The following is a 55,050-nucleotide window of genomic DNA, read 5'->3' as shown; positions in this document are numbered from 1 at the left end:
TACTGCTGATCGGCATTCGTGGTGTGCGGGCGGGGTTGCTGGGGTGCGTGCTGGACCGGCGCCTGCTGCGGCGGCGTGAACGCTCCCTGCACGGGAGTCTGCTGCGGGGCCGGGGCCTGCTGCGGGACGGGAGCGGCGGCCGGGGCCTGGGTCTGCGGCCGCGCGGGTGCGGCGGCCGGGGCCTGGACACCGGGCTGCGCGAACGGGTTGGGACCCTGCGGCTGAACGTACGGAGCCTGCCGCGCGGCGTTCCACGCGGCGGCCGATGCGTGGTCGTCCCCGGGCGGATTCGATGCAGGCCGTACCGGCTCCCACATGCCGGCGTTGTTTTCGGACATGACTCAACATCCCCCTCGTGAAGTCTCCATCGTCCCCACCGAATCACACCGATCGGAGACGTCGCGGCGGAAGGATATCAGTCGGTGACTACCGTCAGTTGAGGCCCGCGTACGAGTGCAATCCCGACACCACCATGTTGATGATGAACAGGTTGAACAGCATCGCGACGAAGCCCGCCACGTTGATCCAAGCGGCCTTGGTGTCGCGCCATCCCGACGTCGCACGGGCGTGGAGGTAGGCGGCGTAGATCACCCAGGCGATGAACGACACCGTCTCCTTGGGGTCCCAGCCCCAGAATCGGCCCCAGGCGGCCTCGGCCCAGATGGCGCCGAGGATGACGCCCGCGCCGAACAGCGGGAACCCGATGATGGTGGTCTTGTATGCCAGCCGGTCCAGGGTCTGCGCGTCGGGTAGCCGCTCCGCGATCCGCGCGAACACGCCCGTTCCTTCCTCGCCGCGCGGGTACCGCATGCGCAGCAGGAACAGCAGGCTCGCGATGCCCGACACCAGGAACACACCGGAACCGACGCTCACGATGGTGACGTGGATGGGCAGCCAGTACGACCGCAGTGCGGGCACCACGGGTGCCGCGTCCGCGTACAGCACGGTGGCGGCGAGGAACATCAGGATCAGGACGGGGACGAGCAGGAACACCCACATCGACCGGTACGCCGGCTTCGACAGGAGTGCGAGACCGACGACGAGTGCCGCTGCGCAGGCCATCGTGACGAACTCGTACATGTTGCCGAGCGGGAACCGCTCGGTCGCGAATCCGCGCAGCACGATCGACGCGAAGATCAGCACCGTGCCGACGACGAGCACGGCCGCGCCCATGCCGCCGAAGCGCTCGGACATGGGTTTCTTCGGCTGCTCGACCAGTCGACCGGGCACCGAGGGCGCGTCGGCCGAGCGTGCACCGGAGCCTGCCGACACGAGTTCCCGGTCCTGCACTGCCTGCGCCCGGGTGGACGCGTACTGCACGATGAGCAGCACGAGTGCCAGCACCAGGACGGTGAAGGCAGATCGGAAGGCCCAGTCGCTGTACTGCGCCAGTGTCTCGTTGGTCGTCATCGTTGGCTCTCCTGCGCGTCAGGCTTCGTGTCGTCCGTGAGCAGACGGGTGCAGAGTCGGCCGAACTCGTCGCCCCAGCCGGCCTGATCGGTCCGGGCGAGTCCACCAAGCTCTACTACAGTACGTCGTGGGTCAAGATCGGACGCGTCCGCGGGGTAGATGCGGGCCCACACGCGGCGACGCTTGACCAGCAGCGAGACGAGCAGTCCGGCCATCATCGTCAGCGCCGACACCAGCACCCACTGCTGCGCCGGGTCGTGCGACACCTGCAGGTTCACGAAGTCCACGGCACCGTCGAACCGCACCTGGGTGCCGTCGGCCAGCGTCGAACTCTCCCCCGGTTTCAGATTCACCCGGTCCTGCTTCACGAGCCGGCCCTGGTTGATCAATTCGGTGTTCAGCGAGAACAGCGACTGCGGATTGCCCGTGTCGAGGCCGGTGTCGCCCTTGTAGATGTCGATGGCGACGGCCGGGTCGTTCATGGCCGGGTAGCTCGACGCCAGCAGATTGCCGTGCAACAGCGCGGTCGGGGCGAACAGTCCCTCGATCGCGATCTGATTCTTCCGGCGCTCGTCGGTGTCGGTGTACATGCCGCCGGGCGGGTCGAACCGCATCGCACCGCTGCTGAGGAACGTCGTCGCGTCGTCGGGACGCCACTGCAGCGTCTCGGTGCGGGTTTCCCCGTTCGGGAACGTGACGGTGAACGTCGGCGCGTACCCGTGCCCCTGCAGGTAGACGCGGTCGCCCTCGACGCGAAGCGGGTGGTTGACCTGCAACTGTCCGTCCCGCCACGTGTTCGTCTCGAGGTCGTCGCCGGCCTGGTAGGCGATGTTGGATGTGAACATCTCGGCCTGACCGCTGTCGAGGTAGTCGGCCGCGAAGTCCTTGACCTTGACGCACAGCGGCGTCATGCCGGTGCCGTCCTGCGTGTTGCCCGCCTTGAACGAGTCGAAGACCGCGGGCGACGTGGTGCAGAAGCCGGGACCGTTGTTGGCGACCACGATGACGTTGCCCTCGTAGCCGAACAGCTTGCCGACGGCGATCGCGACGAGCAGCGCCACGAGCGACAGGTGGAAGACCAGGTTGCCGAGCTCGCGGAAGTAGCCCTTCTCCGCGGAGATGGTGATCTCGCCGTCGTGCGCGGCGCGCTCCCCGCCCGCGCGGGTCTCGACCCGCCACCCCTTCAGGTGGGTGCGGATGCGGGCGGCGAGTTCCTCCGGCGTCTCGTCGACGCGGTCCTCGTGGTGGTGCGGCAGTCGCGCGAGGTTCCGCGGGGCAGGCACCGGACGGGTGCGCAGCGCCTTGGCGTGGTCGACACAGCGCGGCAGGATGCAGCCGACGAGGGAGATGAAGAGCAGGACGTAGATCGCGGTGAACCAGAAGCTGCCGAACACGTCGAACAGCTCGAGCTTGTCCATCCACGGACCGAGGGTCGGCCGATTCGAGATGTATTCGTCGACCTTGCCCGCGTTGAGGCTGCGCTGCGGGAGCAGCGCGCCGGGAATGGCCGCGAGGGCCAGCAGGAACAGCAGCACCAGCGCCGTGCGCATGGACGTGAGGCCACGCCAGGTGTTGCGGACGACCGCGAACGCGCGGCCCGGCAGCGATTGACGGGGCACCGGTGCGGCTTCCGGGGCCTCGGAAATCTGGGTGTCGCTCATATAGGGAGGGTCACTTCCGAGATAAAGGCGTCGCGAACCCAGCCGACGAACTGGTCCCACGCGCCGGTGACGAGGGCGACGCCCACGGCCACCAGCATGATTCCGCCGAAGATTTGAATGGTGCGCGCGTTGCGGCGCAGCCAGCCGACACCGCGCAGCGCCCGGGACGAGCCGAGCGCCAGGATCACGAACGGCAACCCGAGGCCGAGGCAGTACGCGACGATCAGGGCCACTCCGCGGGCGGCGGTGGCACCGTCGGTGCCTGCGGCCAGTGAGATGACACCCGCCAGGGTGGGGCCGAGGCACGGGGTCCAGCCCAGTGCGAACACGGCACCGAGCAGCGGGGCCCCGGCCAGGCTGGAGATGCGGCGCGGCTCGAGCCTCGTGTCGCGCTGCAGGGCCGGGATCAGGCCGATGAACACCAGGCCCATGGCGATGGTGACCACCCCGCCGACCCGCATCAGGATGTCGCGGTTGATCGCGAGCGCCGAGATGGCGCCGAACACGGACGCGGTGGCCAGCACGAACACCACGGTGAAACCGGCGACGAACAGGGCCGCGGCGCCCGCGACCCGCAGCCGACCGTCGGCGACCGTCTTCGTGCGGGTGGCCGCCTCCTCCGCGGTGACGGCCGGGGCGTCCGCGCCGACCACACCCGCGAGGTAGGACAGGTATCCGGGCACGAGGGGCACGACGCACGGCGACGCGAACGACACCAGACCGGCGAGGACGCACGCGCCGAGCGCGAGCAGCAGCGGTCCGGATGCAGCAGTGGACTGGAAGGCGTCGCCGACGCCACCGGCGAGAAGGGTAGTGCTGGTGCTCACGATTCCTGCGCCACCCGTTCGACCACCGGCTTCAGGTCCTCGGCGAGCAGTTCCTTCAGGAACACCGCGGCCACGCGGTGGTCCCGGTCGAGCACGATCGTGGTGGGGATGACGCTCGTGGGGTAGTTCTGCCCCAGCGCGATCATCGTCCGCATGGCGGGGTCGTAGATCGACGGATACGACACCTTGTTGTCGATCACGAAGTCCTGCGCCTTGTCCTGCTGGTTGTCCCGCACGTTGATCCCGAGGAACGACACTCCCTGATCCTTGGTCTCCTCGTACACCTGCTCGAGGTCGTTGGCCTCACCCCGGCACGGGCCGCACCACTGCCCCCACACGTTGAGGACCACGACCTGCCCCTCGAAATCGTCGAGCGAGGTGGTCTTGCCCTCGGTCATCAGATCGGGTCCGGACACCGTGCCGATGGTGCCGCGGTCGGCGGGCGGGTCGTAGAAGATCTCCGTCTGTCCGCCCGGCGACACGAAGTCGAACGTGCCGCCCTGGGCCACGGCGTCGTCGCCGGACGCACACGCCGACAGCGACACCGCGGCCGTACAGATCACCGCGAGAAGCCCGGCGAAGCGCCCCCGACTCATGCCCCGGTCACCCTCGGATCCGACGCGCCCGCGGGCTCCGAGTACACGATGTCGATGAGGGTGTCGCCCTCGTAGACGAGGGACGTCAGCGACGCGAGACCGCACTGGCGGTGCCGCGGGTCGTGCCACAGCCGCTCCCCCTGCAGGAATCGGCGGAGGGTCCAGACGGGGAGCTGGTGGCTGACGACGACGGCCTCGTGGCCCACCGCCGACACGCGGGCGCTGTTGACGGCGGCCAGCATGCGGTGCGCGATTTGCAGGTACGGCTCACCCCAGGACGGTGTGAACGGGTCGCGCAGTTTCCACCAGTGCCGGGGACGGGACAGCGCGCCGTCGCCGACGGACACCTTGAGGCCCTCGAATTCGTTGCCTGCCTCGATGAGGTTCTCGTCGGTCGCGATCTCGACGCCGTGCGCGTCGGCGATCGGAACCGCCGTCTCCTGCGCCCGCTGCAGCGGCGAGGACACCACGTGCGTGATGTCGTGCTTGGCCAGCACCGACGCCACCGCGCGGGCCTGCGCCTCACCCGTCACCGACAGCCGGAACCCGGGGAGCCTGCCGTAGAGGATTCCTCGCGGGTTGTGCACCTCGCCGTGCCGGAGCACGTGCACGATGGTGCGGGTCTGTGTGTGGTCGGGATGATCGGCTTCGGTCACGTTGCGGTTCCTCGGGTCGGGACGGGAGGGCGGGTGGGTGTCGGCGGCAAGGCTGCCGGCTGCGAGGGGGGAGGACACGTCAGGGCTGGACGGCCGCGGCGGCGGCCTTCGCGGCGTGCGGCAGGGCGTCGGCGATGATCGAGAATGCTCTGTCGTCCATGGCGGCGGAGACGAACCACGCCTCGAACGCGCTCGGCGGCGGGTACACACCGCGTGAGAGCAGCCCGTGGAAGAACGCCGGGAAGCGCCAGGTCTGGGCGGCCTTGGCCTCGGCGTAGTTCGTCACCGGGTCCTCGCTGAAGAACACGCTGAGCATCGTCCCAGCGGTCTGCACCCGGTGCGGCACGCTCTCTGCGGTCAGCGCGTCGGACAGCAGGGTCCGCAGGGTGGCACTGTTGTGCTCGAGTGCGTCGTACACGCCCTGGTCGGCGGCGCGCAGGCTGGCGAGCCCGGCGGCGACGGCGACGGGGTTCCCGGACAGGGTGCCTGCCTGGTAGACGGGTCCGGCCGGGGCGAGATGCGCCATGACGTCGGCGCGGCCACCGAATGCGGCGGCGGGCAGACCACCGCTCATCACCTTGCCGAACGTGTACAGGTCACCGGCGACGCCGTCGAGTCCGTACCAGCCGGCGGAGCTGACGCGGAATCCGGTCATCACCTCGTCCATGATGAGCAGCGCGCCGTTGTCGCTGGTCAGCTTCCGCAGGCCCTCGTTGAATCCGGGCTGCGGCGCCACTGCGCCCATGTTGCCGGCGGCGGCCTCGGTGATGACGCACGCGATCGCGCCCTCGTTCGCGGCGAAGGCCTGGGCGACGGCGTCGAGGTCGTTGTAGGGAACGACGATGGTGTCCTCGGCCTGCGCGCCCGTCACGCCGGGCGATGTCGGAAGGCCGAACGTGGCGAGCCCCGAACCGGCGTCGGCCAGCAGGGCGTCGACGTGTCCGTGGTAGCAGCCGGAGAACTTGAGGACCTTGGTTCGGCCCGTGAAACCGCGGGCGAGGCGGACGGCGCTCATGGTGGCTTCGGTGCCGGAGTTGACCAGGCGCACCTTCTCCACCGGCGCGACCCGGCCGACGATCTCCTCGGCCAGTTCGATCTCGCCCTCGGTGGGTGCGCCGAACGACAGGCCGGTGGCGGCCGCTTTCTGCACTGCCTCGACGACGGCGGGGTGCGCGTGCCCGAGGATCATCGGTCCCCACGAGCAGATGAGGTCGACGTAGTCGTTGCCGTCGACGTCGGTGAGCGTGTAACCGGACGCTTCCCTGATGAACCGGGGGGTGCCGCCGACCGAGTGGAAGGCCCGCACCGGGGAGTTGACGCCGCCGGGAATGACCAGATCAGCCCTCTCGAAGAGCTGGGCGGAGCGGGATGCGTGCACGTCGGGGTCACCGGAGGAAACAGTCACGGCCTCCAGTGTCCCAGTTCTGTCGAATTTGCCAACGACAGGGTGTAGTGGGTGGCCAGGATCACTCTGCCCGATCCGTCGCGCCGGGCGATTCCGGGACGAGCGAGGCGAACATCGCCCGCATCTCCTCGGACAGCTTCATCAGTTCCACGTAACCGCCGAGCGGGCCGCCCTCGAGGTACGCGAACTCCATCCCGACGCCCTCGAACCGGCCGCGCTGCACCACCGGCAGTCCCCGGCGTCCGGCTTCGGCGAGGGTGGCCTCGAAGTCTTCGGGAACCCAGGCCACGTGATGGACGCCGGGACCGCTGGTCTCCAGCTGTTCCGCGTACAGGTTGCGTCCCGACACCGGCTGGATCAGTTCGAGCTGCTGCCCGCCGGCGTATCCGAGCGACACGTGGACCACGTAGTCGGCGGGCTGCCCGCGGTACGTGCACTGCTCGGGTCCGAAGTGCACGTCCGGGAGCCGCAGCCATCGCGCGACGCCCAGCTGTTCGGTGAAGTACCGCTCCGCCGACTCGATGTCGTCGACGACCCAGCAGATCTGGAAGATCGGGCCTTCGACGAGACTCATGCCATCTTCCCGTTGTCCACCGAGTACACGGCTCCGTGGATGGCGGAGGCGTCGTCGGATGCGAGGAAGGCCACCGTCTTCGCCACGTCCTCGGGTTCCATCAGCCCTCTCGGGGAGGCAGACTTCATGACGAGCTCGAAATCGACACCGTCGGGGAACGCGAAGTTCGTGACCTGCGGCGTCATCATCCCGCCCGGGCAGACGGCGTTGATCCGCAGCGGTGTGCCGGTGAATTCGAGTGCCATCGCGCGGGTGAGGCCCACCAGTCCGTGCTTGGCCGCGCAGTAGCCGGCCGAGTACGCCTGCCCCTGCAGTCCGGCGACGGATGCGACGTTGACGATGTTGCCTCCGCGTTCGAGCAGATGCGGCAACGCTGCCCGCGACAGGTAGAACGGCCCGTTCAGGTTCACGGCGAGATCGCGCGCCCAGTCCTCGTCCGTGACGTCCGCGGTGTGCCGGAGGGTGTGCGAACCGGCGACGTTGATCAGGACGTCGAGACCGCCGAGCCCGTCGACGCAGGCCGCCACGGCCCCGCTGCACGCTTCCGGCGACGCCACGTCCGCCGGCGCACAGTGCCCCGCGGCCTCCGGTCCGGCGATCTCGATCATGGCCTGCCGCAGCGCATCCCCGTCCCGCGCGACCCCGAACACGCGGGCGCCCCGGTCGGTGAGGAGCCGGGCCACGGCGTACCCGAGCCCCGAGGACGCCCCGGTGACGAGAGCGACCTTCCCTGCGAACGTTCCCCGATCCGTGTCCTCCATCAGTCGATGATGCACTGCGTGCCGATCGGAGGTTCACAGATTGCCGCGGGCCGCCTGCTCACGCTCGATGGATTCGAACAGGGCCTGGAAGTTGCCCGCCCCGAACCCGAGCGAACCGTGCCGTTCGATCAGCTCGAAGAAGATGGTCGGCCGGTCGCCGAGCGGTGTGGTGAAGATCTGCAGGAGGTATCCGTCCTCGTCGCGGTCGACGAGGATTCCGCGCTTCTGCAGTTCCTCCACCGGCACCCGCACCGTGCCGATCCGGGCACGCAGCTGCGGGTCCTCGTAATACGCGTCGGGTGTCTTCAGGAATTCGACGCCCTCGGCGCGCAGCGCGTCCACTGTCGCGAGGATGTCTCCGGTCGCGAGGGCCAGATGCTGGCAGCCCGGCCCACCGTAGAAGTCGAGATATTCGTCGATCTGCGACTTCTTCTTTCCCACCGCAGGTTCGTTGAGCGGGAACTTCACCCGGTGATTGCCGTTCGCCACGACCTTCGACATCAGCGCTGAATACTCCGTGGCGATGTCGTCGCCGACGAATTCGGCCATGTTGGTGAACCCCATGACCCGGTTGTAGAACCGTACCCAGTGATCCATCCGGCCCATTTCGACGTTGCCGACGGCGTGGTCGAGCGCCTGGAACAACCGCTCGGGCTTACCCGGTCGCGCCGCGAAACCGCTGGAGCGCGCGACGAATCCAGGCAGATACGGGCCGTCGTACCGGCTGCGGTCGACGATGGTGTGCCGGGTGCTGCCATACGTGGCGATCGCCGCGAGCCGCACGGTACCGAACTGATCCGTGACGTCGCGCGGGTCCTCGAGAATGGTGGCGCCCTGCGAGCGTGCGTGCGCGATGCAGCGGTCGACGTCGAGAACTTCCATGGCCAGGTCCACCACGCCGTCGCCGTGGGCCCGGTGATGGTCCGCGAGCGGGCACTTCGGATCGACGGCGCCGTGCAGCACGAACCGTGCCGACCCGGACTCGAGGACGAACGACTTGTGCGAGCGCTGACCGGTCTCCGGCCCGGCGTAGGCGACGAGGGTCATGCCCCAGGTGGAGACGAAGTACTGCATGCTCTGCGTCGCGTTGCCGCACGCGAATACCACGGCATCCATCGCGACCACGGGAAACGGATCTGACGCGTCGTCGTGTTCGACGAGCCCGACCAACTGCCGGAGCTCGTCGGTCTCCAAATGTGCGGCCACCTCGCGGGGCGTCAGGCGAATGTCGGAGATAGTCATATCCCACTGTGATCCAGCACACATCACTGCGCAACGGCGCCTCTTGACGCTGCTCAATCTGTACAGGATGCTGGATGAAAATACGGTTGGACCCTACATATTGACCAGGGACGCCATGAGCATCGATCGACTCGACGCGGCACTGCTCGACCTGCTCCACGCCGAGCCGAAGGTCGGGGTGCTCGAGGCGTCGAGACGCCTGGGAGTGGCGCGCGGCACCGTCCAGGCGCGACTCGACCGGCTCGAACGCACCGGCGTGATCACCAGTTCGGCACCGACCCTCGACCCGGAGGCCTTGGGGTTTCCGGTGGTCGCGTTCGCCACCCTCGAGATCGCCCAGGGCAACGGGCACGCCGCGGTCGTCGAGCACCTGACCGCCATCCCCGAAGTGCTCGAGGCGCACACGATCACCGGGGCCGGCGACGTCCTGGTCCGCGTGGTGGCGCGTACCCACGCGGACCTGCAGCGGGTGATCAACTCGATCGTCGACGGGCACAACGTATTACGCTCGTCGACCGTCATCGCGACACAAACCCAGATCGCCCTGCGCCACGACCAACTCGTCCGCGCCGCGGCCCCGCCGCCAACCGTCAGCGGTCCTCGGGACTCAACTCGTCCAGCAGGGAACTGAGCACGGAGCAGGCGTCGTCGAACCGGTCGTGGCCGACGATGCCGCCCCAATGGTGCTCGATCTCGGCGACCCGCACCGCGGCGTCCTGCAGCGCCTGCCGTCCCCGCGCGGTCGGGACGACCAGTTTCGCCCGCCGGTCCCGCGTGTCCGGAATCCGCTCGACGTACCCGAGGTCCTCGAGATCGTTGATGAGTTCGGACGCGGCGGACAGACTCAGTTCGGCACGGGAGGCGATCTCCGTCAATCGCCGGCCCTCCCAGCCGATGTTGCCGAAGATCTGTAGATGCGGCGGGCGGATGTCGCCGTAACCGCGTTCCGCCATGGGCTCGCTCAACTCCCGGCGGAACTCGTGCAGCAAACGAACCAGCAGCTGCCCCACCGCCGGCCGATCGGACGGCAGACCTCTTGACCGTTCCATGACACAGGAGAATACTACGGTTACCGAAGTTTCGGTTTCCGAAGCAATACTCGACATCACGCACCTGGGGCATCCCATGGACACACAATCGATCACCCGAACCGTCCCGACGAGCGTCGGGAACCTCGCCGTCCACGTCACCGGCAGCGGGCCGCCGACCGTGCTGTGGCACAGCCTTTTCGTCGACTCGACGACGTGGGCGCCCCTGCGCAGCCATCTGGTCGCGCACCGGCAGTTGATCTCGATCGACGGACCCGGCCACGGGGCCAGCACAGCCGTACAGCGGCGGTTCACGATGGACGAGTGCGCTACGGCGGCAATCGCCGTCCTCGACGCGCTCGACGTCACCGAGCCCGCCGACTGGGTGGGCAACGCCTGGGGTGGACACGTCGGACTCGTCGCGGCCGCCGACACTCCCGACCGGTGCCGCACCGTGGTCACCATCGGGACACCGACCCAGGCCCTCACCCGCAGGGAACGCGCCAGGATCGTGCCGATGGTGTGGGCCTACCGCATCGCCGGACCGATTCCACCGCTCACCACCGCGGTGATGAACGTCCTTCTCGGCAAGGAGCTTTCACGAACGCACCCGCAACAATTCCGGGCCGTCTCCCGCAGCTTCCGGCAGGCTCCGCGACGCGGCATGCACCAGGCGATGCAGTCGATCATGCTGCACCGCAAGGGCCTCGACCCTCTCCTCCCCCGGATCGGGGCGCCGACGCTGATGGTCGTCCCCCGCGCAGACACGATGATCTCCCTCGAGCAGGCACGGGCCGCCGCGGCGACGATGCCGCACGCCGCGGCCACCACGGTGGACGGCGCCGGCCACATCACACCCCTGATCGCCGACCCGGCCGCACTCGCCGACCTGATCACCGCCTTCTGGCGCGACCCCGTGGGATAGCTCGCGATGATCAGCACCTCGGCATGACGAGCGGCCACCCGATCCCGGACCCCGTCGGTCCGGGACAGGAATCGGTGTGGGACTATCCGCGGCCACCCGTGGTCCAGCCGAGCGGCGAGTTGGTGGAGGTGCGGTTCGGCGGGCAACTCGTCGCACGCACGCGCAACCCGCTGCGTCTGCTCGAGACGAGCCACCCGCCGACGTACTACCTGCCGCGCACGTGTTTCGCCGAGGGGGTCTTGCATCCGGTTGCCGGGAGCACGGTGTGCGAGTGGAAGGGGCGGGCGGATTATTTCGACGTCGTCGCGGGCGGACACGTCGCCGAGCGTGCGGCGTGGCACTATCCCCGGCCGGTCGCCGGGTACGAATCTCTCGTCGGGCACGTTGCGGTCATGCCGGGATCGATGGACGGCTGTTTCGTCGACGGCGAGCGGGTTCGGCCCCAGACGGGGGGCTTCTACGGCGGGTGGATCACCGATCGGGTGGTGGGCCCGTTCAAGGGTGTGCCCGGGAGTCGCTTCTGGTGATCGTCCTGGTCAGACGCCTCACCCGCTACCGTGGGACTCGTCCTTCTCCCACGGCGGCAGGTCGTCGACGATCAGGGCAACGATCCACGGCAAGGGAAGGGACGCACCGATGATCGCCACAGCCAACCACGGGTTGCCGGACAGGCCGTAGACCACCGCCGACAGCACGAACGCGAGGATCCTCAACGACGACACGATCACGTACTTGCGCACCCGGACCCGATGCTGTTGCTCGAGTGACACCGATGCCGTGGTGATGCTGACCGGGTGGCGGGCGGTGCCACTCGGCGCGGAGGTCCACCGGAAGGTCGGACCCGTGACGGCGGACCGTAGTGCGCGGGAAAAGTTCACCACACCGGAATACCCCGGACAGTGCAGAGCGCAACACCCATCGCCGGTGCCACGGTCGGCCGGAAGAACGGGATCGCAGATGCGTAGAGCCGCGGCCACGATCCCCATCCGTTCCTCGACCGACATCACGCGCCTCGGAGCGACGGCTACTGTCGAGTCATGGCCACCACAGCTGACCACCTGAGAAGCACACTCGACGGACGCTGGCGGGAGGTACGCGAGCGTGTCAGGGCGGAACTGTCCGGCTCCCCCGACTTCGCACCGCACTACACCCCCGACCTCGACGAGGCCCGCGCCAAGACGCTGGCGCAGTTGCGTCTGCTGGCGAGCAACGGCTACGCCGCCGACGGATTCGCGAAAGACCACGGCGGCACCGGTGACGCCGGAGCCGCAGTCACGAGCATCGAGATGCTCGCGATGTCGGACCTGTCCCTGATGGTCAAGGCCGGCGTGCAGTGGGGACTGTTCGGCGGCGCGATCGAGAACCTCGGCACCGCGCGCCACCACGAGGCGTACGTGAAGCGTCTCGTCGCCCTGGATCTGCTGGGGTGTTTCGCGATGACCGAGACGGGTCACGGCAGCGACGTACAGGCGCTCGAGACCACCGCCACGTACGACGCGGACGCGGGCGAATTCGTCATCCACTCCCCCACGCCGTCCTCACGCAAGGACTACATCGGCGGGGCGGCGCAGCACGCGACGATGGCGGCCGTGTTCGCGCAGTTGATCACGGGCGGCGAGTCGCAGGGCGTGCACTGCTTCGTGGTACCGATCCGGGACGAGGACGGCAACGACCTCCCCGGCGTCCACACGTCGGACTGTGGCTACAAGGGTGGGCTTCCCGGCGTCGACAACGGCCGAATCACGTTCGACCAGGTCCGAATTCCGCGGGAGAACCTACTCAACAAGTACGCGGACGTGGAACCCGACGGCACGTACACCTCGCCGATCGACAACGCGAACCGCCGATTCTTCACGATGGTGGGCACTCTCGTGCGGGGACGGGTCACGGTGGGCGGGTCCGCCGGCGCCGCCGCCCGCGTCGCATTGTCGATCGCCACCCGATATGCGTTGCAGCGCAGGCAGTTCAATGCGCCGCAGGCCGAGGACGAGGTGCTGCTCATGGACTACCTCGTCCACCAGCGCAGGCTGTTCCCGCTGATCGCACGCTCCTACGCGCTCCAGTTCGCCCAGAACGAGCTCGTCGCCAAGATGCACGAGATCCAGAGCAGTGCCGACGCCGACCCCCAGGAACAGCGTGAGCTCGAGGGCCGCGCCGCCGGGCTCAAGGTCGCGAACACCTGGCACGCCACCCGTGCGATCCAGGAAGCCCGTGAAGCGTGTGGCGGCGCCGGGTACATGGCCGAGAACCGTCTCACGGCGCTCAAGGCGGACACGGATGTGTTCACGACGTTCGAGGGCGACAACCACGTCCTGACGCAGCTGGTGGCCAAGGAACTGCTCACGTCCTACGCGGACGAGGTGCGCGGCATGAGCCCCGTCGAATGGATGCGCTTCGCGGCCACCACGGTCTCCGACGTCGTCAAGAAGCGCACCGCCGCGCAGCAGATCATCCAGACGATCCTCGACACGAGGCAGGACAACGAGGAGGACGGCAGCCTCTTCAACCGCGGCACCCAGCTGACGATGTTCGAGGACCGCGAGCAGTACCTGCTCTCGACCGCCGCCCGTCGCCTCCAGGGTGCGCAGAAGCGCGAGGAGAACCCGTTCGACGCCTTCAATTTCGTGCAGGATCACGTGCTGCACGCCGCGCAGGCGCACATCGACCGGGTCGTGCTCGAGGCGTTCGTCGCCGGCATCGACGAATGCGAGGACGACGACGCCCGCGACCTGCTGAGCGATGTCTGCGACCTCTACGCGCTGAGCGTGATCGAGGAGGACAAGGCGTGGTTCATGGAGCACCGGCAGCTGTCGGTGGAGCGGTCGAAGGCGGTGCAGCGGGGAATCAACGAACGTTGCCGGTCGCTGCGGCCGCACGCGCAGACGTTGATCGAGGGACTCGGGGTTCCCGAGGCGCTACTCGGCTCCGCGATGCTCGACGGTCCCGGGACCGACACCGTCCGCAAGACCCAGATCTTCCGGTGACGAGGACGGCTCGGCGGGTTCGCCCGCCGGGCCGGACCGGAACCGGCGTACCGAGTCGATCACCAGCAACCCCGCGACCGTCAGCAGTCCGGCGGCGACGGCGATCCACGACCCCGAATACTCGGTTCCCTCGAAGGAGGGTGCACCCGGCGCCACGGGACCGAACTCCGAGGTGACCTGGGCGTGGTTCCAACACCACACCGCGGCGACGACACCGGCTACGGCGCCGATCCACTCCGCTGCCACCACCACGGTCCGGCGGTTCATTCCGCCGACCCGCCCGCCGACTTCGCGAGCAGCGATTCGAGCTGCGCGCGCAGTGCTACGTCGTCTTTGGCCCACGCCTGCACCAGGGCACCGTCCCGCAGTCGCAGCCCGATGCCCGTCCGCCGGCGGGGAACCGCGGACAGCTCTCCCAGACTCCGGGCGGTTTCCCACGGCTGCTGCTCGTACGACTCCGGGTCGGCCGGGGGCATGATCTTCACGATCTCGGTGATCGGCAGGTCTTCGGTGCCCTGCCGCAGCGACGACGTCGTGAGTTCGACGCTGGCATGCCTGCGCGCGGCCACCACCTGCACGTAGACGAACCCGCTGAGCAGCACCGCGAACAGCGGCAGCGCGAACCAGTGCACCACCGGGCCGGTGAGCAGTTCGATGATCAATGCGATCAGGCAGAACACCGGACCGAACGCCACCATCCGCCAGCGGGCGCCGGGCTCACTGAACAAGACGGCTGGTTCGCTCACACGCTCATCCTGCGACATCGTGGCCCGCGAGGAAAACGTGAGGCACGTCAGGAGAGGGCGCCCGGGATCACGACGAGCAACAGGGTCAGCAGTACGAAGGCCACGATGAGGGCGAACATCAGTGCTTCCTTGCGAGACCCGTGTGCTCGATCGTCAGCGCGCATGGAGAAAAGTCCTTCGGTCGAAATGAAGTCTGCGGTCTGCCCTTGTGACGTACTTCACGGTACATCTTTATATTTCACGAGCAAATCGAAGCTACTCGGCGGAGGGGGGCAACCTCAGGAAGTAGCTGTTGGAATCCTTGCGGTGCATCAGCACGACGGCGCCGACGGCCACCACGGCCTGGAGAATCTGCACGCCGCCCAGAGCGAGCGCGGTGCCGCTCCCGTCGGATCCGATGCCGAAGAGCACCGGGACGGTCCACACCACCATCATCACGCACGCGATGGTGAGCAGCATCCGGGCCCAGTTCCGGCCCTTACGCATGAAACGCACGAACAGGAGGAACAGCCCGGTGAGGATCAGGATGAGGACGACCGTGAATCCGATACCCACGTAGAACAGCGACTCCACGCTGTCGCGGCTCATGTCGACCTCGCCGGAGGTAACGCTGGGGTTGTTCATCAGTTCGTCGACGAACGTCGACTTCTCCCCCACCACCAGAACCATCGCGGCCAGCGCCTGGATCAGACCGAGCCCGGCCACCGCCCACAGCAGCTGCGCCGCGGTGCCCACGTCGACCGGTGCCGGACGTTCCGGCTTCGGCTGCGGCACCGGCGGGGGGTACGGCAAATTGTGCGGAGACGGGCCCTGCTGGTGCGGTGCCTGGTGCGGCGGTGTCGGTGGCCACTGCTGGGTCATGGCACTACCGTATCCGCCGACGAAACGATCACAACCAGCCGGCCGCTTCGGTCGCCCAGTACGTCAGCACGACGTCCGCGCCTGCGCGGCGGATACTGGTCAGCGATTCGAGGATCGCGGCGTCCCGGTCGATCCAGCCGTTCTGTGCGGCGGCCGTGATCATGGAGTACTCGCCCGAGATCTGATACGCCACAACGGGGACGGGCGAACGGTCCGCCGTCTCGCGCAGGACGTCCAGGTAGGACATCGCCGGCTTCACCATCACCATGTCGGCACCCTCGTCGATGTCGAGGTCGACCTCGCGCAGCGATTCCCGGCGATTGGCCGAATCCTGTTGGTAGGTGCGGCGATCACCCTGCAACGACGAACCGACGGCCTCACGGAACGGGCCGTAGAACGCCGATGCGTACTTCGCCGAGTACGCGAGTTGACCGACGTCGGCGTAGCCCGCGTCATCGAGTGCCTTGCGGATGGCGGCGACCTGGCCGTCCATCATTCCGCTCGGACCGAGCAGATGCGCGCCGGCCTCGGCCTGCGCGACCGCCATGTCGACGTACCGCTGCAGTGTGAGGTCGTTGTCCACCGCACCGCTCGCGTCGAGAACACCGCAGTGACCGTGGTCGGTGAACTCGTCCAGGCAGGTGTCCGCCATGACCACCGTCGCATCGCCGACTTCGTCTGCGAGCCAGCGCAATCCGCGGTTCAGGATGCCGTCCGGATCGGATGCACCGGAACCCTCGGCGTCCTTGTCGTCGGGACGCGGCACCCCGAAGAGCATGAGTCCACCGAGTCCCGCCTCGACCGCCTCCCTCGCCGCCCGCCGCAGCGAGTCGGGTGTGTGCTGGAAGACACCGGGCATCGACGAGATCTCACGAGGCTCGTCGATACCGTCCGCGACGAACATCGGCAACACGAGATGCCGTGGCTCGAGCGAAGTCTCGGCGACGAGACGACGCAGGGCCGGTGTCCGGCGAAGCCGTCGCGGTCGGTGGGTCGGGAACAAGGACATGCCCTCCTTCGTCGGGCCCGTGCGCCTTTTTGGTAGTGGGAACAACCAAAAAGGCGCACAGGCGCGTAGCGCCTATCGCCGAGCGCGGGACTTCTTGCGCGGCGGGGGCAGTGCGCCCTCGGCACGCAGGCGCGCGGCGTGCTCGGCGAGAGCCTCCACCAGCGGGCCGACCTGAGCGGTCTCCGGCTGCACGTCCACGCGCAGGCCGAACTCGATGGCCGTCTCGGCGGTCTTCGGACCGATGCAGGCAACGAGGGTGCGCGCGTGCGGCTTTCCGGCGATGCCGACGAGGTTGCGCACCGTCGAGGACGAGGTGAAGCAGACGGCGTCGAACCCACCGGTCTTGATCATCTCGCGGGTCTCGGCCGGCGGCGGCGCAGCCCGGACGGTGCGGTAGGCGGTGACGTCGTCGATTTCCCAGCCACGTTCGCGCAGGCCCTCGGCCAGCGTCTCGGTGGCGATGTCGGCGCGGGGCAGCAGAACCCGGTTGACCGGGTCGAACACGTCGTCGTACGGGGCGAATTCGGCCAGCAGGCCTTCGCTCGACTGCTCGCCGGAGGGCACGAGTTCGGGGTTGATTCCGAACGAGCGCACCTTGGCGGCCGTGGCCTCACCGATGCAGGCGATCTTGACGCCGGAGAACGCGCGGGCGTCGAGCCCGAACTCCTCGAACTTCTCCCACACCGCACGCACCGCGTTGGTGGACGTGAAGACCACCCACTGGTACCGGCCGTCGACGAGGCCCTTCACGGACCGTTCCATCTGCGCCGGGCTGCGGGGCGGCTCGACGGCGATGGTGGGCACCTCGATCGGAATGGCGCCGTGCGTGACGAGGCGGTCGCTCATTTCGCCTGCCTGATCCTTGGTGCGCGGCACCAGGACCTTCCAGCCGTACAGTGCGCGCGACTCCCACCAGGACATCTTGTTGCGCTGGGCGACGACCTTGCCGACCGTCACGACCAGCGAACCGACCAGTTCGGAACCGGCCTCGTTCAGCGTCGCGAGGGTTGCCTCCACGGTGCGCTGCTGGCGGGTGGTGCCGCGGACCGTGATGGCGGCCGGGGTCTGCGGAGCCAGGCCGTGCTCGACGAGGGCGCTCGCCGTCTCGGCGAGATGACCCGACGTGGCATGCAGGACCAGCGGTCCGGGTGCGGCGGCCAGGGCAGCCCAGTCGACCTCGCCGCGGACGTCGGCCTCGGTGTGTCCCGACCCCAGTGCCATACCGGCGTAGGACGGGACGGCGGACGCGGACGGCAGGCCCGGCAGGACCTCGAACTGCACCTGGGTGCGGGCGACGGCGGTGACCTCGGCGATCACGGAGTCAGTGGTCAGCGGGTCGCCGGACACCAGCCGCACGACGTCGTGGCCGTTCTTCGCCTCGTGGACGAGGGTCTTCGCGACCTCCGCCGGCTCACCCAGTGCGGGACGGACCTCCGCGAGCGGCTCACCGGTCTCGGCGTCGACGCCCAGGTCGGTGCCCACCAGGACCGTGACGCCCTTGTCGACGTCGGGGTCGGTGAAGGCGAGGATCGCTGCGGCAAGGACGTCCCGTGCGTGCACGGTGAGCAGTGCCGGATCGCCCGGTCCGGATCCCACGAACAGGATTCGTCCGGGGGTGTTCTTACGGACTCGGCTCATCGGTAATTCTCCAGTGCGATCATGTGTCGAGATGGGTACAGGAAGCGGATCGGCCGATCAGTCGGCCTTCGCACATCAAACATCGGCATCACCGGCCTCGGTGACATTCATCAGCTCCCGCGCACCGAGCTCGAGAAGCTCACGCGCGACGGAGCGGCCGAGTTCTTCGGCGTTCTCCGGGGAGCCCACGGCCCCCGTGCGTATGACGTCGGAACCGTCGATGGCTGCGGCGCAGCCCCGGACGGACAGTTCGTCGAAGATGTGGCCGTCGTCGTCGAGTGATTCGACGACCTCGGCGATGGCGCCGACGGGCGCGGTGCAGCCGGCCTCGAGCTCCGCGAGCAGTGCGCGTTCCGCCGTGACGGCGGCGCGGCTGTTCGGGTCGTCGAGCTCCGACAGGATCGCGACGAGCGCTGTGTTCGCCGACAGGCATTCGACGGCGAGCGCGCCCTGCGCGGGTGCGGGCAGCATCTGGACCGGTTCGATGGACTCGGTGATCAGGTCCAGTCGTCCGATCCGCGCCAGGCCCGCTCGGGCGAGGACGACGGCGTCGAGTTCGCCGGACTCGACCTTGCCGAGGCGCCGCTGCAGGTTGCCGCGCAGCGGGCGGATGTCGAGGCCGAGGCCCAGCGCCCGGAGCTGCGACGTGCGCCGCGGTGCGGACGTGCCGACCTTCGAACCGGCGGGCAGTTCACCGAGTACCAGTCCGTCGCGGGCCACGAGCGCGTCGCGGGGATCCTCGCGCGGCGGGATGGCGGCAATGGTGAACCGTTCGTCGGGGGCGGTCGGCAGGTCCTTGTAGGAGTGGACGGCCACGTCGACGCGTCCGTCGGCGAGCGCTTCCCGGAGTTCGGCGGTGAAGACGCCGACTCCGATCTTCTCCACCGATTCCATGGACTGGTCGCCCTTGGTCTTGATGATGACGAGTTCGGCGTCGTGCCCGGCCGAGATCAGTGCGTCACGCACGGTTCCGGCCTGGGTGGTCGCGAGCTCACTCCCACGGGTTCCGATCCGCAGCGTACGGGTGCCGACGGCGCTCATGCCTGCGATTCCTTCCCATGGTTGTCGTCTGTGACGAAGCGGCGCAGGCGCGGGTCCTGGCCGGCGATGAAGCCATCCGTGATGTCGATGGCGCTCAGGTCGGTGGCGCCGCCGAGGTCGGTGGGCTTGGCGACGGCCTCGACGGACCCGGGGCTGAGTTCGAACAGCTCACGCAGGGCGGCGGCGTAGGAGTCGCCACCGGGTGCGGAGGCGAGCTGCTTCACCCTGACCGTGGGAGCGTGGAGGAGTTTGTCGACCACTCGCCGCACGGTGCGTGCGACCTCGTCGCGCTCGGGGTCGTCGAGTCCGGGCAGACGCGAATCCAGTCGCATCAGTTCCGCCTCGACCACGTCCGCGGCGCGCTGGCGCAGGGCGGTGACGGTCGGCGTGACCTCCGCCAGCCGCTGGCCGGCGAGGTAGTTGGCGAGTTCGGCAGCGACGATCGTCCGGGCGGCGTCGGCGTCGGATGCGGCGGCGCCTGCGGCGGGATCGCGCTGCAGCGATTCCATGTCGAGGACGGTGACCCCGGGCAGGCCCGACACGGCGGGCTCCACGTCGCGGGGCAGTCCGAGGTCGCAGATGACGAGGGGGCGTTCGGCGTCGCGGCCGGGCTGTGCCAGCGCCCGGTGGGTGTCCGCGAGCGTGACGACGGCGCCGACCGCGCCGGTACAGGTCACGAGGACGTCCGCCTGGGCCATCGCGGCCGGGAGTTCACTCAGCTCGAGGGCATCCGCCTCCACACCGTTGGACCGGGCGGTGTCGGCGAGGTGCTCCGCACGCTCCTTGGTGCGATTCACGACGACGATGCGGCCGATCCCGGCACGCGTGAGGTGCGCGACCGACAGGCCACCCATGGATCCGGCGCCGACCACGACGGCGGTGCGTCCGGCCAGTCCGCCGTCGCCGACGATGCCGGCAGCCCGGTCGAGGGCCACGGACACGACGGACGCGCCCGCCGAGTCGATGCCCGTCTCCGAGTGCACCCGCTTGCCGACGCGCAGCGCCTGCTGCGCGAGTTCGTGCAGCGTGCGGCCCGCGGCCTGCTGGGCGTCGGACGACGCGTAGGCGGTCCTGATCTGCCCCAGGATCTGCTGCTCGCCGATCACCATCGAGTCGAGGCCGCTGGCCACGGCGAACAGGTGCTCCGCCGCCGCCTCGCTGTAGCGGACGTACGCGTGCCGGTGCAGATCGGTGAGATCCAGTCCGGAGTGGTCGGCAAGCAATTCGCCGACCTCGGACAGCGCACCGTGGAACGCATCGACGACGGCGTAGATCTCCACCCGGTTGCAGGTGGAGACGATCATCGCCTCCGAGATGTGCGACGACGCCAGAAGCTTGTCCGTCAGCTTCGGGCGATCGGTGTCGGTGACAGCTACCCGCTCGAGAACCGGCACCGGGGCCGTCCTGTGCGAGACCCCGACAAGCAGAACACTCACGGCGCGATCACTGATCCGTTTCTTGGTGCGGTGGACGGGACAGCCGAATGTCCGATGCGGACGCGGGGAGCGGTGGGGACCGATTCCGTGTTGCGTGCGCTGTTGAACGAGAGGACCTGCATTTCGACCGCGAGGTCGACGCGGCGCATCTCGACGTGATCGGGGACGTCGAGCGAAGTCGGGGAGAAGCTGAGGATGCAGCGCAGTCCGGCGCGCACCAGACGGTCGGCGACTTCCTGCGCCGCCTCGTCGGGCGTCGAGATGACACCGATGGTGGCCTCGAGTTCGGCGCAGGCCTGTTCGAGTTCGTCGACGTGCCGCACGGTGAGGTCGCCCACCGGCGCACCGACCCGCGCCGGGTCGCTGTCGAACAGTCCGACCATGGAGAACCCGCGACGGCCGAAGCCGCCGTAGCCGGCGAGCGCCTGGCCGAGGTTTCCGACGCCGACGAGCACCACCTTGTGTCCGCGGTCCAGGCCGAGTGCTCGCTCGATGCGGGCCCGCAGGCGCGTCACGTCGTAGCCGACGCCGCGCACACCGTTCGGCCCCAGGAAGGAAAGGTCCTTGCGGAGCTTCGCGGAACCGACACCGGAAGCGGCGGCGAGTTCTTCGCTCGAGACGATGATCGTGCCGCGTTCCGTCAGCACTCCGAGGACCCGCAGGTACGTCGCGAGGCGCGTCACCGTAGCCTGGGGGATGTCCCGCGATTCGGGGAGCGGAGCCGCGCCGGCGACCGAGGGGGCCGGAGACCCGACCACAGACTGCCCGACCGCCCCCGTGACGCCAGGGGCCACAGACCCATGCGTCTGGTGCGTTTCGGTCACGTCGTTGGCTCCTCGTCCGACCGGCATTCGATGCCGTTCTTCACGATGCTCCGGGGAATTGTTCACACCACGGTAACTGCTTGTGAACCCATGCACAAAGTCGCTGCGACTGCGCGACATGCGGTCCTACCTGCACGGCATCGGAAGATCCCACTTTTAGGGTTCCCTTACTTGCGTAAATCCGAGCGAAGGCGCTCTTCGTCGACCTCCCAGTAACTGTGCTCACGTCCGTCGAGCAATACCACCGGCAATCGGTCGCCGAATTCGGCCCGCAATTCGGGGTCCGTGGCCGCCGCCTCGTCGACGTCTATGCACGTCAGTTCCAGCCCGAACTCCTCGCACACCACCAGCAGCCGCTCGCGGGCCGGCGCGCACGCACCGCACCCCGCCCTCGTGAGAAGCGTCACCTCGTGTCCGTTCGTGCTCATGCCTCGCCACTTCCTTTCGACGCGTCCGGTGGAGTCACTGTGCCGTTTCGGGGTCCACAGACGCCAATCGACTCGGAGATGAACGTCACACAGTCCCCCCTGCACGGCCATCCACCCGCCCCGTCCCCGATTCGGGGGATAGGCTGCTCCCAGAGGCTTCTGCGATACGGGAGGTGCGAGTGCCTGCGCGATCACTACCGAACGGCACGGGTTTCGGTTCGGGTCTGGCGGGGATCATCCTCCCGGGCCGACGCCAGTTCAGGAATCCGCTGGGACCCAGCGAAGCCGAGGTACGTGCCAACGTCGCAGGTGAGGCGAGTGCCGATGCAGCCCTCGCACTTCACGTCGCGTCCGGCGAGGATACCGAGGTGGTGGAACACCACGTTCCCCTCGACCTCACGGCGGCCGCGTTCTTCGACGTCGACAACACGATGGTCCAGGGCGCCTCGATCATCCACTTCGCCCGCGGACTCGCGGCCCGCAAGTACCTGAAGACGTCCGACCTCGTCGACTTCGCGTGGAAGCAGATCAAGTTCCGCATCACCGGCAAGGAGAGCAGCGACGACGTCGCCTCCGGCCGGGAGAAGGCCCTCTCCTTCGTCTCCGGACGGTCGACGGCCGAGCTCGCCCGGCTCGGTGAGGAGATCTACGACGAGGTGATCGCCGACAAGATCTGGCCCGGCACCCGGGCACTGGCGCAGATGCACCTCGACGCCGGTCAGCAGGTGTGGCTCGTCACCGCGACCCCGGTGGAGCTGGCCCAGGTCATCGCGAAACGCCTCGGCCTCACTGGTGCCCTCGGCACGGTGGCCGAGAGCGAGGACGGGATGTTCACGGGGCGTCTGGTCGGCGACATCCTGCACGGCCTCGGCAAGGCGCACGCCGTGCGCGCCCTGGCCGTCCGCGAGGGGCTCAACCTCAAGCGCTGCACCGCGTACTCGGACAGTCACAACGACGTACCGATGCTGTCGCTCGTCGGCACGGCCGTCGCGATCAACCCCGACACCGATCTGCGCGAGCTCGCCAAGAACCGGGGCTGGGAGATCCGCGACTTCCGGACCGGACGCAAGGCCGCCAAGATCGGCGTCCCCACGGCGCTGCTCCTCGGTGCTGCCGGCGGCGCACTCGCCGCGATCGTCGCGCGCCGCCGCGAACAGGCGGCCTGAGCCGCCGGTTCAACGATTCAGCCGAGGAACACGTTGCGGCGCTTCGCGAGGAGCCGGTAGAGCGTCTGCTGGATGGTCTCCCGGACGTGGTCGGTGACCTCGAAAAGTTCCATCGGATCGTCGGCCGCCGCCGCGTCGTAGGTGTCGGTGACGATCGGCTTGCCGAACTCGATGTACCACTTCGACGGCAGCGGAACGAGGCCGAGCGGTCCGAAGTGCGGGAACAGCGGGGTCACCGGGAAGTACGGCATCCCCAGCAGCCGGGCGAGCGTCCCCAGTTCGCCGATCTTCGGGTAGATCTCCTCGGACCCGACGATCGAGCACGGAATGATGGGCGCACCGGTCCGCATGGCGGCGGACACGAAACCGCCGCGGCCGAACCGCTGCAGCTTGTAGCGTTCGCTGAACGGTTTGCCGATGCCCTTGAAACCTTCGGGGAACACGGCCGCGACCTCCCCGTCCTGCAGGAGGCGCACGGCGTCCGGGTGGCACGCGAGGGTGTGCCCGGCCTTGCGGGCGACACCGCCGACCAGAGGCATCTCGAAGGCCAGATCGGCGGCCAGCATCCGCAGCGGGCGATGCGCGGGGTGATGGTCGTGGACGGCAACGGACGTCATCAGACCGTCGATGGGCAGGACACCGGCATGGTTGGCGACCACCAGCGCGCCACCGGTCGACGGGATGTTCTCCAGACCGCTGACCTCGACGCGGAACCACTTGTCGAACAGCGGCCGCAGGATCGGGAGCCACACGTTCTCGGCGAAGTGCGGGTCGTAGCCGAAGTCGTCGACGTGATAGTCACCCGACAGCCGGCGGCGCACGAACTCGGCGGTGTTGACGATCTGCTCGGCCAGGGCGTTGCGGACGGCGTCGACGGCCGAAGACTCGGTGACGGGCTCGGGTGGGGTGATCACGGCGGGTGGAGGCATCGCGGACGGATGTCGGCTCTCGCTCTGCTCACGCCTCGAACGTCCGATAGCGGCCCCGCGCGCGGCTGTCGCACCGTGCAACGGAATGACCTTCGCCACTTCGTTCACCTCTCCCCTTTCGCCGTGCCGGTAAGAGCGAGTAGTGCGTTTTCTGCTGCGTCGACCCATTCGTTCTTGATGATCGGCTTGACGCCTGCCGCGCGAGCGAAGTCGTCGAGCGCCTGCATCGAGGTCCACCGTGGCTCGAAGGATAGTTCGCTTCGCATGCGGGTGGTGTCGAGTCCGCAACCGAAGTGGAAGTACTCGAGTTGCTCGGTGGTGTACGACCGCATCACCGGACCCATCAGCGCACGTCCGACGTTGCGGAACAACCCGAACGGCATCGGGACCTCGATCCGCCCGGCGCGACGGATGGCCTGGGACATCATGACCACGCCGTCGCCGGCGACGTTGAACGTGCCCGCCGGACCCGACACCGTGGCCCGTTCCAGTGCGGCGAGCGCGTCCTCCTCGTGCAGCACCTGCAGGCGTGCGTCGCGTCCGAGAATGGTCGGCACCACCGGTGAGGTGAGGTACTGCGCGACGGTCGCGTTGAGGCGGGGCCCGACCAGCGGTGCGAGGCGGAGAATCGACACGGCGATGTCGGGGCGCCTGCGCCCCATTCCGCGCAGATATCCTTCGATCTCGATGCAGTCCCGTGCGTAGGCGCCCGCGGGACGCCGCCGGGCACTCATCTCCTCGGTGAACTTGGCCGGGTCCTTGGCGCTGCAGCCGTACACCACGGAGGCCGAGCGCAGCACGACCTTCCGGACCGTCGGCGCCTTCTGGCAGACGGCGAACAACTGCATCGCGCCGATGACGTTCATGTCCTTCATGGCCGCGCGACTGCCCGACTTCGGCGGGCGCGCCAGCGTCGACGCGTGCACGACAGTGTCGACCTCGGCGTTGCGAATGACCTTGCCGATCAAGGGATTCCGGATGTCGGCGCGCACGAACTCGGCGCGGCCCATGCGGCGCAGCATGTCCTTGCTCGGCGACACCGCGTCCACCGCGATGACCCGCTCGATGTCCGGATTCTGAGCGAGCCGGGTGACCAGGTACCCACCCAGAAACCTGCTTGCCCCGGTGACCAGCACGACGCGCGGCACCGCCGTTCGCGTAGTACAGTCTCCGTCACTCACAACCACTAGGACCCCCGATCACGTAGCGAGTGACGTCAACGATACGTGCAGGAGGGGGATGGCGCTCCGCACAACGACAATTGGTCGGCCGCCCAATACGCGGAGGGGTCGGCGAAACGACGGATGCCCGCCACCGGAGGTGACGGGCATCCAGACGCAACTCTTTACTTACCGAGTTTCCTGCGCTGCACTCGGGTGCGGCGAAGCAGCTTGCGGTGCTTCTTCTTCGACATGCGCTTGCGTCGCTTCTTGATCACTGAACCCATAGCGGGTGTCCCTCACGTTCTTCTCTAGCGTTCCTGCGCACGCCGGTCACGTACGCCTGCGCCGCTCTGGCGCCTGGGCCTCGTTTTAACTAGCTCAGCGCCTTACGACACCAGCTGGCTGGTACGACAGTCGCTAATCGTACCGGTGCGGGTCCTCTCCCTGAAAACTAGGTCGCACCGCTACCGGCGAAACCGAGGTGACCCTCTTCGTGCCGATCGGTCAACCGGCGTCGAAGTACGAGGTTTCGAGGTAGTCGTGCACTGCTTTCGCATGCACTCTGAACGAGCGGCCCACACGGACGGCGGGCAGTTCGCCGCTGTGCACCAACCGATACACAGTCATCTTGGACACTCTCATCAGCGTCGCTACCTCGGCGACGGTGAGAAATTGCGTTCCGGCCAGTGCCGGTTGTCCGTCCGGGGCCGAGCCCTTGGACGGCTTTTTTGCAGACGTCATCAACCACTTACCTCCGGCACGTCTCGCGCCGCCGGCTTCCCCTCCGGCGGAACAGACACGCACGTGCTACTTCGAGCTTAGCGGGACGGATGGGGTTACTGCGACGGGTGTGGGCAATCGAATATTCATTCGGTTGACGTGCCGAGTTCGGCGGAACGAATTTTCGCGGCTTCGAGAGCGTCGAAAAAAGCTGTTCGGAGCCCGTTTCCTTCCAGCCGGCGGATCGCCGCCGCGGTGGTTCCGCCGGGCGAAGTCACGGCGGCACGAAGTTCGGTTGCGCTCTCCCCCGACCTGTCGAGCATGGCTGCGGAGCCGACCATGGTCTGCACGACCAGTTCGGATGCGGTCGCCCGGGTCAGTCCGAGCCCGACGCCCGCGTCGATCATGGCCTCGGCGACCAGGAAGAAATAGGCCGGACCGGAGCCGGAGACGGCGGTGACGGCATCGATCTGCGATTCGGGGACGACGACGACCTTGCCGACCGACGACAGGACGCCGCGCACCAGTTCGAGGTGCTCCTTCTTCACGTGCCTGCCGGGTGCGAGCACGCTGACGCCCTCACCGACCAGCATGGGCGTGTTGGGCATGACCCGGACCACCGGGAACCCGGCGGGCAGTCTCGTCTCGTAGAAGGCGGTGGGGATACCGGCGGCGAGCGACACGAGCAGCTGCTCGCGCTCGCCGTCGAGTTCCACCTTGGACACCTCGGTGAGCGCGGCCTCGACGTCGCCCGGCTTGACGGCCATCACGATGACGTCGGCGCCTTCGGCGGCGTCGGAGGGGGTGGTGACGCGCACCGAGTACGCCGCGGCCAGCTCGTCGGCGCGCGCCGGATGCTGCTCGGCCACCACCAGGTCCTTGACGGCGTGACCTGCCTGCAGAAGCCCCGAGATGAGGGCCTCGCCGATCTTGCCGCCTCCGATTACCGCAATTCTCGTCATGCCGAACAGCCTGCCACGACGCTCTACGGCGCCTTCCTAGCGGGGGATCATCGCCAATTGCCGGCTCTGCACGACGATCGCCCCGGTGGAGTCGAGGACGGTGTGGTCCTCCTCGAACCACGCGCCGCCGAGCACCGTGCTGCTGGCCATCACGCGCAGCCATCCCGGTGCCGGCTGCCTGCGCAGGTAGGTGGTCAGCTGCACCGTGGGCGCCCAGCCGAACATGCCGCGGTTCATCGTCACGGGGGCGCTGATGTCTCCGGTCATGATTGCGAACAGGGCCGCCGTGTCGGAATCGTCCTCGTCGCCCGCGCGCGGTCGCACCCACATGCGCACCTCGGGTTCGCCCTGGTTGCCGGTCAGGAAGTGCGCTGACGTCCCGTCGACCCGCATGTCGCAGCCCTGCGACACGTGGACGATCTGCCCCATCGGATGGGCGGCCGTGAGCACGACGGCATCGGCGGGCGGTTCCACCGGGAGCTGGGACAGGGCGTGGTCGCCGTTGTACTGCGGCTCCCCCACGTCGGGGACGCCGAGCGTGACCGACGCGTGCACGGCCACGCGGTCGCCCTGCATCAGCTCCACGTCGACGAACGACACCTGCTTGCCCTGCTTGCGCAGCGTCGTCGACAGGGTCACCTCGCCGGGATCGGGAGCGGACAGGTAGTTGGCACCGACCGCGAGGGGCTGCACCCGGGACAGCTCGGCGTCGCCGTTCTCGTCGAGCAGTCGCCTGCGGGCCGCGGCCGCGCAGAGCGACATCATCGAACCGCCGTGCACCTTGGGGCCGATCGTCCAGATCGGGTCGATCGACGCCTGATAGGTCCCGTCACCGGCAGCGGTGAGGACGTTGAGGTCGCGGAAGGGAGTTGAGCTCACTGCTGATCCTGTTCTTCGGGGTTGCGGAGACGCTTCTGCGCGACGTCCTGGTGTGCGAGGCGGCGCATCGCGGCGATCACCGGCTCGTAGATGGCCGTGCCGAGCACCGCGTAGCGGATCGCGTCCTCGGCCGGTTCGGTGGGCATGAGTCCGATGTCGATCTCGGCGATTCCGCGCACGTGCCGCCCGTAGGCCTCGAGCCGCTCCTCGGTCATCGGGATGCCTGCTTCTTCGAGCCCCTCGAGCGCGCGTTCGAGCTGGCCGACCGCGACGTACCGCGGGTCGTACACCTGCCCGAGCCTGTCGAGGACGGCGCGTGCCCGCGGGAACTCGTCCGTGTCGTCGGCGGAGGCGTCGAGGTAGGGCGGGAGTTGCGCGATGGCCTCGCCGAGCACCTCGAACAGCGAGCCGTGGGGATGGTCGACGAGCCGGAGGATCTCCCGGATGCGCGGAATCGGGAGTCCGGCTCCGGCCAGCGCCTTGACGAGGCCCAGCCGCTCGACGTGCTTCTCGCCGTACCGGGCCTGGGTGGCGCTCGTCGCCTCGCCCGGCATCAGCAGACCTTCGCGCAGGTAGTACTTCACCGTCGCGAGCGGAACGCCGGTACGGGCGACCAACTCGGAAACGCGCACGGCCCCTCCTTCGGCTCGTCGACTCTCGACCTCGGATACCCCAGCACTAGATACTAAAACTATCCAATATGGCGACGAGCTTACCGCAGCAGGGACGCGGCAGATATCTCAGGTGTCGTCGTGATCGCCACCGGAGTGGCTGCGCGACGACCCCGAGGCGGCGCGACCCGGTTCGAGGTGCTCCCGGGCGAACGCCAGCGCCTGCGCGAGCATCGAGGACCGTTCCCGCTGCGTCCGGGCGTTCTGCGTGTTGATCTCGATCACCGCCTGCCCGTCGAATCCGGTGTCGACGAGATGACGGCACAACTGCGCGCACGGCTGGGCGCCGTGGCCGGGGATCAGGTGCTCGTCCATCGACGCGCCCCGACCGTCGGCGAGGTGAAGATGCGCGAGGCCCTCCCCCATACGCTCCGCCAGCTTCATCGCGTCCATTCCGGCCGTGGCCGTGTGGGACAGATCCAGGGTGTAGTGGGCGTGTCCCGAATCGGTGGGGTCGTAGGACGGGCTGAACGCCGACAGCGCCGCACCCGGTCCGCCCCGCTTCCGGAGCCGCTGCGCGGACCTCTCCTTGCTGCCGAAGAAACCGTCCGCCCGCATCGGGAACATGTTCTCCACCGCGACGACCACATCGCTGCGCTGTTCCAGTTCGGCCACCTGATCGGCGAATCCCTCGGCGTACCGGCGCTGCCAGCGGAACGGGGGGTGCACCACGACACTCGTCGCCCCGAGCGACTCGGCGGTGCGGACGGAACGCTCCAGCTTCGCGACCGGGTCGGCACCCCACACCCGCTGCGAGATGAGCAGGCACGGCGCGTGGATCGCCTGGACCGGAATCGCGTACCTGCGCACCAGCCCGGCAACGGCCCCGATGTCCTGGCTGACCGATTCGGCCCACACCATCAGTTCGACGCCGTCGTATCCCAGATCGGCCGCATACCGGAACGCAGCCTCCGTGTTCTCCGGGTACACCGAGGCCGTCGACAGGCCCACCAGTACCTTCCGCCCGCGCGGTGACGGTCGAACCTGCCCGTGCCCACTGTCCCCGACCATGAGCAACTCAGCCCGACGCAAGCATGAAGGCTAACGGCCCCAGAGTGACGATCATCCCGACCACGACGGCGATCACGAAGCTGGTGATGTCGTCGGTGCGACGCAGGATGCGGACCATCGCGACCAGTCCCACGATGACGAGCAGCGCCAGAATCAGCGCGACCCACGGAAAGACGTCCCACAGCTTCTCGAAACCCTTGAAGAGCAGGGCCCCGGCGATCACGGCTACGACGCCCTGACCGATGAGGACGGCCCACTCGCGGGTGGAGTTCTCGCCTGCCTCGTCCTGCTTGCCCGCCTTCTCCGCTTTCGCGGCCTCGGCCTTCTCTGCCTTCGCCTCCTTGCGGGAACGGCGAGGGCTCTCGGGCTTCTGCGCGTCGCCCTCGCGCTTCTCGGTGTCCGCGTCGTCGGTGGCGGCCTCGATGAGGTCCGTCTCCTCGCCCGCGTTCGCCGCGTCCGAGTCCCGGGACTGCCGCATCAGGTCACCGGCCAGAGTCGAGCCGGACAGCAGCGCGGGTTCCGGCTTCGCCTTGGCGGGAGGCTCGGGCTTCGGCGTCTCGACGAACTTCGACGCGCCGTTCGTCGGCGCTGCGGGACCGGCCTTCGTTGCGGTTCCGGTTTTCACCGGCGCCTCCGTTTTCGCCGGCACCTCGGGCTTGGCAGGCGCGGCGGGCTTGGCAGGCGCTGCGGACTTCGCCGCCGGTTCGGCCTTGGCCGGGGTGTCGGGCTTCGGCGCCGGCTTCACGCGGGGAGCGGCGACGGTCGGCGCAGGCTCCGGCTTCTTCACGACCGGGGCGGCCACGGTGGGCGCCGGTGCGGACGCGGCGGCCTCGGGCGCCGGCCGTTCCTTCTGGACGGAGCGGCTGACCCAGGTTCCCTGGTGATCACGCGACGTCCCACCCGACACCACTCCGCGGCCACGACCGGCGGGGCGACTGGCGATGGGCTCGTCGTCATCGTCTTCGTCGTCGACGGGAGCCTTGAATGCTGCGGTGCGCCCGTCGGCACGCACGGACGGCGCCGCCGGTGCGGTGGTGCGCGGCGGCTCGGGCGCGGCAGATTCCGGTTCGGGTTCGGGTTCGAGTGCCCGCGAATCGGACGGATCCCGAACCACCGGAATTTCACCGGTCAGCTCGGCAACGGAGATTCCCCCCTTGACGCCGCGACGACGCCGCCCGCCCCGGGACTCCACCTGCTGTCCGTTGCGTTTGAGCAGCTCTGAAACAGAGATCTGCTGACTGTCCTCGGTCATCGAGCACCCACCATCAATTCACCGCCCATTTCCGTATCGAGCTTGCGGAGGATCAAACCCTCACGCAGAGCCCAGGGGCAGATTTCCAGTTCTTCCACGCCCAGTGCTCTCATGCTGGCCTCCGCAACGAGTGCTCCGGCCACGATCTGCTGCGACCTGTCGGAGCTCACCCCTTCCAATTCTGCACGGTCCGAGGCCGTCATCCGCGAAATGAAAGCTATGAGTTGCCTGAGACCGCTGGCGGTGAGGGTGCGCTTGACCCGCGGGCCCGCGCCGGAGGGCGCCGCGCCCGTCAGCCGGGCCAGCGAGCGGAACGTCTTGGACGTGCCGACGGCCCGATCCCACTGCCCCGCCGCGCGCAGTTCCTTGGACGGGACGGTCAGTTCGGCGTCCAGCCAATCCCTCAGCACGGCCACCCGACGCTTGCCCGGCGGGTCGGCTTCGAGCCAGTCCCGGGTGAGCCGTCCCGCGCCGAGTTGCAGCGACAGCGCGACGTCCGGGTCCTCGTCACCACCCGCCGTCAGCTCGAGGGATCCGCCTCCGATGTCGAGGTTCAGGATGCGGCCCGCGCTCCACCCGAACCAGCGGCGCACGGCGAGGAACGTCAGCCGGGCCTCGTCGACACCCGACAGAACCTCGAGTGCCACCCCGGTCTCGGTGTGCACTCGCTCGAGCACGGCGTCCGAATTGTTGGCGTCGCGCACGGCGGAGGTGGCAAACGCCATGAGCTCACCGCACCCCGACGTCTTCGCGATGCTGGCGAAGTCTGACACCGTCGACACCAGGCGATCCGCACCCTGGGGGGTGATGTCACCCCGGTCGTCGGTGTTCTCGGCCAACCGCAGAGTCGACTTGGTCGAACTCATCGGTGTGGGGTGGCCGCCCCTGTGGGCGTCCACTACGAGAAGATGGACGGTGTTGCTTCCGACGTCGAGTACCCCTAGTCGCACATTGACACGGTACTGGGTCTACCGTCGGGCTTTGTGACAGCACGTAAAGCAGGGCGTTCACACAAGATGACGCCCAGCCCGGAAGTACCCCTCGACTTCGCTCGTGAATGGGTCGAGTTTCCCGATCCCGACAACGCCGAGCACATCATCGCCGCGGACATGACGTGGCTGCTCTCGCACTGGACCTGCGTGTTCGGCACCCCCGCCTGCCAGGGCATCATCGGCGACCGGCCCGACGACGGTTGCTGTTCCCACGGCGCGTTCCTCTCCGACGAGGAGGACCTGGAGAAGCTGAACCGGTCAGTGAAGATGCTCACACCCGCGGACTGGCAGTTCATGGAGAAGGGTCTCGGCAAGAAGGGTTACGTCGAGGAGGACGACCTCGAGGACGAGCCCGCGCTGCGCACCCGCCGGTATCAGGGCGCCTGCATCTTCCTGAACCGCCCCGGCTTCGAGGGCGGCGTCGGTTGCGCGCTCCACTCGATGGCACTCAAGCGCGGAATCGAACCACTCGAGGTCAAGCCCGACGTGTGCTGGCAGCTCCCGATCCGCCGCACTCAGGAGTGGGTCGAACGCCCGGACGGCGAGCAGATCCTCAAGACCACCATCAGCGAGTACGACCGGCGCGGCTGGGGCGAGGGCGGCTCGGACCTGGACTGGTACTGCTCGGGCTCCCCCGACGCCCACGTGGGCGCCAAGGCCGTCTGGCAGTCGTACGCACCCGAGCTGACGGAACTGCTCGGCAAGGCCGCGTACTCGGAGCTGGCGAAGATGTGCAAACGCAGGGCCGGCCTCGGCCTCGTCGCTGTCCATCCCGCCACCGCCGCGGCGCAGAAGAAGGCTGCCGAGTAACGCATCAGACCCACCGGTCGATTTACCCGTCACGGCCCCATTCCGGGCACAGCCATGACAGGAGAGATCATGTTCGCTCGAATTCTGACCGGTGCCCTGTTGACCGCCGCCGCGACGCTCGCCCTCGCGCCGACCGCGTCCGCCCAGCCGACCCCGGACTGGAACACCTTCTACGACAAGACGGCCAACTTCGTCGCACCGTTCGATCCGGGTGCCTTCGGCGACAAGGGTGACCGGGCAATTGTGCTGAGCCCGTACGGCACCGGCCGGGTCATCGAGTGCAAGGGCGACGGACACTACGTCGCGGTCTACTGCAGGCAGTTCGACGACCAGGGTCGCGAGCACGCCATCACGCAGATCATCTCGGCGCCGTTTCGCGGCGTCTACGTGTACAACCCGTTCTGACACACGCCCACGAATTCGTCAGCCGCACAGGCAATTTCCTGCGCGGCTGACGAATTCGTGTGCAACTGTGGCGGATCGGCGTCCGCTCACGCCTCCAGTTTGTAGCCCAGGCCGCGGACGGTGACGAGATGCTCCGGCTTGGCCGGGTCGGTCTCGATCTTCGAGCGCAGACGCTTGACGTGCACGTCGAGGGTCTTGGTGTCGCCGACATAGTCCGCGCCCCACACCCGGTCGATCAGCTGCCCGCGGGTGAGCACCCGGCCCGAGTTCCGCAGCAGGTACTCGAGGAGGTCGAACTCCTTGAGCGGCAGCGTGACGGCCTCGCCGTTCACCTGGACCACGTGACGTTCGACGTCCATCCGGACCGGTCCCGCCTCGAGGACGGCCGAGTCCTGCGCGACGTCGAGTTCGCTGTCGACGCCGCGGCGCAGCACCGCGCGGATGCGGGCGATCAGTTCCCGCGCCGAGTACGGCTTGGTCACGTAGTCGTCGGCGCCGAGTTCGAGGCCCACCACCTTGTCGATCTCGCTGTCCCGTGCCGTCACCATGATGACGGGGACACCGGACCGGCTGCGGAGCTGCTTGCAGACGTCCGTGCCGCTCATGCCGGGCAGCATGAGGTCGAGGAGGACGATGTCGGCACCGGCCCGGTCGAACTCGGCGAGCGCGGACGGTCCGTCGCCCACGATCGTCGTCTCGAATCCTTCCTTGCGTAACAGGAATGCCAATGGGTCGGCCAGTGACTCCTCGTCTTCCACGATCAGCACACTTGTCATCGCTTGGCCTCCATACCGGTTTCTCTCTTCCCGACGTTTCCGCCCTCGGCGTCCACTGTCTCGATGTGTGCAGGAATCTGCAGGGTAAACGTCGAACCTGTTCCGGGCTTGCTCCACAGGTCGATCGATCCGTTGTGGTTGGCGGCCACGTGTTTGACGATCGCGAGGCCGAGCCCCGTTCCGCCGGTCGCGCGGGCCCGCGCCTTGTCGACGCGGAAGAACCGTTCGAACACCCGCTCCTGGTCTGCCTTGGCGATGCCTTCGCCGCGGTCGGTCACCGAGATCGCCACGTTGTCGCCGCGGATCGACCGGCTCACCGAGACGGGGGTGCCCTTCGGCGAATAGGCGATGGCGTTCTGGACCAGGTTGGACAGCGCGGTGACGAGCAGGGCGCGGTCGCCGAGCACTTCGTAGCCGCTGTTGTGGTCCGTGGTGACGGCGATCCCGGCGGCTTCCGCGGAGATCTTGCAACGCTGCAGCGCCTCGTCCACCACCTCGTCGACCGAGACGGCCTCGAGGTCGGGCAGTTTCTCGGCGCCCTGCAGCCGCGACAGCGCGATCAGTTCGGTGACCATCTTGCCGAGCCGCACTGATTCACTGAGCACGCGTTCGCCGAAGTGCCGGACCGAATCGGGATCGTCGGCCGATTCGAGGAGTGCCTCCGCCAGCAGACCCATCGCGCCGACCGGGGTCTTGAGCTCGTGGCTGACGTTGGCGACGAAGTCGCGGCGGGTCGCCTCCATCCGCACCTGCTCGGAGTCGTCGTCGGCGAACAGGACCACGAAGTTGTGGTCTTGCTTGCTGAGCAGACGTGCGGTGCCGCGCACCGCGATCCGATCGCGTCCGCGCTGCGGGTTCTTGGTACTCAGGTCGACCTCGACGGGTTCGCCGGTTTCGAGGACCCGGAGCGCCGCCACCCACGCCCGGTCGTCGACGAGCCGGTTCCGCACCAGGCCCAGCTCCTCCGCGCGGGGGTTGAACAGGACGACGTCGTGGAACTGGTCGACCACGGCGATGCCGCTCTCGGATGCCAGCACGATCAGGTCGAGCACCTGCGACATCGTGAGCCCGGACTGCTCTTCCATGCGCTGCGCCTGCCGGGTGGACAGCATGGGGATCAGCACGCCACCGACGAGGTAACCGACGAAGCCGCCCACGATGGCAAGCAAGACGGCCTGAACAACACTCACGCCTGAATCGTACGTTCGTGCGGCGGGCCGGTTACGCCGGGACCGGGCATTTCCGCGCACGTCACACGCGGCGACCGGAGTCTTCGTCCGCAGTTAACCTGCCGTTGGCCGGACGTCCCGCGAACGCGACGTCCGGCCGGTCGCACGGGTTACTTCCCGCCCTGGTTCGCGACCGCGGCGGCGCCCGCGGCGGCGGCCTCGGGGTCGAGGTACGTGCCCCCGGGGTTGAGCGGCTTCAGGTTCTCGTCCAGGTCGTAGCGCAGCGGGATGCCCGTCGGGATGTTCAGGCCCGCGATGTCCTCGTCGGAGATTCCGTCGAGGTGCTTGACGAGGGCGCGCAGCGAGTTGCCGTGCGCGGTGATCAGCACGGTCTTGCCCGCCTTCAGGTCGGCGGAGATGGTGTCTTCCCAGTACGGGATCAGGCGGACGACGACGTCCTTCAGGCACTCCGTCAGCGGGACCTCATCGAGGTTCGCGTAGCGGGGATCGGTGTCCTGGCTGTACTCGCTGCCTGCCTCGATCGGCGGCGGCGGGGTGTCGTAGCTGCGGCGCCACAGCATGAACTGCTCGTCGCCGTACTTGTCCTTGACCTGCGCCTTGTTGCGTCCCTGCAGGGCACCGTAGTGGCGCTCGTTGAGACGCCAGTCGCGGGTGACGGGAATCCAGTGCCGGTCGGCGGTGTCGAGCGCGATGTTGGCGGTGCTGATCGCGCGGCGCAGCAGCGACGTGTACAGCACGTCGGGGAGCAGGTTGTGCTCGAGCAGCAATTCGCCGGCACGCTTGCCCTCGGCGATGCCCTTATCGGTCAGGTGGACGTCCACCCAGCCGGTGAACAAGTTGAGCGCATTCCATTCGCTCTCGCCGTGGCGGAGCAGCACAAGGGTTCCGGTACTCATGCCGTTCATCCTGGCATGCCTCCCGGAACCCTCGCGCCGTGAACCCCTGCCGTCAGCTCCGGCCGGCCTCGCTTGCCCGGAGATCCTTGCGGAGGATCTTGCCCGCGGCGGACTTCGGCACCAGGTCGATGAACTCGACCTTGCGGACCTTTTTGTGCGGCGACACCCGCTCGGCGACGAACGCGATGACTGCAGCCTCGTCCAGGTCGGCGCCCTGCTGGCGGACGACGAACGCCTTCGGCACCTCCTCGCCCTCGTCGTCGAGAACCCCGATGACGGCGGCGTCGGCGATCTGCGGGTGCGTCAACAGCAACGCCTCCAGTTCGGCGGGCGGCACCTGGTAACCCTTGTACTTGATGAGCTCCTTCATCCGGTCCACGATCGTCACCACCCCCTCGGAGTCGACGGTCGCGATGTCGCCGGTGTGCAGGTACCCGTCCGCATCCAGGGTCTCCGCGGTGGCCTCGTCGTTGCCGAGGTACCCGGCCATGATGTTCGGGCCCTTGCACCACAACTCACCCGGCTCACTGACACCCTCCGCCGGGTAGGCGACCTCCTCCCCGGTGGCCGGGTCGACCAGCTTGCACTCCATGTTCGCGATCGACGGACCCACCGAGTCCAGGGCGATGTCGTCACGGTCGAACGGGATCGCGTGCGAGACCGGGCTCATCTCCGACATCCCGTAGCCCTGCCGCACCCGGCACCCGAGCCGGTTCGCGACGGCCTTGCCCAGCTCCTGATCCAGCGGGGCGGCGCCGGAGAAGATCGAATGCACGCTCGACAGGTCGTAATCGTCGACCAGCGGATGCTTGGCCAACGCCACCGCGACCGGCGGGGCGATGAACACATACGTGCACTTCTGCCCGGACACGATCTTCAGGAATTCGACCAGGTCGAACTTCGGCATCGTCACCAAGCTCGCCCGGTTGTACAGGGCCGCGTTCAGCAACACCGTCATCCCGTAGATGTGGAAGAACGGCAGCACCGCGAGCAGTTTGTCGTCGGCACCGATGCCCATCCGCGGGTTGATCTGACACACATTCGCCACCAGGTTGCGGTGCGTGAGCATCACCCCCTTGGGCCGGCCGGTGGTCCCGGACGAGTACGGCAGCACCGCCAGCTGGGTCGCCGGATCGAACGACACCTCCGGGGCGGGGGCGCCGTCGGCCAGCAGATCTTTCAGCGACGGGTGCCCGTCGGCGCCGTCGAGGACGATCACGTTCTCTACCGGGATCCCGACGCGGGCCGCGGCATCCTTGGCCTGCGGCAGCAGTGGGGAGACGGTGAACAGAAACTTCGCCTTCGAGTCGGTGAGCTGCTTGGCGATGTCCTCCGCGGTGTAGAGGGCGTTGATGGTGGTCGCGACGCCACCGGCCCGCAGGATCCCGTGGAACACCGACGCGAACGCGGGAACGTTCGGCGAATGCAGACCCACCACCTCGCCGACGGCGAGACCGCGCGCGGCCAACGCCCCCGCGACCCCGTTGATCTGGGCGATGAGCGACTGGTAGGTGGTGACCGCGCCGGAGGCACCGTCGATCAGCGCGGGCCGGTCCCCATCGGCCGGGTCGACCTGACCGAAAAGGAAATCGTAGACACTGAGGTTCGGAATCTCGACGTCCGGAAACGGGCTCTTGAAGCTCACTGGGGCCTCTCCCTCGAAGTGTTGCAGCAGCAGTTGTCGGTACAAGTTTCTGTGAACATCAGACACATGTACCTAACCTGTGACAACAGTCACAAGCTCGCCGCAACTCTACCCGTGCGTATTTCCGGTCCGCGGGCGGTCGACAGCACTCAGGGCTGCGAGTCCTCGATGAGATGTTCGAACGGTTTCAGGTTCGCCAGCGACTCCCCGCGTGAGACGCGCCACTCCCACTCGCGCTTGATGGAACCGGCAAAACCGAGTTCGAGGAGAGTGTTGAAGTCGCCGTCGGCCGCCTCGAGCACCTGCCCGAGAATCCGGTCCAGTTCGTCCGCGGTCACCGCGTGCTCGGCGATCTGGCCGACCAGGTAGATGTCGCCGATCTTGTCGATCGTGTACGCCACCGAGTACAGCCGGCGATTGCGCCGCAGCAGGTACTTGTAGACCCCTTCGAAGTTCTCGTCGGGCTTGCGGCAGACGAACGCTTCGACGCGCAGACCGTGCTTGCCGACGGTCAGGAGCGTGGTGGTCTTGAGCTTGCGCTCGCCGGGCAACTCGACGATGAAGTGCGTCGAGTCCTTCCTCGTGAAGTCCATCTCACGTTCGGTCAGGGCGGACTCGATCACGTCGGCCAGGTCGCTCATGCGCGCACTCCCCCGGCCCTGCGCAGCTTCCACAGTCCGCGTCCGCGACGCGGTGAGAATTCGCTGGGGCCGTGTCCGTAGTTGTAGTTGACGGTCGCCATCCGATAACTCTCGAGGAGTCCGTCGGCGGTGTGTTCCCAGGAGAAATTCTCCGCGTGACGTGGCGCCTCGGCGGCCAGCGCGGCGAGCCTGCCGGGCTCGGAGACCAGCGACCGCAACGCCGTCGCCCAGTCCTCGGTGCGGTGCCCGTCCACGAGAAGCCCGGTCTCGCCGTTCCGGACGGCGACGCCGAGACCGCCCACGTTCGCGGCGATCACCGGCGTGCCACAGGCCTGCGCCTCGATGGCCACCAGCCCGAACGACTCCGAATAACTCGGCACCGCAACGATATCCGAAGCCCGGTACACGTCGACGAGCCGATCGGGCGCCTGCGGCGGGAGGAACGTCACCCGCGCGGCGATGCCGAGCGAGGACGCGAGTTCGATCAACGCGTCCGGCCGGGCCAGCCCGGAACCGGACGGACCGCCGACCACGAGCACCCGCAGTGTCGATTCGGGATCTCGGGCGATCAGTTCGGCGGCGGCACGGAGCAGGACGTCGGGCGCCTTGAGCGGCTGGATGCGTCCGACGAACGTCACGACGGTCTCGCGCGGGTCGAGCCCCAGCTTCGCCCGGGCGGCGGCCCGGTCGCCCGGCCGGTACCGCGTCAGATCTGCGCCGGGCGCCACCACGTCGATCCGGTTCGGGTCGGCGCCGTAATGGCGGACCAGCTGATCGGATTCCTCGGTGGTGTTGGCCACGAGCCGGTCGGACTCGGCCACCACCTGCTGCTCGCCGATCTGGCGGGCGGCCGGTTCGGGAGTGTCACCGTCGGCCAGCGACAGATTCTTGACCGCGGCGAGCGTGTGCGCGGTGTGCACGAGCGGCACACCCCAACGGTCGCGGGCGAGCCAGCCGACCTGCCCCGACAACCAGTAGTGCGAGTGCACCAGGTTGTAGTAGCCCGGTTCGTGGCGGGCCTCCTCGCGGAGCACCCCGGCGACGAACGCGCAGAGCTGGGTGGGCAGATCCTGCTTGTCCAGCCCCTCGAACGGGCCCGCTACGACGTTCCGGACGAGGACCCCCGGCGCCGCTTCCTGGACCGGTGCGTCGGCGGACGACGTGGCCCGGGTGAAGATCTCCACCTCGACGCCGCGACGCGCCATTTGGATGGCGGACTGCAGCACGTAGACGTTCATTCCGCCCGCATCGCCGGTACCGGGCTGCGCCAGTGGTGAGGTGTGGACCGAGAGGACGGCCACCCTGCGGGGGCGCGAGTTGTGCATGGGCGTCACCACTCCATAGTGCTCCCTCACCGATCGGCCCCTTTAACCGAGGTTGTCGACGAACTCGCCGACCTCCTTCACGAACCTCTCGGGATCCTCCACGAACGGTCCGTGATCGCAGCCTTCCCAGAACGACGCCCGCGCCTGCGGGATCAGTTCTGCAGCGTGCCTACCAGCCGAGACGTCGACGACGGAGTCCTCGGTGCCGTGCAGGACGAGCACCGGCACGTCGAGGGACCGGAGCAGGTCGTCGTGGCTCGCGGACCGGTTGAAGAGGGCGGCCCGCACCCGGGGCGGGGTGGTGAGGCTGGCCCCGAACAGCGCCTGCGACTGTGCGCCCTTGCCTTCCGGCGGTCCGGTGAGCGCGTTGCCGAATGCGCCCAGCGCGCGGATCGCCTCGCGCGGTTCCTCGGACATCGCGCCGGGGATCGCCGCGCGCATCGCGGCACCGACCTTGCCGCCTGCCTCCCCGCGACCGATGCTGGTGATGGCTCCGACGAGGACCACACCTTCGACGGCGGACGTGCCGTGCGACGCCAGGTAGTCGCAGATCACGAGGCCGCCGTAGGACCAGCCGAGAAGCACGGCGCCGGACGTGACACCTTCGGCCGTGAGTACCGCGTCGACGTCCCCGGCCCAGATCGCGGAGTCGGCGTAGCCGGTGTCGGGCGCACCCGAGTAGCCGTGTCCGCGAAGGTCGACGGCGATGACGCGGTAGCGGGCCGCGAGTTCGTCGAGCACCCCGGGGCCCCAGCACTTCGAGGACTGCGCCCAACCGTGCAGAAGCACCAGGGCCCGCGCGTCGGGGTCACCGGTCACCGAGTAGACGAGGGGCGTTCCGTCGACGCCGACTGTTTCACGAATAGCCATGGGGTCACCATAGAGGCCAGCAGCGCGGCGACCGCCGCCACCGCGTAACCCGCCGTCGTGCCGAATTCGTCGATCATCCGGCCCGCGAGTGCCGATCCCACGGCGACGCCGACACCCAGCCCGGTGACGATCCAGGTGATGCCCTCGGTCAGCGCGGCCGCGGGCACGATCTGCTCGACGAGACCGGTCGTGACGATCATGATCGGCGCCACCGTCATCCCCGCTACCGCGTAGGCGACGGCGAGCGCCGGAATGCTGTCCGCCAGAAGGAGTGGAACCGTCAGCACTGCCACCGCGAGGACCGCGACCATCAGCTGTTTCCGGAGCGACGCCGACACCCGGATCGCGCCGAACACGATGCCCGCCACAGCGGAACCGGCCGCGAACAGGGCCAGCACCACGGTGGCGGAGGCGGGTGCGTCGTGGCTTCGGGTGAAGGCGATGGCACCGACGTCGATGACACCGAAGATCGTGCCCATCGACACCATCACCGCCACGAGAATCCACACGGCGGGCGTCCGGACGACGGACGGGCGGCCGTCGTGCGTTGCTGCATGCACGGGGGGCTCGGTGCCGCGCTGAGCGACGAGCGCGAGCGTGCCGACCACCAGCAGGGCGAGACCCGCGAGCGGTCCCGCCTCGGGGAACACCGTGACGGACAATCCGACGGAGACCACCGGTCCCGCGATGAAGCACAGCTCGTCCACCACCGCCTCGAACGCGAACGCCGTCCGCAGCAGTGGCGTGCCGCGGTACAGCTCGGTCCAGCGGGCGCGCACCATCGCACCGATCGTGGGCATGCAGCCGGCGGGAACTGCCCACACGAACAGCACCCAGTCGGGCGTCCCGAACCGGACGCACAACAGCATCGCGGCGATGGACGTCGCGCTGATCCCCGACGCGACGGGAAGGACACGGGACTGCCCGTACCGGTCCACCGCCCGGGACACGACCGGGGTGATGAACGCGTAGGTCAGCGCGAACACCGCGGCGAGAGCACCGGCCAGTGCGTAGTCGCCGCGCAGTTCGGACAGCATCGTGACGATGCCGATGCCGACCATGGCGATCGGTACCCGCGCAACGAATCCTGCGGCGGAGAACGCTGCGGAGCCGGGGGCGGCGAAGATCTGACGATAGGTACCGAGCACGCGTCGAGCCTCACAGATCGTGGCCGCGACTTCCAGCACGTGCAAGTATTGCGCTCATGAGTGTCCTGGTGTGTTTCCACGCCCATCCCGACGACGAAGTGTTCACCACGGGTGGCGTGATGCGCCAGGCCGCCGACGCCGGTCATCGCGTCGTCGTGGTCACCGCGACGGACGGGGCGCTCGGCGAGGCCCCAGACGGGATCCTGACCGACGGCGAATCACTCGCCGAGCGTCGGCGCCGCGAGCTGGAGGAGTCGACGTCGCTGCTCGGCGCCCAGCGTGTGGTGTTGCTGCACTACGCGGATTCCGGGATGGCGGGAACGCCGGAGAACGAGAACCCCGCCGCGTTCTGCAACGTCGACGTCGAGGAGGCCGCTGCCCGGCTGGCCGCGATCCTCGTCGAGGAATCCGCCGACGTGGTCACCATTTACGACCCCAACGGTGGCTACGGTCATCCCGATCATGTCCAGGTGCATCACGTGGGCATCCGGGCCGCCGAACTGGCCGGTGTGCCACACGTCTACGAGGCGGCCGTGAGCCGCGACCACATCCGGCGGCTCATGGCCGCCAATCCGGAGTGGTCCGAGAACGCCCAGCCACCGGACCTCGACACGTTCGGTCTGCCGGACTCCGAGATCACCACGGTCGTGGACGTCACCTCGGCCATGGACGCCAAACGGGCCGCGATGCACGCGCACGCCACCCAGATCGGGGATTTCGGCCCATTCCTGCAGATGCCCGAGGATCAGTTGCGGGCGGCGTTCGGTCAGGAGTGGTTCCGCCGTCGCGGGGCACCGGCCGGGCTCGCGGAGTCTTCGCTGCCCCTCTGATCGACCGGCGCGGGTATCCCCGCGAACCGCCTGCGCGGGTTCGGTTCCGCGCCTAGCATCCACGGGTATGCATCCCGCTGATCTCGTCGCGACCATGCCGTTCGCCGTACATACCGGGGTCCGCCTCACGAAGGCCGCGCCCGAAGAGGTCGTCGGGCACCTCGAGTGGGAACAGCACCGCACGACCGCGGGAAACGGCATGCACGGCGGGGCGCTGATGACGCTCGCCGACAGTGTCGGAGCGGTCTGCGCGTTTCTCAATCTTCCGGCGGGAGCATCCACGTCGACCACGAGTTCGAGCACGGTGTTCACCCGCGGCGTCCGCAAGGGCACCGTCACCGCGACGGCGCGGCCGCTGCACGCCGGACGAACCACGGTCGCCGTCGTCACCGAACTGCGGGACGGCGAGGATCGACTCGTGGCGCAGGTGACGCAGTCGCAGGCGGTGCTGCACCCCCAGCCGGGAAGCTGACCCATGCCGCGTCTGCTGCGGGCATACCGCGCCACGGGAGCGGATCTGCCGTTCGGCAACGTGCTCGCCGCACACGACGTCGCGATGGAAGGCTATTTCTGGCGGTTCACCCAGCCCGCGACGGGACAGGTCGTCATCGCGCTGGCGGGAATCAACCGGGCCGCGGACGGGCACTGGGCGACGCTCGGTCTCGCCGGTCACCCCACCCGGTTCCTGCGGACCGCCGCGCATCCGGAGGGCTACGCCAACCCTGCCGGACTCGGCGCGTTCGCGGGCGACGCTTTCCGCGGGTCCGTCGACCGTGTGCGGGTGGACCTCGGGCCGGACGCCCGCCTCGACGTCCGGGTCTGCGCCCAGGTCCCGTGGCCGCGGCGCAGGCTCGGCGGATCGAGTGTGTTCCAGACCGTGCCCGCGCTGAACCAGTACTGGCACCCGTGGCTGCTCGGCGGACGCGCCGAGGGAACGGCCGTGCTGGGCGGCACCGAGATAGACCTCGACGGCGCCCAGGTCTACGGCGAAAAGAATTGGGGCAAGGGCGGATTCCCCCACTCCTGGTGGTGGGGCCAGGCTCAGGGTTTCGCCGACCGGCAGGCGTGCGTCGCGTTCGCCGGCGGCGAAATCACCGCGGGCGGGCTGCGCACCGAGGTCACGGCCGTCGTCGTCGCGCTGCCCGACGGCACGGTGTTCCGCCTCGGCAACCCGGTCACCTCCCCCGTCCGGGCGCATGTCACGGACGATCGGTGGTCGCTGCGGGGCCGCGGTCGCACGTGGAGCGTCGAGATCGAGGGCGGCTCCCCGCTGAGCGCGGCGCACGTGCTGCCGGTTCCGCTCCCCACCGAGCGTCGCAACATCCCCGGCGCCCTCGAGCACCTCGCGGGCTCGATGAGTGTCACGGTCCGCCGTCGCGGTGAGCTCGTCTGGGCCGACGAGTCACCACTCGCCGCGTTGGAGCACGGCGGCATCGAGCGGGCGCGCGCGGAGCTGCGCAGGCGGGGTGCGCCACCGGACGCGACCTCGGCGCCGCCGCTCAGCTGATCACCTCGAGCTCGGGTGGCTGCAACGCCTCGACGATCTCGTCGGTCTCCGCGTGGAGAACCCCTATTCGCCCGGCCTCCTCCAGGTGGCGCGCATCGACGCCCGAGATCGCATCGGCGGCGACGAGCACCTTGTAATCGCGTTCGCTGGCGTCGAAGATCGTGGCGCGCGGGCAGTTGGGATAGTTGCATCCCGCGATCACCACGGTGTCAACCCTCCACTGGCGCAGGCGGCCGTCGAGTTCGGTGCGGTAGAACGAACTCCACCGGGGTTTGAACAGGATGTGCTCGGTGGGCGAGACGGACTGGAGGCCGCCGCCGAGGAGCGACTCGGGGTCGAGCGGTGGCACCCCCAGCTCCGGCGCCACCTGGGAGCCGGCGGTGCCCGGTCTGACGATGTCGAGTCCGGCCGCGATCACGCGGCGCCGGCACAGGTCGACGTCGTCGCCCTCGTACAACCGGACGACGTGCACGATCGGCGCCGAGGCCTCCCGGTAGGCGTCCACGAGACGCGCGATCGCGGGCAGCACCGCGGAGGTGCCGGGAATCGGGGCGGTCCCGCCGTCGACGAAGTCCACCTGTGTGTCGACGACGAGCAGCGCGGACCGGCCGAGATCGGGAGCGAGGAACGGATCCGAGTTCTGCCGCCAGTGGGTCACGCAGCAAATCTAACGCTCGCGCGCACCCTGTAGCCGGAATCACAGGGACCGGTGCATTCACCCGAAACGCGAGTTTGGGACCATGGAGTGGGTGGGGTAGTGCGAGAAGGGTCCCAACCGATGACTGTGAGCGACGAGAACTGGCCGTCGATCGGCGCGACAGGGGCGCGCTTCGGATCAGCCGGCCGGCGCCGCAGCGCCAGGAAAGAGCAGGACCCGAGCCCGCCGCAGCCGGCCGAGTGGGTGGAGCCCGGCCGCGCCGAGGCCGCTCCCGAGCAGGTGGAACCCGTTTCCGAACACGCCGATCAGACTCCCGAGTCCGTCGACAGTCCTGCCGCCGAGCCCACCGAGTGGGTGGCGCCCGAGGACACCGTCTCCATCGTCCGGCCGTTCATCCTCACGGGCGGGCGGACCGAGTCCGGGGTCGATCTGCCACTGGAGGCGCTCATCGTCGCCCGCCCGGACGGCGACACCGTCGTGGACGGGATGCTTGCACCGGACGAACTGCGCCGCGTCTTCGCGCTGTGCTCCGAACCGCGGTCGGTGGCCGAGATCGCGTCGCTCGCGTCGATCCCGCTCGGCGTCGCGCGCGTACTCCTCGGCGACCTCGCGGCAGCCGGGGCGGTCACCGTGAACGAGACCGCCGGGTCCACCGGGCCGGACCGGAAACTGATGGAGCGCGTCCTCGACGGGCTGCGCAAACTCTGAGACGCACCGGGGAGCAAGCACCCGGGGAAGAAGCATACGAATTCGTCAGCCGCACAGGCAATTGCCTGTGCGGCTGACGAATCGCTGTGACGCTAGATCGACGTCCGGCGCATCGCTCCGACCGGATCGGAGTAGATGGTGCTCAGCGACACCACCGTCGAGGCGTACTCCTGCACCCGGTTGCCGAATCCGGAGATGCGAATGTCCCTGCGCTCCAGCGACGATGCCTGCGCGAAGGCCTCCGCGACGTGCGGGATCCCGGCCGGGTACTCGGTGAACGCCTGGCCTCCGAGGATCACCCGATCCGGGTTGAACAGGTCCCGCAGCATGGCGACCGTCTTCCCGAGCACCTGAGCACGTACCACCAGAAGCGCGTGCGCGGGAACGGAACCCGAGGACGCGGCCTTGTAGAGGGCACTCATCGTCGGCCGCTGGTTCGACGCCGGGAGGATGCCCGCATCGAGGGCGGCGGAAATGACCGCGCGATCACTGATCGTCGCCTCGAGGCACCCGCGTGAACCGCACGAGCACTGCGCCGACGAGCCCGTCGGCAGGTGCGCGATCGAACCGGGACCGCTCGACGGCGTGTGAACGCGGCCGTCGATGGTGATCGCGATGCCGGCCGTCTCACGGGCGTAGAAGTACAGGCCCGTTTCGCCTTGCGCGACACCGTCTTCGCTGTCCGGGCTCAGCAGCAGCTCGGACGCGGCCATCGCCTCGACGTGCGCCGCGACGGAGACGGGCAACCCGAGTCCAGTCGCGATGATGGCGCCGACCTGAGCGGACTTCCATCCCAGCCGGGGGTGGTCGACGACACCGGTCTGCGGATCGACCCGACCGCCGAGTGCGACACCCGCCCACAGCGGGCGACGCCGGTGCCAGCGGGAAGCGAAGGCCCGCGCGCTGCGTGCAATGCCGGCGAGTGCGTCGGCGGACGCGCCCTGCGGGGTGGGCACCTCGACCGCGCCGAGGACCTTCCCGCGCAGATCACTGGCGATGATGCTGGTCACGACCGCGCCGATGTGAATGCCCACCGTCAGGTAGGGCTCGTGGTTGACCTCGAACGGAACCCGCGGACGACCGATCGCGCCGGACGGCGTGAGGTCGCCGCGCTCGCGCAGCAGCCCGAGGTCGAGGAGCGCCGACACCTGACGGTTGACGGTGGCGATGCTCAGGCCGGTTGCCTTCGCGGCGACGTCCCGCGACAACGGGCCGCGAGACCGGGCCACCCGCAGAACACCGGCGGCCGGGCCGTCGCTGATCCGCAGCTCGGGGGGAACGATGTGGAGACGGGGACGGGACACGGGCCGCTGGAATCGAGATGCGGAGCCGGTCCGGGTGGGGCTGGAAAGAGTGGGGGTAGACACGTGGCAGTCCTTGCATGCGGAGGCGGTGCGCACCTTCGTCCGAACGCTGCATCCGTCCCGGGCCGAGAGTGGGACGACCGAGGACGATCGATCAGGAGAAGACTGCGCGAATTAGCTGCAGATGCTGAGACAGCGACAACACAGTTCCCGCGCCAAGGGCAGCCGCGAGCCCAGCGCGGAAGTCACATAGGTGACCCGCGGAGCGGTCGACTGGCCTGAAGACATGACACGAAAGTAGCAGCTTCGGTCGGTTTCACCAATCGGAGGGCGCGTCGGCGGGTGCCTCCGCGCCGCGCCACTTACCCCAGTTCCCGCCACTGCGAGTGGCGCCTGCCGGCGCACATCGGAGGGCATCGCCACTCTTGACGGCAAGAGTGTTTCACGACGCACTACGCCGAAATACCAACCGAACGTACAGTTTTAGGAGCGAGATGTATCGATGTGAGCACCTCCGAGATGTCGCTGATCAGACGGCCGAGATCGCCATCGTGACCGAACCTCCATTCGCACCCTCGAAGGAAATCGACGTGACCTCCACCCAGAACTCCGTGACACCCCGGGCGACCGTCCGGCCGCTGAAGGTGGCCGGGCGCCAGTCTCATCGGGACCGCCATCGAGTGGTACGACTACGTCATCTACGGCATGGCCGCGGCAATCGTGTTCGGCCCGTTGTTCTTCCCGTCCTTCTCCTCGATCGCGGGGACGCTGGCCGCGTTCGCGACGTTCTCCGTCAGCGAAGAAGCGTTCCTGTCCTGGGGCTGGCGGGTCCCGTTCCTGGCCAGTGCGGTGATGGTGCCGATGGGTCTCGTCATCCGGTTCACCATCTCCGAGAGCCCCGACTTCGAGAAGGTCGAGAGCACGCACCGCGATCAACGATTGCCGATCGTCACCGTCCTGCGGGAGAACCTGCGCGAAGTGCTGCTGGCCGCGGGTGCGTTCATCGGCATCAACACGGTCGGTTACATCTTCATGGCGTACCTGCTGTCCTATTCGACGAAGGTCCTGGGCATGAGCAAGACGCTCGTGCTCCTCGTCACGGGCTCGGTGGGGCTGACCGTCTGGGCGGCCGCGCTGTTCCCGCTGATCGACCTCCGGAACCCCCCGGTGATCGCGGCTCTGTTCACCGAACTGTTCAGTGCCGAGGTCCGGTACAGCGGTGCGTCGCTCGGCTATCAGATCGGATCGGTTCTCGGCGGCGGGCTCGCCCCGACAGTGGCCGCCGCGCTGTACGCGAACTGGGGTTCGTCGGCACCGATCTCCCTGTACCTCACTGCGGTCACGCTGCTCAGCCTGCTCTGCGTCGTCGCGATCACGCGGAAGGTTCGCGCCGCCGCGTAGCGCCCGCCCCTTGCGATCAGGGTGACGCAAATCCTTCCTGCGACACACCCACCGGTGGTTCGGTTACGGGACTCCACACCGTCTCCGGTATCCGAAAGGCTCACCATGTCCATCGATTTCGCGCCCGAGCACGTGACAGACGCCGAGGGTTCCCAGAACGCGGCGAGCGTCGTCAAGCTCGGTGCCCACATCGGCGCCCGGATCGACGGCGTCCGGCTCGGCGGCAACCTCGACCCCGCCACCGTGTCGCTCATCCGCCAGGCCCTGCTCGAGCACAAGGTGATCTTCTTCCGCGGCCAGGAACATCTGACCGACGACTCGCAGTACGAATTCGCGGAGCTTCTCGGCTCCCCCACCACGGCGCATCCGACCGTCACGTCGCGCGGCACCAAAGTGCTGCCCATCGACTCCGACTACGGCAAGGCCAACAGCTGGCACACCGACGTCACGTTCGTCGATCGCATCCCGAAGGCGTCGATCCTGCGCGCCGTACAACTCCCCACGTACGGCGGATCCACCACCTGGGCGTCGGGTGTCGCCGCGTACAACGCGCTGCCCGAGCCGCTGAAGGTCCTCGCCGACAACCTGTGGGCGACGCACACCAACGTCTACGACTACGCGGCGACCAGCGCGGAACGCGCGCAGGACGACAAGGCGAAGGAGTACCGCGCCGAGTTCCAGTCCACCTACTTCGAGACGGAGCACCCCGTGGTGCGGGTGCACCCCGAGACCGGCGAGCGCACACTGCTGCTCGGTCGCTTCGTCAAGAGCCTGGTCGGCCTGAGCAGCACCCAGTCGCAGGCACTCTTCCGGGTTCTGCAGGATCACGCGATCTCGCTCGAGTTCACGACCCGGTGGAACTGGCAGTCGGGCGATGTCGCGATCTGGGACAACCGTGCCACTCAGCACTACGCCGTTGCCGACTACGACGATCAGTACCGGCGCCTCAACCGCATCACCCTGGCCGGTGACGTCCCCGTCGACATCCGGGGCGAGCGCAGCCGCAGCGTCGCCGGCGACGCGAGTGGCTACTCCGTCATCGACGAGCCCTAACATGTCGGCATGACCTTTTCACCTGACACCCGCATCGCCGTCGTCACCGGGGCGAGCTCCGGAATCGGAGAAGCCACCGCCCGCACCCTGGCCTCGCAGGGATTTCATGTGGTCATCGGGGCCCGGCGACTGGATCGTCTGGAGAAGATCGCCGAAGACATCGGCGGTACCGCGCTCGAACTCGACGTCACGGACCAGGATTCCGTGGACGCGTTCAGCGCGGTACTGCCGAGGGTCGACGTGCTCGTGAACAATGCGGGCGGCGCCAAGGGACTGGCCACCGTCGCCGACGCCGATCTCGACGACTGGCGGTGGATGTGGGAGACCAATGTCCTGGGCACCCTTCGGATCACCAAGGCGCTGTTGCCGAAGTTGGTCGAGTCGGGTGACGGTCTGATCGTCACCATCACATCGCTGGCCGCGCTCGAGGCGTACGACAACGGTTCCGGATACACGACCGCCAAGCACGCGGAGGGCGTCCTGCACCGCACGCTGCGCGGAGAACTGCTCGGCAAGCCGGTCCGTCTCACCGAGATCGCACCGGGCGCAGTGGAAACCGAGTTCTCCCTGGTGCGTTTCGAAGGCGACCAGGAGCGCGCCGACAAGGTCTACGCGGGCATCACCCCGCTCGTCGCCGCGGACGTCGCGGACGTCGTCGGGTTCGTCGCCTCGAGGCCCTCCCACGTGAACATCGACCAGATCGTCGTCAAGCCACGAGATCAGGCTTCGTCCGGGCGTTTTCACCGCACGACGTAGGCGCGTTCGCGGCGGTCCGCCGGTCCTGGTGTTCGAGCACCAGGACCACGGTCCACAGTCCCGCCACGATCGTCACGACCCCCAGCAACATCCATCCCATCCCACAGCCCCCTGCCGATCAACGACTTTCGACCGAAACGGACTGTCGGGGTCGTCCGTCGACCCCTCGACAGCGGACGACTCCCCACAGTTGTGTGACCCGAGAACACGGCGCCGTTGACGCGTCCTCATTCAGGTAGACGCAGGCGGCCCGGTTTCGGTTCCACCGGGTGTGAAGAAAGTTCGCTCGCCTATGCGAGCGCCGACATGGACTGCCATTCGGGCCAGCTGACGGCCCAGTCGTAGATGTCGCCGTCGGCGGCCGAGAGGTCGATGGACGTCCCGGTCACCTCGACGGGATCGCCGTACATCGCGGTGCCGAAGTACTGCTGCGCGTCCCCGAGGGACAGGTTGATGCAGCCGTTGGTGACGTTCGACGAACCCTGGACGCCGATGGTCTCGGGGTTCGCGTGGATGAACTCACCGTTGTTGGAGATACGGACCGCCCAGCGCTCGCGCACGTTCTCGTAGAACGGCGGGTTGGACATGAGGAAGTCCTCGTGCTTCTCGGTCACCATGTGGATACCGCTACGGGTGACGTTGCGGGCCTCGTTGCCTTCGCCGTAGCTGACGGGGATGTCCATGATGGTCTCGCCGCCGCGCACCACCTGCATGCGGTGGCTCGGCGCGTTCGCGATCACGATCTGGCTACGCCCGACGGTGAAGTTCAGCGACAAATCCTCCGCGCCGTACGCGCCGTCGCCGAAGTCCAGTCCGTACAGCCGGGCGTCGAGGCTCACGGTGGTGCCGGGCGCCCAGTAGTTCTGCGGACGCCAATGTGCGCGCGACCCGTTGTCGTCGGGCAGCCACGCCCACGAGCCCGGTGTCGGCGGGTTGGTCGTGACGGTCATCGCCTTCTCGACCGCCGCCTTGTCCTCGACGGACTCGTGGAACTGGACGATGATCGGGGCGGCGATGCCGACTTCCTGACCGTCGCCGATGTTGAGTGTGGCGCCGATGGTCTCGTCGGGCTCGACCGTGGTGAAGCTGCCGTCGACGGCAACGGACTTGCCGTCCGTGCCGAGCGCCGTGCCCGTCCACGTGTACGTGGCGCCGTAACCCAGTGCCTCCCCGACGGTGAACGTGGTCCGGTCGGGTGACAGCACACCCTGCACGGCACGCCCCTCGGCGTTGACGAGGGAGATGTCGGTGAACGTGCCCTGCGACGCGGTCGCGGAGATCGGCGCCACCGGATTGACGTCCTCGGTGCCCGACGCCGGATTCTGGGTGACCTCGACCGCCGGTTCGGGGGGCGCGGTGGCGGTTCCCGACTCGGAGCCGACCGTGCATCCGGTCAGCAAAACGAGAAACGCGATCAGCGCCGTCGCGATCAACGCGACGCGCGACCGACTTGTCCGAGAACCCAGTTCATGCACAGCTAACAGGTTACCTGCGCTACGGACCTGTCTCAGATCGCGCAGCCCACCGTCACGGGTTCGGGTTCGAGCCGGACACCGAACGCCGCCTGGACGCCGTCCCGGACGTCGCGAGCCAATGCCAGCAGGTCCTCGCTCTTCGCGGCACCTCGATTGGTCAACGCGAGAGTGTGCTTGGTTGACAGCCGCGCGACGGCGGTCTCGCCGGGATACCCCTTCGAGAAGCCGGCCCGCTCGATCAGCCACCCCGCAGACAACTTGGTTCCGCCGTCGGCCGGGTACTGGGGAACAAGGACGTCGCCGAGGCGGGTCTCGATCGCGGCGAGGACGCCCGCCAACTCGCCGTCCGCAACGACGGGGTTGGTGAAGAAGGAGCCCGCGCTCCAGGTGTCGTAATCCTCGGGATCGAGCACCATGCCCTTGCCCCGCCGCAGGTCCAGCACGGCGTCGCGGACCTGCGCCGACGGCAACCGGTCGCCCTCGGCAGCGTTCAGCGCGGAGACCAGTTCGCGGTAGCGCAGCGGCTCGCCGAGCCCGTCGGGATGCACGGTCAGTTCCACGGCCAGCACCAGGGCGGCATCGGAGTGTTTGAGGACGCTCGTGCGGTAACCGAGGCCGAGGGCGTCGGGTTCGACCCAGCGCGCCTCACCGGTGCGTCGATCGAGGAGGTGAACCCGCCGCAGCATCGACCCCACCTCGACGCCGTACGCGCCCACGTTCTGCACCGGGGTGGCCCCGGTCGATCCGGGAATCCCCGACAGGCATTCGAGCCCGCCCAGCTCGGCGGCGACGGTCTGCGCGACCACCTGATCCCACTCGGCGCCCGCCTCGGCAGTGACGAATCCCTCCTCCAGACCGACGGTGGTGTTGCACACACGCACGACCACACCGTCGAATCCGTCGTCGCCGACCACCAGATTGGAGCCGCCGGCGAGGATCAGAGTCGGGATGTGCGCGGCGTCGAGGAGACGCACCACGTCGACGAGGACCTGCGTGGTCGGGCACTCCGCCACGATCCGCGCCGGCCCGCCCACGCGCAGCGTGGTCATCCCCGACAGTTCGAGGTTCTCGGACACGAATGCGCCCGAATCGACGAGTTGACTGACAATGCTCACGTCCCACACAACCGCAAACGGTAGCCTGCGGATCGTGAGTCGCCGCATCGAGCATTCGTCGTCCTATACGTTTCCCGTCGCCCAGGTCCATGCGGGCCTGATCACCGAGCAGTACTGGCGCGACCGTCTCGACCGGGTCGGAGGACCGGGGGCAACCCTGGACGAGGTCACGACCGGCCCGGGCACCATCTCGGTGGCCATGTCGCAGTCGATCCCCGCCGAGCACCTGCCCAGCATCGTCTCGAAGGTCCGGTCGGGCGATCTCGTGATCAAGCGCACGGAGACGTGGGGCACGCTCGACGGCGATCACGCCGAGGGCACGTTCACGGCCGAAGTCCAGGGCGCGCCGGCGGTGATCTCGGGGACCCAGACCCTGACGGCTGCCGGTTCCGGGTCGAAGGTGCAGGTCGAAGGCAAGGCCGACGTGAGGATCCCGCTGATCGGCGGCAAGATCGAAAGCGCGATCGCGGACGAGGTCCTGCGCCTGATCGAGAAGGAGCAGGGCTTCACGCAGCAGTGGCTCGGGGCCTGACCTGGGGCGGGTGTCCCTTGTGTTCCGTCACAGCCGGTAACCTTGGCGATCATGGCTCGCCGCATCGACTACTCAGCCCGTTACAAGCACACCCCGAAAGAGGTGTACAACGCGTTCACCAACCGTGACTACTGGGATGCGCGCATCGAGGAGATGCGGAAGTACTCCGAGAACCACATCGAGCACTTCGACGTGAACGACGACGGGATCGACATCGTCCTGCACCACATCCTGCCGCGGTCGGAACTCCCCGAGATCGCGCAGACCGTGATGAAGAAGGACATGGTCATCACGCGCAAGGAGTCGTACACGCCCTTCGGTGAGCCGACCACGGGCACGTACGAAGCCTCGATCCCCGCGGGCCCGGGCAGCCTCACGGGCACCATGAAGCTGTTCGCCACCGAGACCGGCTGCACGTTCCGCACTTCGTCCGAGGCCAAGGTGTACCTGCCGTTCATCGGCGGAAAGCTCGAGCAGCTGATGCTCGTCAACCTGATCGACCTCTTCCGCGCCGAGGCGGAGATCACCGAAACGTGGTTGTCGCAGCACTAGCAACCACCGCACGGATTTCCCATGACTTCAGCGACGCTGAAGCGGCCTCACGGTGTCATCACCCGGGGTACGACAGGCATCAATCGGCTGCGACGCAGCGACCGCTGGCTCGTCCACGACGCGCTGGTGCGCCGGACGCTGCACGCGTCCGTCGACCCGCTCGTCGTCGACCTCGGGTACGGCGCCCGGCCGCACACCACGTTCGAGCTCGCCGACCGGCTGACCGCCGTGCGCGGCGACCGCCGGGTGGTGGGGCTCGAGATCGATCCCGAGCGTGTGGTCGAGAGCAGGAACGGAGTGAGTTTCGCCCGCGGCGGGTTCGAGCTCTCCGGGCTGCGACCCGTCCTGGTCCGCGCGTTCAACGTGCTGCGGCAGTATCCCGAGGACGCCGTCGGGCCGGCCTGGTCGCGGATGCAGTCCGGGCTCGCACCGGGCGGGCTGATCGTCGACGGCACATGTGACGAGCTGGGCCGCCGCTGCGCGTGGGTGCTGCTCGACGCCCACCGCCCGCTGTCGCTGACGCTGGCGTGGGATCCGTTCGCCGTGGAGAAGCCGTCGGACATCGCCGAACGGCTACCCAAGGCGCTGATCCATCGCAACGTACCGGGTGAGCCGGTCCACGCCCTCCTCGCGGCAGCGGACCGCGCGTGGGCCACTGCGGCGCCTCACGGCTCGTTCGGACCGCGGGTGCGGTGGCGGGCCGCCCTCGAACTGCTGCGCGCGCAGGGACTTCCCGTGCAACCCCAGCGCCGCCGGCTCCGCGACAACATCCTCACAGTTCCGTGGGAAGTGGTCGCGCCCGGTTCCGGCACGAATTAATTCACGCGACATCCCCCGAAGCGCCCCGTAGAGTCACTTCACGAAACACGTTGTGCCGGTGCGCAGGCGAGGGCTACTTCGACTGTGGATCGCGTGGTCGCCGGTTCGAATCCGGTCAGGGACGCAGGTCCCTGTAGCTCAGCGGTAGAGCGCGTCCGTGCCTCCGCCGACTCCGAACTCGGCACGACATGCGTGCGCGCCACCCGGTGCGCAGACGACGGATACTTCTCAGGTGAAGTGCGCAAGCACGCGGTTCGACTCCGCACCCCGTCGTCGCTTCGACCTCGGGTGGCGCGCACCCCACGAGCACCGACACCTCCCGGAAGGAGGAACAACCCATGAGCAAGTTCAACCTGAAGACGCTGCGCCGCACCAAGGTACAGAGCCCCATCACGTCGGAAACGCAACCGACCGGCCGCACGTTCGAGGGCGGCAGCGGCTACGCCCGCGGCGCGAAGAGCGAGCTGTTTCTCCTCGCGGTCACCAACATGGTGGGTGAGCACACGTTCTACGAGTCGGCTCCGGACCGCGACAACCGGTTCGTCGAACTCATCCACGAGGTCACGCTGTCGGACCCGGAGTGGACCGCCCGCCTGATCGGGTGGCTGCGCCGCGACGCGCATCTGCGTTCGGCGTCCGGGGTGGCCGCGGCCGAGTTCGTCCGGGCCCGGCTGGGCGCCGGTCTGCACGGCGGCAACCGCGCCGTCATCTCGTCGGCGCTGGAGCGGGCCGACGAGCCGGGTGAGATCCTCGCCTACTGGATTGCGCGCCACGGTCGTTCGATCCCGAAGCCGGTCAAGCGCGGGGTCGCCGATGCCGCCGTCCGCCTGTACTCGG

61 protein-coding genes (2 of these 61 cut by a window edge) are annotated in these 55,050 nt (G+C 68.3%); 18 read left to right on the top strand and 43 right to left on the bottom strand.

What is annotated here, in order from left to right:
• The 10 genes from QM806_RS15330 to hppD all read right to left on the bottom strand — a co-directional run.
• Positions 1 to 338: the 5' end (the start) of a MinD/ParA family ATP-binding protein gene (locus QM806_RS15330; protein ID WP_064080650.1), read on the bottom strand. It extends 949 nt beyond the left edge of the window; 338 of the gene's 1,287 nt are visible here — the first part of the coding sequence; it begins with the start codon at positions 336 to 338; its stop codon lies off the left edge, out of view.
• 94 nt (positions 339 to 432) lie between these two features.
• The gene (gene ccsB, locus QM806_RS15325; protein ID WP_005566502.1) at positions 433 to 1,410 is read right to left on the bottom strand and encodes a c-type cytochrome biogenesis protein CcsB; all 978 of its coding nucleotides are present in this window, start codon (positions 1,408 to 1,410) and stop codon (positions 433 to 435) included.
• On the bottom strand, positions 1,407 to 3,071 hold the full coding sequence (gene resB, locus QM806_RS15320; RefSeq protein ID WP_005566500.1) for a cytochrome c biogenesis protein ResB: 1,665 nt from the start codon (positions 3,069 to 3,071) through the stop codon (positions 1,407 to 1,409). The genes ccsB and resB overlap by 4 nt, the downstream gene beginning before the upstream one ends.
• Positions 3,068 to 3,898, bottom strand: a complete 831-nt coding sequence (locus tag QM806_RS15315; RefSeq protein ID WP_005252012.1) for a cytochrome c biogenesis CcdA family protein — start codon at positions 3,896 to 3,898, stop codon at positions 3,068 to 3,070. Before QM806_RS15315 ends, resB begins: the two co-directional genes overlap by 4 nt.
• Positions 3,895 to 4,494: a TlpA disulfide reductase family protein gene (locus QM806_RS15310; RefSeq protein WP_005258349.1), complete on the bottom strand. Its 600-nt coding sequence runs from the start codon at positions 4,492 to 4,494 to the stop codon at positions 3,895 to 3,897. Before QM806_RS15310 ends, QM806_RS15315 begins: the two co-directional genes overlap by 4 nt.
• The gene (locus QM806_RS15305) at positions 4,491 to 5,150 is read right to left on the bottom strand and encodes a histidine phosphatase family protein (RefSeq protein WP_005566498.1); all 660 of its coding nucleotides are present in this window, start codon (positions 5,148 to 5,150) and stop codon (positions 4,491 to 4,493) included. Before QM806_RS15305 ends, QM806_RS15310 begins: the two co-directional genes overlap by 4 nt.
• A gap of 79 nt (positions 5,151 to 5,229) precedes the next feature.
• On the bottom strand, positions 5,230 to 6,555 hold the full coding sequence (hemL, locus tag QM806_RS15300; protein WP_283291927.1) for a glutamate-1-semialdehyde 2,1-aminomutase: 1,326 nt from the start codon (positions 6,553 to 6,555) through the stop codon (positions 5,230 to 5,232).
• 61 nt (positions 6,556 to 6,616) lie between these two features.
• Positions 6,617 to 7,129, bottom strand: coding sequence for a VOC family protein (locus QM806_RS15295; protein WP_182624624.1), 513 nt, complete (start codon positions 7,127 to 7,129; stop codon positions 6,617 to 6,619).
• Positions 7,126 to 7,890, bottom strand: coding sequence for an SDR family NAD(P)-dependent oxidoreductase (locus QM806_RS15290; protein WP_283291924.1), 765 nt, complete (start codon positions 7,888 to 7,890; stop codon positions 7,126 to 7,128). Before QM806_RS15290 ends, QM806_RS15295 begins: the two co-directional genes overlap by 4 nt.
• A gap of 33 nt (positions 7,891 to 7,923) precedes the next feature.
• Positions 7,924 to 9,132: a 4-hydroxyphenylpyruvate dioxygenase gene (gene hppD, locus QM806_RS15285; protein ID WP_054247691.1), complete on the bottom strand. Its 1,209-nt coding sequence runs from the start codon at positions 9,130 to 9,132 to the stop codon at positions 7,924 to 7,926.
• A 115-nt stretch (positions 9,133 to 9,247) separates the two neighbouring features.
• On the opposite strand from hppD, the gene QM806_RS15280 reads away from it, so the two are divergent.
• On the top strand, positions 9,248 to 9,763 hold the full coding sequence (locus tag QM806_RS15280; protein WP_007300753.1) for an Lrp/AsnC family transcriptional regulator: 516 nt from the start codon (positions 9,248 to 9,250) through the stop codon (positions 9,761 to 9,763).
• Here QM806_RS15280 and QM806_RS15275 read toward each other — a convergent pair.
• Positions 9,723 to 10,181 carry a MarR family winged helix-turn-helix transcriptional regulator gene (locus QM806_RS15275; protein ID WP_206031912.1) on the bottom strand — a complete coding sequence of 153 codons (459 nt, stop codon included), beginning with the start codon at positions 10,179 to 10,181 and terminating at the stop codon, positions 9,723 to 9,725. The two genes, QM806_RS15280 and QM806_RS15275, sit on opposite strands and share 41 nt — an antisense overlap.
• A gap of 76 nt (positions 10,182 to 10,257) precedes the next feature.
• Here QM806_RS15275 and QM806_RS15270 point away from each other — a divergent pair, with 76 nt between their 5' ends.
• Together QM806_RS15270 and QM806_RS15265 are read left to right on the top strand one after the other, a co-directional pair.
• Positions 10,258 to 11,085: an alpha/beta fold hydrolase gene (locus tag QM806_RS15270; RefSeq protein ID WP_210461171.1), complete on the top strand. Its 828-nt coding sequence runs from the start codon at positions 10,258 to 10,260 to the stop codon at positions 11,083 to 11,085.
• A gap of 23 nt (positions 11,086 to 11,108) precedes the next feature.
• The gene (locus QM806_RS15265) at positions 11,109 to 11,612 is read left to right on the top strand and encodes a DUF427 domain-containing protein (RefSeq protein WP_005566486.1); all 504 of its coding nucleotides are present in this window, start codon (positions 11,109 to 11,111) and stop codon (positions 11,610 to 11,612) included.
• Positions 11,613 to 11,630: 18 nt separating this feature from the next.
• Here the strand turns inward: QM806_RS15265 and QM806_RS15260 are convergent, their stop codons facing one another.
• Entirely contained in the window at positions 11,631 to 12,089 is a 459-nt protein-coding gene (locus QM806_RS15260; RefSeq protein WP_283291919.1) for a DUF3099 domain-containing protein, read from the bottom strand.
• Positions 12,090 to 12,122: 33 nt separating this feature from the next.
• Here QM806_RS15260 and QM806_RS15255 point away from each other — a divergent pair, with 33 nt between their 5' ends.
• Positions 12,123 to 14,069: an acyl-CoA dehydrogenase family protein gene (locus QM806_RS15255; RefSeq protein WP_005566484.1), complete on the top strand. Its 1,947-nt coding sequence runs from the start codon at positions 12,123 to 12,125 to the stop codon at positions 14,067 to 14,069.
• Here the strand turns inward: QM806_RS15255 and QM806_RS15250 are convergent.
• The 9 genes from QM806_RS15250 to QM806_RS15210 form a co-directional block, all read right to left on the bottom strand.
• Positions 14,001 to 14,336, bottom strand: a complete 336-nt coding sequence (locus tag QM806_RS15250; RefSeq protein ID WP_005258361.1) for a hypothetical protein — start codon at positions 14,334 to 14,336, stop codon at positions 14,001 to 14,003. The genes QM806_RS15255 and QM806_RS15250 overlap by 69 nt on opposite strands.
• Positions 14,333 to 14,815, bottom strand: a complete 483-nt coding sequence (mce1N, locus tag QM806_RS15245; protein ID WP_054247687.1) for a transport-regulating membrane protein Mce1N — start codon at positions 14,813 to 14,815, stop codon at positions 14,333 to 14,335. The genes QM806_RS15250 and mce1N overlap by 4 nt, the downstream gene beginning before the upstream one ends.
• A gap of 255 nt (positions 14,816 to 15,070) precedes the next feature.
• The gene (locus QM806_RS15240; protein ID WP_039952859.1) at positions 15,071 to 15,676 is read right to left on the bottom strand and encodes a hypothetical protein; all 606 of its coding nucleotides are present in this window, start codon (positions 15,674 to 15,676) and stop codon (positions 15,071 to 15,073) included.
• 28 nt (positions 15,677 to 15,704) lie between these two features.
• Entirely contained in the window at positions 15,705 to 16,679 is a 975-nt protein-coding gene (hemB, locus tag QM806_RS15235) for a porphobilinogen synthase (protein WP_283291957.1), read from the bottom strand.
• Between the two features lie 78 nt (positions 16,680 to 16,757).
• Positions 16,758 to 18,323 (bottom strand): bifunctional uroporphyrinogen-III C-methyltransferase/uroporphyrinogen-III synthase, encoded by a 1,566-nt coding sequence (locus tag QM806_RS15230; protein ID WP_283291916.1) that lies wholly within the window; start codon positions 18,321 to 18,323, stop codon positions 16,758 to 16,760.
• 75 nt (positions 18,324 to 18,398) lie between these two features.
• A complete protein-coding gene (gene hemC / locus QM806_RS15225; RefSeq protein ID WP_005258378.1) occupies positions 18,399 to 19,364 on the bottom strand; it encodes a hydroxymethylbilane synthase in 966 nt (321 codons plus the stop codon).
• Complete coding sequence (locus QM806_RS15220; RefSeq protein ID WP_037204261.1) at positions 19,361 to 20,800, bottom strand: glutamyl-tRNA reductase; 1,440 nt, start codon at positions 20,798 to 20,800, stop codon at positions 19,361 to 19,363. The genes hemC and QM806_RS15220 overlap by 4 nt, the downstream gene beginning before the upstream one ends.
• Complete coding sequence (locus tag QM806_RS15215) at positions 20,797 to 21,651, bottom strand: redox-sensing transcriptional repressor Rex (protein WP_007300746.1); 855 nt, start codon at positions 21,649 to 21,651, stop codon at positions 20,797 to 20,799. The genes QM806_RS15220 and QM806_RS15215 overlap by 4 nt, the downstream gene beginning before the upstream one ends.
• A 140-nt stretch (positions 21,652 to 21,791) precedes the next feature.
• Positions 21,792 to 22,052 carry a glutaredoxin family protein gene (locus QM806_RS15210; RefSeq protein WP_005560387.1) on the bottom strand — a complete coding sequence of 87 codons (261 nt, stop codon included), beginning with the start codon at positions 22,050 to 22,052 and terminating at the stop codon, positions 21,792 to 21,794.
• A gap of 179 nt (positions 22,053 to 22,231) precedes the next feature.
• Here QM806_RS15210 and QM806_RS15205 point away from each other — a divergent pair, with 179 nt between their 5' ends.
• Positions 22,232 to 23,218 (top strand): HAD family hydrolase, encoded by a 987-nt coding sequence (locus QM806_RS15205; RefSeq protein ID WP_169692670.1) that lies wholly within the window; start codon positions 22,232 to 22,234, stop codon positions 23,216 to 23,218.
• A 17-nt stretch (positions 23,219 to 23,235) separates the two neighbouring features.
• Here QM806_RS15205 and QM806_RS15200 read toward each other — a convergent pair whose 3' ends face one another.
• From QM806_RS15200 to QM806_RS15155, 10 genes are all read right to left on the bottom strand, one after another.
• The gene (locus QM806_RS15200; protein ID WP_005251979.1) at positions 23,236 to 24,255 is read right to left on the bottom strand and encodes a lysophospholipid acyltransferase family protein; all 1,020 of its coding nucleotides are present in this window, start codon (positions 24,253 to 24,255) and stop codon (positions 23,236 to 23,238) included.
• Positions 24,252 to 25,295: an NAD-dependent epimerase/dehydratase family protein gene (locus tag QM806_RS15195; protein ID WP_005258383.1), complete on the bottom strand. Its 1,044-nt coding sequence runs from the start codon at positions 25,293 to 25,295 to the stop codon at positions 24,252 to 24,254. Before QM806_RS15195 ends, QM806_RS15200 begins: the two co-directional genes overlap by 4 nt.
• 197 nt (positions 25,296 to 25,492) lie before the next feature.
• Positions 25,493 to 25,594 carry a 30S ribosomal protein bS22 gene (locus tag QM806_RS15190; RefSeq protein WP_003402602.1) on the bottom strand — a complete coding sequence of 34 codons (102 nt, stop codon included), beginning with the start codon at positions 25,592 to 25,594 and terminating at the stop codon, positions 25,493 to 25,495.
• A gap of 220 nt (positions 25,595 to 25,814) precedes the next feature.
• Positions 25,815 to 26,051, bottom strand: a complete 237-nt coding sequence (locus QM806_RS15185; protein ID WP_005258384.1) for a helix-turn-helix domain-containing protein — start codon at positions 26,049 to 26,051, stop codon at positions 25,815 to 25,817.
• 125 nt (positions 26,052 to 26,176) lie between these two features.
• Positions 26,177 to 26,992 carry a pyrroline-5-carboxylate reductase gene (gene proC / locus QM806_RS15180; protein WP_005251971.1) on the bottom strand — a complete coding sequence of 272 codons (816 nt, stop codon included), beginning with the start codon at positions 26,990 to 26,992 and terminating at the stop codon, positions 26,177 to 26,179.
• Positions 26,993 to 27,028: 36 nt separating this feature from the next.
• On the bottom strand, positions 27,029 to 27,871 hold the full coding sequence (locus QM806_RS15175) for a thioesterase family protein (RefSeq protein ID WP_169692669.1): 843 nt from the start codon (positions 27,869 to 27,871) through the stop codon (positions 27,029 to 27,031).
• Positions 27,868 to 28,503: a MerR family transcriptional regulator gene (locus QM806_RS15170; RefSeq protein WP_005560379.1), complete on the bottom strand. Its 636-nt coding sequence runs from the start codon at positions 28,501 to 28,503 to the stop codon at positions 27,868 to 27,870. The genes QM806_RS15175 and QM806_RS15170 overlap by 4 nt, the downstream gene beginning before the upstream one ends.
• 108 nt (positions 28,504 to 28,611) lie before the next feature.
• Positions 28,612 to 29,553 (bottom strand): sugar phosphate isomerase/epimerase family protein, encoded by a 942-nt coding sequence (locus QM806_RS15165; protein ID WP_051055313.1) that lies wholly within the window; start codon positions 29,551 to 29,553, stop codon positions 28,612 to 28,614.
• Positions 29,554 to 29,560: 7 nt separating this feature from the next.
• Positions 29,561 to 30,805 (bottom strand): Rv0497 family membrane protein, encoded by a 1,245-nt coding sequence (locus QM806_RS15160; RefSeq protein WP_133985002.1) that lies wholly within the window; start codon positions 30,803 to 30,805, stop codon positions 29,561 to 29,563.
• Positions 30,802 to 31,755: a Ppx/GppA family phosphatase gene (locus QM806_RS15155; RefSeq protein WP_037204265.1), complete on the bottom strand. Its 954-nt coding sequence runs from the start codon at positions 31,753 to 31,755 to the stop codon at positions 30,802 to 30,804. Before QM806_RS15155 ends, QM806_RS15160 begins: the two co-directional genes overlap by 4 nt.
• Before the next feature lie 66 nt (positions 31,756 to 31,821).
• Here QM806_RS15155 and QM806_RS15150 point away from each other — a divergent pair, with 66 nt between their 5' ends.
• The gene (locus QM806_RS15150; RefSeq protein ID WP_007300738.1) at positions 31,822 to 32,607 is read left to right on the top strand and encodes a DUF3109 family protein; all 786 of its coding nucleotides are present in this window, start codon (positions 31,822 to 31,824) and stop codon (positions 32,605 to 32,607) included.
• Positions 32,608 to 32,676: 69 nt separating this feature from the next.
• Entirely contained in the window at positions 32,677 to 33,012 is a 336-nt protein-coding gene (locus QM806_RS15145) for a hypothetical protein (protein ID WP_005258391.1), read from the top strand.
• A gap of 86 nt (positions 33,013 to 33,098) precedes the next feature.
• On the opposite strand, the gene QM806_RS15140 is transcribed toward QM806_RS15145, so the two are convergent.
• From QM806_RS15140 to QM806_RS15105, 8 genes are all read right to left on the bottom strand, one after another.
• Positions 33,099 to 33,788 (bottom strand): winged helix-turn-helix domain-containing protein, encoded by a 690-nt coding sequence (locus QM806_RS15140; protein WP_005251956.1) that lies wholly within the window; start codon positions 33,786 to 33,788, stop codon positions 33,099 to 33,101.
• Positions 33,785 to 34,978: a sensor histidine kinase gene (locus QM806_RS15135; RefSeq protein WP_005560371.1), complete on the bottom strand. Its 1,194-nt coding sequence runs from the start codon at positions 34,976 to 34,978 to the stop codon at positions 33,785 to 33,787. Before QM806_RS15135 ends, QM806_RS15140 begins: the two co-directional genes overlap by 4 nt.
• A gap of 149 nt (positions 34,979 to 35,127) precedes the next feature.
• Positions 35,128 to 35,883, bottom strand: coding sequence for a phosphoglyceromutase (locus tag QM806_RS15130; RefSeq protein ID WP_169692668.1), 756 nt, complete (start codon positions 35,881 to 35,883; stop codon positions 35,128 to 35,130).
• Positions 35,884 to 35,926: 43 nt separating this feature from the next.
• Entirely contained in the window at positions 35,927 to 37,519 is a 1,593-nt protein-coding gene (locus QM806_RS15125) for an AMP-binding protein (RefSeq protein WP_064079823.1), read from the bottom strand.
• Positions 37,520 to 37,668: 149 nt separating this feature from the next.
• The gene (locus tag QM806_RS15120) at positions 37,669 to 38,160 is read right to left on the bottom strand and encodes a type III secretion system chaperone family protein (protein ID WP_005258397.1); all 492 of its coding nucleotides are present in this window, start codon (positions 38,158 to 38,160) and stop codon (positions 37,669 to 37,671) included.
• Positions 38,157 to 39,515 (bottom strand): D-inositol-3-phosphate glycosyltransferase, encoded by a 1,359-nt coding sequence (gene mshA, locus QM806_RS15115; RefSeq protein WP_169692667.1) that lies wholly within the window; start codon positions 39,513 to 39,515, stop codon positions 38,157 to 38,159. Before mshA ends, QM806_RS15120 begins: the two co-directional genes overlap by 4 nt.
• A gap of 12 nt (positions 39,516 to 39,527) precedes the next feature.
• Entirely contained in the window at positions 39,528 to 40,355 is an 828-nt protein-coding gene (locus tag QM806_RS15110) for an alpha/beta fold hydrolase (protein ID WP_169692666.1), read from the bottom strand.
• Positions 40,301 to 41,503 (bottom strand): MFS transporter, encoded by a 1,203-nt coding sequence (locus tag QM806_RS15105; protein WP_169692665.1) that lies wholly within the window; start codon positions 41,501 to 41,503, stop codon positions 40,301 to 40,303. Before QM806_RS15105 ends, QM806_RS15110 begins: the two co-directional genes overlap by 55 nt.
• A gap of 56 nt (positions 41,504 to 41,559) precedes the next feature.
• Here QM806_RS15105 and QM806_RS15100 point away from each other — a divergent pair, with 56 nt between their 5' ends.
• The 3 genes from QM806_RS15100 to QM806_RS15090 all read left to right on the top strand — a co-directional run bounded on the left by QM806_RS15100 (position 41,560) and on the right by QM806_RS15090 (position 43,840).
• Positions 41,560 to 42,333, top strand: coding sequence for a PIG-L family deacetylase (locus QM806_RS15100; RefSeq protein WP_005566246.1), 774 nt, complete (start codon positions 41,560 to 41,562; stop codon positions 42,331 to 42,333).
• A 67-nt stretch (positions 42,334 to 42,400) separates the two neighbouring features.
• Entirely contained in the window at positions 42,401 to 42,805 is a 405-nt protein-coding gene (locus tag QM806_RS15095; RefSeq protein WP_005566244.1) for a PaaI family thioesterase, read from the top strand.
• 3 nt (positions 42,806 to 42,808) lie between these two features.
• A complete protein-coding gene (locus tag QM806_RS15090) occupies positions 42,809 to 43,840 on the top strand; it encodes a tocopherol cyclase family protein (RefSeq protein WP_133985014.1) in 1,032 nt (343 codons plus the stop codon).
• On the opposite strand, the gene QM806_RS15085 is transcribed toward QM806_RS15090, so the two are convergent.
• On the bottom strand, positions 43,833 to 44,498 hold the full coding sequence (locus tag QM806_RS15085; protein ID WP_005570453.1) for a cysteine hydrolase family protein: 666 nt from the start codon (positions 44,496 to 44,498) through the stop codon (positions 43,833 to 43,835). The two genes, QM806_RS15090 and QM806_RS15085, sit on opposite strands and share 8 nt — an antisense overlap.
• Positions 44,499 to 44,618: 120 nt before the next feature.
• Here QM806_RS15085 and QM806_RS15080 point away from each other — a divergent pair, with 120 nt between their 5' ends.
• Positions 44,619 to 45,206 (top strand): DUF742 domain-containing protein, encoded by a 588-nt coding sequence (locus QM806_RS15080; protein ID WP_005570454.1) that lies wholly within the window; start codon positions 44,619 to 44,621, stop codon positions 45,204 to 45,206.
• 92 nt (positions 45,207 to 45,298) lie between these two features.
• Here QM806_RS15080 and QM806_RS15075 read toward each other — a convergent pair whose 3' ends face one another.
• On the bottom strand, positions 45,299 to 46,573 hold the full coding sequence (locus QM806_RS15075; RefSeq protein WP_054247486.1) for an ROK family transcriptional regulator: 1,275 nt from the start codon (positions 46,571 to 46,573) through the stop codon (positions 45,299 to 45,301).
• A 642-nt stretch (positions 46,574 to 47,215) separates the two neighbouring features.
• On the opposite strand from QM806_RS15075, the gene QM806_RS15070 reads away from it, so the two are divergent.
• From QM806_RS15070 to QM806_RS15060, 3 genes are all read left to right on the top strand, one after another.
• Entirely contained in the window at positions 47,216 to 47,911 is a 696-nt protein-coding gene (locus QM806_RS15070; RefSeq protein ID WP_005560400.1) for an MFS transporter, read from the top strand.
• Between the two features lie 105 nt (positions 47,912 to 48,016).
• Positions 48,017 to 48,964 (top strand): TauD/TfdA dioxygenase family protein, encoded by a 948-nt coding sequence (locus QM806_RS15065; RefSeq protein WP_005560403.1) that lies wholly within the window; start codon positions 48,017 to 48,019, stop codon positions 48,962 to 48,964.
• 9 nt (positions 48,965 to 48,973) lie between these two features.
• Positions 48,974 to 49,720 carry an SDR family NAD(P)-dependent oxidoreductase gene (locus QM806_RS15060; protein WP_005560405.1) on the top strand — a complete coding sequence of 249 codons (747 nt, stop codon included), beginning with the start codon at positions 48,974 to 48,976 and terminating at the stop codon, positions 49,718 to 49,720.
• A 290-nt stretch (positions 49,721 to 50,010) separates the two neighbouring features.
• On the opposite strand, the gene QM806_RS15055 is transcribed toward QM806_RS15060, so the two are convergent.
• Both QM806_RS15055 and QM806_RS15050 read right to left on the bottom strand, forming a co-directional pair.
• A complete protein-coding gene (locus tag QM806_RS15055; RefSeq protein WP_043786774.1) occupies positions 50,011 to 51,195 on the bottom strand; it encodes a L,D-transpeptidase in 1,185 nt (394 codons plus the stop codon).
• A gap of 32 nt (positions 51,196 to 51,227) precedes the next feature.
• On the bottom strand, positions 51,228 to 52,319 hold the full coding sequence (locus QM806_RS15050) for a UDP-N-acetylmuramate dehydrogenase (RefSeq protein ID WP_081276427.1): 1,092 nt from the start codon (positions 52,317 to 52,319) through the stop codon (positions 51,228 to 51,230).
• A 25-nt stretch (positions 52,320 to 52,344) separates the two neighbouring features.
• Here QM806_RS15050 and QM806_RS15045 point away from each other — a divergent pair, with 25 nt between their 5' ends.
• From QM806_RS15045 to QM806_RS15030, 4 genes are all read left to right on the top strand, one after another.
• A complete protein-coding gene (locus QM806_RS15045) occupies positions 52,345 to 52,842 on the top strand; it encodes a DUF2505 domain-containing protein (protein WP_043786777.1) in 498 nt (165 codons plus the stop codon).
• A gap of 51 nt (positions 52,843 to 52,893) precedes the next feature.
• On the top strand, positions 52,894 to 53,394 hold the full coding sequence (locus tag QM806_RS15040) for a DUF2505 domain-containing protein (protein WP_005560412.1): 501 nt from the start codon (positions 52,894 to 52,896) through the stop codon (positions 53,392 to 53,394).
• Between the two features lie 21 nt (positions 53,395 to 53,415).
• Positions 53,416 to 54,213, top strand: coding sequence for a hypothetical protein (locus QM806_RS15035; RefSeq protein WP_064079819.1), 798 nt, complete (start codon positions 53,416 to 53,418; stop codon positions 54,211 to 54,213).
• Positions 54,214 to 54,551: 338 nt separating this feature from the next.
• On the top strand, positions 54,552 to 55,050 hold the start of the coding sequence (locus QM806_RS15030) for a TROVE domain-containing protein (protein ID WP_120660499.1). It continues 1,049 nt past the right edge of the window; 499 of the gene's 1,548 nt are visible here — the first part of the coding sequence; the start codon lies at positions 54,552 to 54,554; its stop codon lies beyond the right edge, outside the window.

This window comes from Rhodococcus sp. IEGM 1351 (genome assembly GCF_030056875.1).
GTDB lineage: Bacteria > Actinomycetota > Actinomycetes > Mycobacteriales > Mycobacteriaceae > Rhodococcus_F > Rhodococcus_F opacus.
Note: the sequence above shows the minus strand (reverse complement) of the source record. Positions and strands in the feature narration are given on the sequence as shown.

What these genes read in the sequence shown, in the direction of transcription:
- ccsB (WP_005566502.1), bottom strand. Translation starts at nt 1,410, where the DNA reads ATGACGACCAACGAGACACTGGCGCAGTACAGCGACTGGGCCTTCCGA.
- resB (WP_005566500.1), bottom strand. Translation starts at nt 3,071, where the DNA reads ATGAGCGACACCCAGATTTCCGAGGCCCCGGAAGCCGCACCGGTGCCC.
- QM806_RS15310 (WP_005258349.1), bottom strand. Translation starts at nt 4,494, where the DNA reads ATGAGTCGGGGGCGCTTCGCCGGGCTTCTCGCGGTGATCTGTACGGCC.
- QM806_RS15295 (WP_182624624.1), bottom strand. Translation starts at nt 7,129, where the DNA reads ATGAGTCTCGTCGAAGGCCCGATCTTCCAGATCTGCTGGGTCGTCGAC.
- QM806_RS15290 (WP_283291924.1), bottom strand. Translation starts at nt 7,890, where the DNA reads ATGGAGGACACGGATCGGGGAACGTTCGCAGGGAAGGTCGCTCTCGTC.
- hppD (WP_054247691.1), bottom strand. Translation starts at nt 9,132, where the DNA reads ATGACTATCTCCGACATTCGCCTGACGCCCCGCGAGGTGGCCGCACAT.
- QM806_RS15280 (WP_007300753.1), top strand. Translation starts at nt 9,248, where the DNA reads ATGAGCATCGATCGACTCGACGCGGCACTGCTCGACCTGCTCCACGCC.
- QM806_RS15275 (WP_206031912.1), bottom strand. Translation starts at nt 10,181, where the DNA reads ATGGAACGGTCAAGAGGTCTGCCGTCCGATCGGCCGGCGGTGGGGCAG.
- QM806_RS15270 (WP_210461171.1), top strand. Translation starts at nt 10,258, where the DNA reads ATGGACACACAATCGATCACCCGAACCGTCCCGACGAGCGTCGGGAAC.
- QM806_RS15265 (WP_005566486.1), top strand. Translation starts at nt 11,109, where the DNA reads ATGACGAGCGGCCACCCGATCCCGGACCCCGTCGGTCCGGGACAGGAA.
- QM806_RS15260 (WP_283291919.1), bottom strand. Translation starts at nt 12,089, where the DNA reads ATGTCGGTCGAGGAACGGATGGGGATCGTGGCCGCGGCTCTACGCATC.
- QM806_RS15255 (WP_005566484.1), top strand. Translation starts at nt 12,123, where the DNA reads ATGGCCACCACAGCTGACCACCTGAGAAGCACACTCGACGGACGCTGG.
- QM806_RS15250 (WP_005258361.1), bottom strand. Translation starts at nt 14,336, where the DNA reads ATGAACCGCCGGACCGTGGTGGTGGCAGCGGAGTGGATCGGCGCCGTA.
- QM806_RS15240 (WP_039952859.1), bottom strand. Translation starts at nt 15,676, where the DNA reads ATGACCCAGCAGTGGCCACCGACACCGCCGCACCAGGCACCGCACCAG.
- QM806_RS15230 (WP_283291916.1), bottom strand. Translation starts at nt 18,323, where the DNA reads ATGAGCCGAGTCCGTAAGAACACCCCCGGACGAATCCTGTTCGTGGGA.
- hemC (WP_005258378.1), bottom strand. Translation starts at nt 19,364, where the DNA reads ATGAGCGCCGTCGGCACCCGTACGCTGCGGATCGGAACCCGTGGGAGT.
- QM806_RS15215 (WP_007300746.1), bottom strand. Translation starts at nt 21,651, where the DNA reads ATGCCGGTCGGACGAGGAGCCAACGACGTGACCGAAACGCACCAGACG.
- QM806_RS15210 (WP_005560387.1), bottom strand. Translation starts at nt 22,052, where the DNA reads ATGAGCACGAACGGACACGAGGTGACGCTTCTCACGAGGGCGGGGTGC.
- QM806_RS15190 (WP_003402602.1), bottom strand. Translation starts at nt 25,594, where the DNA reads ATGGGTTCAGTGATCAAGAAGCGACGCAAGCGCATGTCGAAGAAGAAG.
- QM806_RS15185 (WP_005258384.1), bottom strand. Translation starts at nt 26,051, where the DNA reads ATGACGTCTGCAAAAAAGCCGTCCAAGGGCTCGGCCCCGGACGGACAA.
- proC (WP_005251971.1), bottom strand. Translation starts at nt 26,992, where the DNA reads ATGACGAGAATTGCGGTAATCGGAGGCGGCAAGATCGGCGAGGCCCTC.
- QM806_RS15165 (WP_051055313.1), bottom strand. Translation starts at nt 29,553, where the DNA reads ATGGTCGGGGACAGTGGGCACGGGCAGGTTCGACCGTCACCGCGCGGG.
- QM806_RS15160 (WP_133985002.1), bottom strand. Translation starts at nt 30,805, where the DNA reads ATGACCGAGGACAGTCAGCAGATCTCTGTTTCAGAGCTGCTCAAACGC.
- QM806_RS15150 (WP_007300738.1), top strand. Translation starts at nt 31,822, where the DNA reads ATGACGCCCAGCCCGGAAGTACCCCTCGACTTCGCTCGTGAATGGGTC.
- QM806_RS15145 (WP_005258391.1), top strand. Translation starts at nt 32,677, where the DNA reads ATGTTCGCTCGAATTCTGACCGGTGCCCTGTTGACCGCCGCCGCGACG.
- QM806_RS15140 (WP_005251956.1), bottom strand. Translation starts at nt 33,788, where the DNA reads ATGACAAGTGTGCTGATCGTGGAAGACGAGGAGTCACTGGCCGACCCA.
- QM806_RS15130 (WP_169692668.1), bottom strand. Translation starts at nt 35,883, where the DNA reads ATGAACGGCATGAGTACCGGAACCCTTGTGCTGCTCCGCCACGGCGAG.
- QM806_RS15120 (WP_005258397.1), bottom strand. Translation starts at nt 38,160, where the DNA reads ATGAGCGACCTGGCCGACGTGATCGAGTCCGCCCTGACCGAACGTGAG.
- QM806_RS15110 (WP_169692666.1), bottom strand. Translation starts at nt 40,355, where the DNA reads ATGGCTATTCGTGAAACAGTCGGCGTCGACGGAACGCCCCTCGTCTAC.
- QM806_RS15100 (WP_005566246.1), top strand. Translation starts at nt 41,560, where the DNA reads ATGAGTGTCCTGGTGTGTTTCCACGCCCATCCCGACGACGAAGTGTTC.
- QM806_RS15095 (WP_005566244.1), top strand. Translation starts at nt 42,401, where the DNA reads ATGCATCCCGCTGATCTCGTCGCGACCATGCCGTTCGCCGTACATACC.
- QM806_RS15090 (WP_133985014.1), top strand. Translation starts at nt 42,809, where the DNA reads ATGCCGCGTCTGCTGCGGGCATACCGCGCCACGGGAGCGGATCTGCCG.
- QM806_RS15080 (WP_005570454.1), top strand. Translation starts at nt 44,619, where the DNA reads ATGACTGTGAGCGACGAGAACTGGCCGTCGATCGGCGCGACAGGGGCG.
- QM806_RS15070 (WP_005560400.1), top strand. Translation starts at nt 47,216, where the DNA reads ATGGCCGCGGCAATCGTGTTCGGCCCGTTGTTCTTCCCGTCCTTCTCC.
- QM806_RS15065 (WP_005560403.1), top strand. Translation starts at nt 48,017, where the DNA reads ATGTCCATCGATTTCGCGCCCGAGCACGTGACAGACGCCGAGGGTTCC.
- QM806_RS15060 (WP_005560405.1), top strand. Translation starts at nt 48,974, where the DNA reads ATGACCTTTTCACCTGACACCCGCATCGCCGTCGTCACCGGGGCGAGC.
- QM806_RS15040 (WP_005560412.1), top strand. Translation starts at nt 52,894, where the DNA reads ATGGCTCGCCGCATCGACTACTCAGCCCGTTACAAGCACACCCCGAAA.
- QM806_RS15035 (WP_064079819.1), top strand. Translation starts at nt 53,416, where the DNA reads ATGACTTCAGCGACGCTGAAGCGGCCTCACGGTGTCATCACCCGGGGT.